41 protein-coding genes, 2 tRNA genes and 3 rRNA genes (1 of these 46 cut by a window edge) are annotated in these 45,319 nt (G+C 42.4%); 35 read left to right on the top strand and 11 right to left on the bottom strand.

The window, feature by feature from the left end:
• On the bottom strand, positions 1 to 292 hold a 292-nt coding region (locus AU255_RS20895), incomplete at its 3' end, for a hypothetical protein (RefSeq protein WP_233144692.1).
• Positions 293 to 558: 266 nt separating this feature from the next.
• On the opposite strand from AU255_RS20895, the gene AU255_RS14765 reads away from it, so the two are divergent.
• The 6 genes from AU255_RS14765 to mutS all read left to right on the top strand — a co-directional run bounded on the left by AU255_RS14765 (position 559) and on the right by mutS (position 8,929).
• A 16S ribosomal RNA gene (locus AU255_RS14765) occupies positions 559 to 2,083 on the top strand.
• A 79-nt stretch (positions 2,084 to 2,162) separates the two neighbouring features.
• A tRNA-Ile gene (locus AU255_RS14760) sits at positions 2,163 to 2,237 on the top strand.
• 170 nt (positions 2,238 to 2,407) lie between these two features.
• A tRNA-Ala gene (locus AU255_RS14755) sits at positions 2,408 to 2,482 on the top strand.
• Between the two features lie 371 nt (positions 2,483 to 2,853).
• A 23S ribosomal RNA gene (locus AU255_RS14750) occupies positions 2,854 to 5,741 on the top strand.
• A gap of 166 nt (positions 5,742 to 5,907) precedes the next feature.
• Positions 5,908 to 6,022: ribosomal RNA gene (gene rrf / locus AU255_RS14745) — 5S ribosomal RNA — on the top strand.
• The 16S, 23S and 5S rRNA genes sit together here with 2 tRNA genes alongside, the layout of an rRNA operon.
• Before the next feature lie 342 nt (positions 6,023 to 6,364).
• A complete protein-coding gene (gene mutS / locus AU255_RS14740) occupies positions 6,365 to 8,929 on the top strand; it encodes a DNA mismatch repair protein MutS (protein ID WP_233144691.1) in 2,565 nt (854 codons plus the stop codon).
• Positions 8,930 to 8,936: 7 nt separating this feature from the next.
• Here mutS and AU255_RS14735 read toward each other — a convergent pair whose 3' ends face one another.
• Together AU255_RS14735 and AU255_RS19855 are read right to left on the bottom strand one after the other, a co-directional pair.
• Positions 8,937 to 9,767: a CvfB family protein gene (locus AU255_RS14735; RefSeq protein ID WP_080523687.1), complete on the bottom strand. Its 831-nt coding sequence runs from the start codon at positions 9,765 to 9,767 to the stop codon at positions 8,937 to 8,939.
• 249 nt (positions 9,768 to 10,016) lie between these two features.
• Positions 10,017 to 10,349, bottom strand: coding sequence for a hypothetical protein (locus AU255_RS19855; protein WP_143735981.1), 333 nt, complete (start codon positions 10,347 to 10,349; stop codon positions 10,017 to 10,019).
• A 108-nt stretch (positions 10,350 to 10,457) separates the two neighbouring features.
• Between AU255_RS19855 and AU255_RS14725 the strand changes: the two genes are divergently transcribed.
• The 4 genes from AU255_RS14725 (at position 10,458) to AU255_RS14710 (ending at position 13,744) form a co-directional block, all read left to right on the top strand.
• Complete coding sequence (locus AU255_RS14725; RefSeq protein ID WP_080523685.1) at positions 10,458 to 10,694, top strand: hypothetical protein; 237 nt, start codon at positions 10,458 to 10,460, stop codon at positions 10,692 to 10,694.
• Positions 10,695 to 10,702: 8 nt separating this feature from the next.
• Positions 10,703 to 11,383: a response regulator transcription factor gene (locus AU255_RS14720; RefSeq protein ID WP_332889062.1), complete on the top strand. Its 681-nt coding sequence runs from the start codon at positions 10,703 to 10,705 to the stop codon at positions 11,381 to 11,383.
• Between the two features lie 4 nt (positions 11,384 to 11,387).
• Positions 11,388 to 12,707, top strand: coding sequence for an ATP-binding protein (locus AU255_RS14715; protein WP_080523683.1), 1,320 nt, complete (start codon positions 11,388 to 11,390; stop codon positions 12,705 to 12,707).
• A 263-nt stretch (positions 12,708 to 12,970) separates the two neighbouring features.
• Positions 12,971 to 13,744: an SdiA-regulated domain-containing protein gene (locus AU255_RS14710; protein WP_080523682.1), complete on the top strand. Its 774-nt coding sequence runs from the start codon at positions 12,971 to 12,973 to the stop codon at positions 13,742 to 13,744.
• 110 nt (positions 13,745 to 13,854) lie between these two features.
• On the opposite strand, the gene AU255_RS14705 is transcribed toward AU255_RS14710, so the two are convergent.
• Positions 13,855 to 14,511 carry a pyridoxamine 5'-phosphate oxidase family protein gene (locus tag AU255_RS14705; RefSeq protein WP_080523681.1) on the bottom strand — a complete coding sequence of 219 codons (657 nt, stop codon included), beginning with the start codon at positions 14,509 to 14,511 and terminating at the stop codon, positions 13,855 to 13,857.
• Between the two features lie 596 nt (positions 14,512 to 15,107).
• Between AU255_RS14705 and tnpA the strand changes: the two genes are divergently transcribed.
• The 9 genes from tnpA (at position 15,108) to AU255_RS21140 (ending at position 20,976) form a co-directional block, all read left to right on the top strand.
• Entirely contained in the window at positions 15,108 to 15,440 is a 333-nt protein-coding gene (gene tnpA, locus AU255_RS14700) for an IS66 family insertion sequence element accessory protein TnpA (RefSeq protein ID WP_080522315.1), read from the top strand.
• Positions 15,437 to 15,793, top strand: a complete 357-nt coding sequence (tnpB, locus tag AU255_RS14695) for an IS66 family insertion sequence element accessory protein TnpB (RefSeq protein ID WP_080521668.1) — start codon at positions 15,437 to 15,439, stop codon at positions 15,791 to 15,793. The genes tnpA and tnpB overlap by 4 nt, the downstream gene beginning before the upstream one ends.
• 137 nt (positions 15,794 to 15,930) lie before the next feature.
• Entirely contained in the window at positions 15,931 to 16,263 is a 333-nt protein-coding gene (locus AU255_RS14690; protein WP_080523680.1) for a hypothetical protein, read from the top strand.
• Between the two features lie 77 nt (positions 16,264 to 16,340).
• Positions 16,341 to 17,336, top strand: coding sequence for an IS30 family transposase (locus AU255_RS14685; protein WP_143735847.1), 996 nt, complete (start codon positions 16,341 to 16,343; stop codon positions 17,334 to 17,336).
• Positions 17,329 to 18,609 carry an IS66 family transposase gene (locus tag AU255_RS14680; RefSeq protein WP_080523679.1) on the top strand — a complete coding sequence of 427 codons (1,281 nt, stop codon included), beginning with the start codon at positions 17,329 to 17,331 and terminating at the stop codon, positions 18,607 to 18,609. Before AU255_RS14685 ends, AU255_RS14680 begins: the two co-directional genes overlap by 8 nt.
• 24 nt (positions 18,610 to 18,633) lie before the next feature.
• Positions 18,634 to 20,187, top strand: coding sequence for an IS66 family transposase (gene tnpC, locus AU255_RS14675; RefSeq protein ID WP_080523678.1), 1,554 nt, complete (start codon positions 18,634 to 18,636; stop codon positions 20,185 to 20,187).
• Between the two features lie 106 nt (positions 20,188 to 20,293).
• Positions 20,294 to 20,548 carry a FitA-like ribbon-helix-helix domain-containing protein gene (locus AU255_RS14670; protein ID WP_080523677.1) on the top strand — a complete coding sequence of 85 codons (255 nt, stop codon included), beginning with the start codon at positions 20,294 to 20,296 and terminating at the stop codon, positions 20,546 to 20,548.
• The gene (locus AU255_RS20450; protein ID WP_198942647.1) at positions 20,545 to 20,781 is read left to right on the top strand and encodes a PIN domain-containing protein; all 237 of its coding nucleotides are present in this window, start codon (positions 20,545 to 20,547) and stop codon (positions 20,779 to 20,781) included. The genes AU255_RS14670 and AU255_RS20450 overlap by 4 nt, the downstream gene beginning before the upstream one ends.
• 60 nt (positions 20,782 to 20,841) lie before the next feature.
• Positions 20,842 to 20,976, top strand: a complete 135-nt coding sequence (locus tag AU255_RS21140) for a PIN domain-containing protein (protein WP_269844812.1) — start codon at positions 20,842 to 20,844, stop codon at positions 20,974 to 20,976.
• Positions 20,977 to 21,151: 175 nt separating this feature from the next.
• Here the strand turns inward: AU255_RS21140 and parE are convergent, their stop codons facing one another.
• The gene (gene parE / locus AU255_RS14660; RefSeq protein ID WP_080523676.1) at positions 21,152 to 23,044 is read right to left on the bottom strand and encodes a DNA topoisomerase IV subunit B; all 1,893 of its coding nucleotides are present in this window, start codon (positions 23,042 to 23,044) and stop codon (positions 21,152 to 21,154) included.
• 79 nt (positions 23,045 to 23,123) lie between these two features.
• On the opposite strand from parE, the gene AU255_RS14655 reads away from it, so the two are divergent.
• The 9 genes from AU255_RS14655 to AU255_RS21135 all read left to right on the top strand — a co-directional run bounded on the left by AU255_RS14655 (position 23,124) and on the right by AU255_RS21135 (position 31,865).
• Positions 23,124 to 23,357 carry an exodeoxyribonuclease VII small subunit gene (locus AU255_RS14655; protein ID WP_080523675.1) on the top strand — a complete coding sequence of 78 codons (234 nt, stop codon included), beginning with the start codon at positions 23,124 to 23,126 and terminating at the stop codon, positions 23,355 to 23,357.
• A complete protein-coding gene (gene ispA, locus AU255_RS14650) occupies positions 23,350 to 24,246 on the top strand; it encodes a (2E,6E)-farnesyl diphosphate synthase (protein ID WP_080523674.1) in 897 nt (298 codons plus the stop codon). The genes AU255_RS14655 and ispA overlap by 8 nt, the downstream gene beginning before the upstream one ends.
• 66 nt (positions 24,247 to 24,312) lie before the next feature.
• Positions 24,313 to 24,588 carry a cupin domain-containing protein gene (locus tag AU255_RS14645; protein ID WP_080523673.1) on the top strand — a complete coding sequence of 92 codons (276 nt, stop codon included), beginning with the start codon at positions 24,313 to 24,315 and terminating at the stop codon, positions 24,586 to 24,588.
• Positions 24,589 to 24,969: 381 nt separating this feature from the next.
• Entirely contained in the window at positions 24,970 to 26,877 is a 1,908-nt protein-coding gene (locus AU255_RS14640; RefSeq protein WP_080523672.1) for a TIGR00341 family protein, read from the top strand.
• A gap of 453 nt (positions 26,878 to 27,330) precedes the next feature.
• Positions 27,331 to 27,759, top strand: a complete 429-nt coding sequence (locus tag AU255_RS14635; protein WP_080523671.1) for a hypothetical protein — start codon at positions 27,331 to 27,333, stop codon at positions 27,757 to 27,759.
• 36 nt (positions 27,760 to 27,795) lie between these two features.
• Positions 27,796 to 28,224 carry a hypothetical protein gene (locus tag AU255_RS14630; RefSeq protein ID WP_143735980.1) on the top strand — a complete coding sequence of 143 codons (429 nt, stop codon included), beginning with the start codon at positions 27,796 to 27,798 and terminating at the stop codon, positions 28,222 to 28,224.
• A 139-nt stretch (positions 28,225 to 28,363) separates the two neighbouring features.
• Positions 28,364 to 29,890, top strand: a complete 1,527-nt coding sequence (locus AU255_RS14625) for a phytoene desaturase family protein (RefSeq protein ID WP_080523669.1) — start codon at positions 28,364 to 28,366, stop codon at positions 29,888 to 29,890.
• A 174-nt stretch (positions 29,891 to 30,064) separates the two neighbouring features.
• Positions 30,065 to 31,660 carry an NAD(P)/FAD-dependent oxidoreductase gene (locus tag AU255_RS14620; RefSeq protein WP_080523668.1) on the top strand — a complete coding sequence of 532 codons (1,596 nt, stop codon included), beginning with the start codon at positions 30,065 to 30,067 and terminating at the stop codon, positions 31,658 to 31,660.
• 76 nt (positions 31,661 to 31,736) lie between these two features.
• Positions 31,737 to 31,865 (top strand): hypothetical protein, encoded by a 129-nt coding sequence (locus tag AU255_RS21135; RefSeq protein ID WP_269844811.1) that lies wholly within the window; start codon positions 31,737 to 31,739, stop codon positions 31,863 to 31,865.
• Between the two features lie 239 nt (positions 31,866 to 32,104).
• Here the strand turns inward: AU255_RS21135 and AU255_RS14610 are convergent, their stop codons facing one another.
• Complete coding sequence (locus tag AU255_RS14610) at positions 32,105 to 33,355, bottom strand: ISL3 family transposase (RefSeq protein ID WP_080523666.1); 1,251 nt, start codon at positions 33,353 to 33,355, stop codon at positions 32,105 to 32,107.
• An 82-nt stretch (positions 33,356 to 33,437) separates the two neighbouring features.
• Here AU255_RS14610 and AU255_RS14605 point away from each other — a divergent pair, with 82 nt between their 5' ends.
• Positions 33,438 to 33,668 (top strand): hypothetical protein, encoded by a 231-nt coding sequence (locus AU255_RS14605; protein ID WP_080523665.1) that lies wholly within the window; start codon positions 33,438 to 33,440, stop codon positions 33,666 to 33,668.
• A gap of 66 nt (positions 33,669 to 33,734) precedes the next feature.
• Here AU255_RS14605 and AU255_RS14600 read toward each other — a convergent pair whose 3' ends face one another.
• From AU255_RS14600 to AU255_RS14580, 5 genes are all read right to left on the bottom strand, one after another.
• The gene (locus AU255_RS14600; protein ID WP_158083143.1) at positions 33,735 to 35,042 is read right to left on the bottom strand and encodes an NAD(P)/FAD-dependent oxidoreductase; all 1,308 of its coding nucleotides are present in this window, start codon (positions 35,040 to 35,042) and stop codon (positions 33,735 to 33,737) included.
• Positions 35,043 to 35,160: 118 nt separating this feature from the next.
• Positions 35,161 to 35,880, bottom strand: a complete 720-nt coding sequence (gene fabG, locus AU255_RS14595; protein WP_080523663.1) for a 3-oxoacyl-ACP reductase FabG — start codon at positions 35,878 to 35,880, stop codon at positions 35,161 to 35,163.
• The gene (locus AU255_RS14590) at positions 35,877 to 36,311 is read right to left on the bottom strand and encodes a hypothetical protein (RefSeq protein WP_143735979.1); all 435 of its coding nucleotides are present in this window, start codon (positions 36,309 to 36,311) and stop codon (positions 35,877 to 35,879) included. The genes fabG and AU255_RS14590 overlap by 4 nt, the downstream gene beginning before the upstream one ends.
• Positions 36,312 to 36,537: 226 nt before the next feature.
• Complete coding sequence (locus AU255_RS14585; protein WP_080523661.1) at positions 36,538 to 37,443, bottom strand: LpxL/LpxP family acyltransferase; 906 nt, start codon at positions 37,441 to 37,443, stop codon at positions 36,538 to 36,540.
• Positions 37,436 to 39,028: an AMP-binding protein gene (locus AU255_RS14580; RefSeq protein ID WP_080523660.1), complete on the bottom strand. Its 1,593-nt coding sequence runs from the start codon at positions 39,026 to 39,028 to the stop codon at positions 37,436 to 37,438. Before AU255_RS14580 ends, AU255_RS14585 begins: the two co-directional genes overlap by 8 nt.
• A 327-nt stretch (positions 39,029 to 39,355) precedes the next feature.
• Between AU255_RS14580 and AU255_RS14575 the strand changes: the two genes are divergently transcribed.
• The 6 genes from AU255_RS14575 to AU255_RS14550 form a co-directional block, all read left to right on the top strand.
• Entirely contained in the window at positions 39,356 to 40,612 is a 1,257-nt protein-coding gene (locus tag AU255_RS14575; RefSeq protein WP_143735978.1) for an NAD(P)/FAD-dependent oxidoreductase, read from the top strand.
• 35 nt (positions 40,613 to 40,647) lie between these two features.
• Positions 40,648 to 40,920, top strand: coding sequence for a phosphopantetheine-binding protein (locus tag AU255_RS14570; RefSeq protein ID WP_080523658.1), 273 nt, complete (start codon positions 40,648 to 40,650; stop codon positions 40,918 to 40,920).
• On the top strand, positions 40,917 to 42,224 hold the full coding sequence (locus tag AU255_RS14565) for a condensation domain-containing protein (protein WP_080523657.1): 1,308 nt from the start codon (positions 40,917 to 40,919) through the stop codon (positions 42,222 to 42,224). The genes AU255_RS14570 and AU255_RS14565 overlap by 4 nt, the downstream gene beginning before the upstream one ends.
• Before the next feature lie 4 nt (positions 42,225 to 42,228).
• Positions 42,229 to 43,473: an FAD-dependent oxidoreductase gene (locus tag AU255_RS14560; RefSeq protein ID WP_158083142.1), complete on the top strand. Its 1,245-nt coding sequence runs from the start codon at positions 42,229 to 42,231 to the stop codon at positions 43,471 to 43,473.
• Positions 43,473 to 44,918 carry a class I adenylate-forming enzyme family protein gene (locus tag AU255_RS14555; RefSeq protein ID WP_080523655.1) on the top strand — a complete coding sequence of 482 codons (1,446 nt, stop codon included), beginning with the start codon at positions 43,473 to 43,475 and terminating at the stop codon, positions 44,916 to 44,918. Before AU255_RS14560 ends, AU255_RS14555 begins: the two co-directional genes overlap by 1 nt.
• Before the next feature lie 62 nt (positions 44,919 to 44,980).
• Positions 44,981 to 45,319 carry the 5' portion of a sulfite exporter TauE/SafE family protein gene (locus AU255_RS14550; protein ID WP_198942646.1) on the top strand. 615 nt of this gene lie beyond the right edge of the window, so the window shows 339 of its 954 coding nt (coding positions 1-339); the start codon lies at positions 44,981 to 44,983; its stop codon lies beyond the right edge, outside the window.

The raw sequence follows: 45,319 nt of genomic DNA, 5'->3' as shown, positions 1-45,319 counted from the left end.
TAAAGTGTTGACGGTAGGGGAAGTGGATGTATATAGCCGGCTGTTCAACGCTATTGAGTGTTAGGCGGGTTTGGTTTAGCGGATGCTGATTGTTCTCTGGGCGGTTGTTTTTAGACTTTCTGAGGCGCGGCTGAAGCGATTTAGGCCGGACTGGAAAAGAAAAAATAAAAGCTTGACGGAATAAAAAGAACGTTATAATGGTCGGCTCCTTAACGAGAGTTGAGGACGGATCTTCGGGTTCGGTTAGTGTTGGTTTTAAGTGTTTTTTGGATGTACGGGAATGAGCAATCATTCCGGTTTACCGCCGAAAAGACTTGAAAATAAACATTGACAACGAGTTTAGACTCTGTAAAATAGTCTAACTCAGCAGGGCTGATTCATCGCTCTGGGCTCTTTAAAAATATGATCAAAATAATTTGTGTGGGTGCTTGTAGAGATTATTAGCATGATAAAGATAATCGATATAAGAATCTACCGTTACTTTCGAGTAACAAAACGTAAATTCTGACAATCGAACCAAAGATTGGTGACACATCTGATGATGTCACAAAATGATTTAAAATGAAGAGTTTGATCATGGCTCAGATTGAACGCTGGCGGTATGCTTACACATGCCAAGTCGAACGGTAACAGGCTAGCTTGCTAGCGCTGACGAGTGGCGGACGGGTGCGTAACGCGTAGGAATCTGCCTATTAGTGGGGAAACCTGGTGAAAACCAGGCTAATACCGCATACGCCCTACGGGGGAAGCAGGGGATCTTCGGACCTTGCGCTAATAGATGAGCCTGCGTTAGATTAGCTTGTTGGTGAGGTAATGGCTCACCAAGGCGACGATCTATAGCTGGTCTGAGAGGACGATCAGCCACACTGGGACTGAGACACGGCCCGACTCCTACGGGAGGCAGCAGTGGGGAATATTGGACAATGGGCGAAAGCCTGATCCAGCAATACCGCGTGTGTGAAGAAGGCCTGAGGGTTGTAAAGCACTTTCAATTGGAGGAAACAGGCAGGTTAATATCCTGTCTCTTGACATTACCTTTAGAAGAAGCACCGGCTAACTCCGTGCCAGCAGCCGCGGTAATACGGAGGGTGCAAGCGTTAATCGGAATTACTGGGCGTAAAGCGTTCGTAGGCGGTTGGTTAAGTTAGATGTGAAAGCCCCGGGCTTAACCTGGGAACTGCATTTAATACTGGCTAACTAGAGTTTAGGAGAGGGAAGTGGAATTTCAGGTGTAGCAGTGAAATGCGTAGAGATCTGAAGGAACACCAGTGGCGAAGGCGACTTCCTGGACTAAAACTGACGCTGAGGAACGAAAGCGTGGGTAGCAAACGGGATAGATACCCCGGTAGTCCACGCCGTAAACGATGTCAACTAGCCGTTGGGCCTATATACAGGCTTAGTGGCGGAGCTAACGTATTAAGTTGACCGCCTGGGGAGTACGGCCGCAAGGTTAAAACTCAAATGAATTGACGGGGCCCGCACAAGCGGTGGAGCATGTGGTTTAATTCGATGCAACGCGAAGAACCTACCTACCCTTGACATCCAGAGAATCTGTTAGAGATAGTAGAGTGCCTTCGGGAACTCTGAGACAGGTGCTGCATGGCTGTCGTCAGCTCGTGTCGTGAGATGTTGGGTTAAGTCCCGTAACGAGCGCAACCCCCTATCCTAGTTGCTAGCAGGTCATGCTGAGAACTCTAAGAGACTGCCGGTGATAAACCGGAGAAGGTGGGACGACGTCAGTCATCATGGCCCTTATGGGTAGGGCTACACACGTGCTACAATGGTCGGTACAGAGGGCCGCAAACTCGCGAGAGTAAGCTAATCCCAGAAAGCCGATCTTAGTCCGGATTGCAGTCTGCAACTCGACTGCATGAAGTTGGAATCGCTAGTAATCGCGAATCAGAATGTCGCGGTGAATACGTTCCCGGGCCTTGTACACACCGCCCGTCACACCATGGGAGTGGGTGCAAAAGAAGTGGGTAGTCTAACCTTCGGGAGGGCGCTCACCACTTTGTGATTCATGACTGGGGTGAAGTCGTAACAAGGTAGCCCTAGGGGAACCTGGGGCTGGATCACCTCCTACAAAGCATGCAATGCTGTATGAGTATCCACAACAAATTATTTGATCAAAGAAATCGAGACTGACCTTAAAAGCACTAATTGGGTCTGTAGCTCAGTTGGTAGAGCGCACCCCTGATAAGGGTGAGGTCGGTGGTTCGAATCCACCCAGACCACCAATTTTGCGCTATCCTGCGTTAAATAATGCAACATGTACTTTACACGTACATGGTCACATTATGACCTTGTCTGGCACAAAATACTAGTAAGCTATAAAGCGATGAAGAAACGCATTACTTTATAACGGACTAGACTTAAAAGGGACGTAAAAAGCCCACAAACCAGTCATGGGGCCATAGCTCAGCTGGGAGAGCGCCTGCCTTGCACGCAGGAGGTCGGAGTTCGATCCTCCCTGGCTCCACCATCACTCGATAAAACGAATTAGCTAATAATTAATTCTATAAACTTTAAACGCAAGCAGACGGCTTGCGGAGAGAATTTATAGAATTAGTTGATTAAACTAATAAGCTCTTTAACAATTTGGAAATCTGTAAAGTAAACTAAAGAAAGTTTATGGATTATGCGATGTTAACTATTTTAACAATAGAAGACAACACATAAAAAATAAGCGAACTAAAAGTTTCAAACGAGTTTAAGAAATAGACTTTTCACGCAAGTGAAGAGAAAAAGAAATAAATGAGTTCTCAAGCAGAAAAAGCGAAAATGTCAGCTGACATATAATTCAAGCGATCGAAAAGCCTCGCAAGAGGCGTGTAAGACGTATTTGGGTTATATGGTCAAGTGAATAAGCGCATACGGTGGATGCCTAGGCGATAAGAGGCGAAGAAGGACGTTGTAGGATGCGATAAGTCGCGGGGAGTTTTCAAACAAACTTTGATCCGCGAATTTCCGAATGGGGAAACCCAATCTGCATAAGCAGATTATCCTGACCTGAATACATAGGGTCAGAGAAGCGAACCGGGAGAACTGAAACATCTAAGTACCCCGAGGAAAAGAAATCAATTGAGATTCCCTAAGTAGCGGCGAGCGAACGGGGAGTAGCCGAGTCTTTTGCGATAGTGGAACAGACTGGAAAATCTGGCGATACAGGGTGATAGCCCCGTACACGAAATCAAAAAAGAACGTATTAAGTAGGGCGATGCACGTGAAACGTTGTCTGAAGATAGGGGGACCATCCTCTAAGGCTAAATACTACTTATCGACCGATAGTGAACTAGTACCGTGAGGGAAAGGCGAAAAGAACCCCGGAGAGGGGAGTGAAATAGATCCTGAAACCGTATGCGTACAAGCAGTAGGAGCGGACTTGTTCCGTGACTGCGTACCTTTTGTATAATGGGTCAGCGACTTAATCTTAGTGGCAAGCTTAACCGAGAAGGGGAGGCGTAGCGAAAGCGAGTCTTAATAGGGCGTTTAGTCGCTAGGATTAGACCCGAAACCGGGCGATCTATCCATGGCCAGGTTGAAGGTGGGGTAATACCTACTGGAGGACCGAACCGACTTATGTTGAAAAATGAGCGGATGAGCTGTGGATCGGAGTGAAAGGCTAATCAAGCCCGGAGATAGCTGGTTCTCCTCGAAATCTATTTAGGTAGAGCCTCGTGTATAACTGTTGGGGGTAGAGCACTGTTACGGCTAGGGGGTCATCCCGACTTACCAAACCGTTGCAAACTCCGAATACCAACAAGTTCTAGCACGGGAGACACACGGCGGGTGCTAAGGTCCGTCGTGAAAAGGGAAACAGCCCAGACCGTCAGCTAAGGTCCCAAAATCTATGCTCAGTGGGAAACGATGTGAAAAGGCACAGACAGCCAGGAGGTTGGCTTAGAAGCAGCCATCCTTTAAAGAAAGCGTAATAGCTCACTGGTCGAGTCGGTTTGCGCGGAAGATTTACCGGGGCTAAGCATAGTACCGAAGCTACGGATCTTACTTTTAGTAAGGTGGTAGAGGAGCGTTCTGTAAGTCTGTGAAGGTCAATTGAGAAGTTGGCTGGAGATATCAGAAGTGCGAATGCTGACATGAGTAACGATAATGGGGGTGAAAAACCCCCACGCCGAAAGCCCAAGGTTTCCTGCGCAACGTTAATCGACGCAGGGTTAGTCGGCACCTAAGGCGAGGCCGAAAGGCGTAGTCGATGGAAAACAGGTTAATATTCCTGTACTTGTTATAACTGCGATGGGGTGACGGAGAAGGCTAGGTCAGCATACGATTGGTAGAGTATGTTTAAGCAGGTAGGGAGAGCGTTTAGGTAAATCCGGACGCTTATATTCTGAGATGTGATGACGAGCTTTTCCTTGTGAAAGCGAAGTGATTGATGCCATGCTTCCAAGAAAAACCTCTAAGCTTCAGGTTAAAACAAGCCGTACCCCAAACCGACACAGGTGGGTGGGATGAGAATTCTAAGGCGCTTGAGAGAACTCGGCTGAAGGAACTAGGCAAAATTGTACCGTAACTTCGGGAGAAGGTACGCCTTTTGTAGGTGAAGCGACTTGCTCGTGGAGCTGAAGAAGGCAGCATTAAATTGGTGGCTGCGACTGTTTATCAAAAACATAGCACTCTGCAAACACGAAAGTGGACGTATAGGGTGTGACGCCTGCCCGGTGCTGGAAGGTTAATTGATGGGGTTATCTTCGGAGAAGCTCTTGATCGAAGCCCCAGTAAACGGCGGCCGTAACTATAACGGTCCTAAGGTAGCGAAATTCCTTGTCGGGTAAGTTCCGACCTGCACGAATGGCGTAACGATGGCCACACTGTCTCCAGCCGAGACTCAGTGAAATTGAAATTGCGGTGAAGATGCCGTATACCCGCGGCTAGACGGAAAGACCCCGTGCACCTTTACTATAGCTTTACACTGGACTTTGAACCTACTTGTGTAGGATAGGTGGGAGACTATGAAACCATGACGCTAGTTGTGGTGGAGTCAACCTTGAAATACCACCCTGGTATGTTTGAAGTTCTAACCTAGGCCCCTTATCGGGGTTGGGGACAGTGTATGGTGGGTAGTTTGACTGGGGCGGTCTCCTCCCAAAGAGTAACGGAGGAGCACGAAGGTACCCTAATCCTGGTCGGAAATCAGGAGTTTAGTGCAATGGCATAAGGGTGCTTGACTGCGAGACGGACAGGTCGAGCAGGTACGAAAGTAGGTCATAGTGATCCGGTGGTTCTGAATGGAAGGGCCATCGCTCAACGGATAAAAGGTACGCCGGGGATAACAGGCTGATACCGCCCAAGAGTTCATATCGACGGCGGTGTTTGGCACCTCGATGTCGGCTCATCACATCCTGGGGCTGAAGCAGGTCCCAAGGGTATGGCTGTTCGCCATTTAAAGTGGTACGCGAGCTGGGTTCAGAACGTCGTGAGACAGTTCGGTCCCTATCTGCCGTGGGCGTTTGAGATTTGAGGGAAGCTGCTCCTAGTACGAGAGGACCGGAGTGGACGAACCACTGGTGTTCGGGTTGTCATGCCAATGGCATTGCCCGGTAGCTACGTTCGGACAGGATAACCGCTGAAAGCATCTAAGCGGGAAGCCCCTCCCAAGATGAGATCTCACTGGATATTTAATATCCCTGAAGGGCCGTTGAAGACTACAACGTTGATAGGCAAGGTGTGGACGCGCAGTAATGTGTGAAGCTAACTTGTACTAATTGCCCGTGAGGCTTGACCATATAACACCAAATACGTTTGGCTTTATATCAAAAGCAGACAACACGTTTTTACTGTAAGAGAACGACATTTAAACTCAGACAGCACAGATTTCCAATGCTTTAACTGTAAAGTTAAAGGAGAGACGATTGATACTCATACTAAGGAGTAGTCAATTAACACCGATTGCTTGGTGACCATAGCGAGCGTGAACCACCCGATCCCATCTCGAACTCGGAAGTGAAACCGCTTAGTGCCGATGATAGTGTGGATTTATCCATGTGAAAGTAGGGAATTGCCAAGCTCTTAATTCTAAAACCCAAACTCTAAACAGTTTGGGTTTTTTTTTGCCTGCTACTTTGCGGTACAATTAAACCTAAAGCGCTTAGGTATTTAACAACAATAAAGACGGAATATGCATAGCACACTAGTTATCTTAGCAGTGCAGAGACTCTGCACGCCTAAAGTAGAGGTGCCGTCCGCGCTTCCAAATTACAGGTTATTTAAGATTTTTAATGCAAATCGTTCCGAGGTGTAGAGTGTTGGAGCGAGTCAGGTTAAGCTTTTGCCACGTGGTAAATGGCTAACGAGTGTTATATCAATTTTTCCCTAAGCAAAGTTTCCAGTTCATTTCTAAAAATTATTCATGACAGAGATAGCCGATCAACCTAAAGTTCATACCCCCATGATGCAGCAATATTTTCGTATCAAGGCTGATTATCAAGATACTTTGGTGTTTTATCGTATGGGCGATTTCTATGAATTATTTTTTGATGATGCCAAAAAAGCTGCTGAGCTTTTAAGTATTACTTTAACGGCTAGAGGACATTCAGTTGGATCTCCTATTCCCATGTGTGGCTTACCTTATCATGCAGCAGAAGGGTATATCGCTAAACTGATAAAGTTAGGTGAGTCGGTTGCGATATGTGAACAGATAGGTGATCCTGCCACATCAAAAGGACCGGTCGAACGTCGGGTTGTGCGCATTGTCACACCAGGAACAGTGACTGAAGAGGCTTTATTAGAGGAGCGAAAGGATAATTTATTAGTTGCTATTTACTTTGCAAAAGTCTATGGCATTGCCTGTCTTGATTTGACTAGCGGGCGATTTGTATTATTGCAGGTTAACTCTACTGATGAGTTGTTGAGTGAAATCGAGCGCTTAAATCCAGCGGAATTATTATTCAATGAGGATTGGTTATTACCTGCAATAATTAAAGAACGTAAAGGCTTAACCCGGCGTCCATCCTGGCATTTTGAGGAAACCAGTGCCAGGAAGTTAATATTAAAGCAATTTAACACGCATGACCTGAAAGGCTTTGGTTGTGAGCATTTAACCGCGGGTATTTCAGCGGCGGGGTGTTTATTGCAATATGTAAAAGATACTCAGCAAAGCGCATTGCCGCACATACAAGGCATTCGCGTTGAAAGCAGTGATGATAGTATCTTATTAGATGCTTCCAGTCGACGTAATTTAGAACTTGATTATCATCCCTCAGGGCAAATTCAATATACCCTGCTTGGCGTTCTGGATAAAACGGTTACAGCGATGGGTAGTCGTTGCTTGCGTCGTTGGCTTAATCAGCCATTACGTGATCAGGCTATTTTAAATAATCGCTATGATTGTGTAGATGCATTGTTAAGTAATAGTTTATATGAAGATGTACGTGAAAAATTACGCGCTGTAGGAGATATAGAACGGATTAGTTCGCGCATCGCTCTAAAATCAGCACGGCCACGAGATTTGTTGGTATTACGCGATACCTTTGCCGCCTTGCCTGGCTTACAGGGACAAATAGCAGATTCTGAGTGTAGTCAGATTAATGAGTTAGCTACTCGCATCGGTGAGCATCCTGATTTTTTAGCTTTATTGCAACGAGCTATTATCGATAACCCGCCAGTATTGATTCGGGATGGAGGAGTTATTGCACCGGGCTATCGCCAGGAATTGGATGACCTACGTAATCTTAGTCAAAATGCCAATCAATTTCTGTGTGATATGGAAAGTCGTGAAAAGGAAAAAACCGGAATAGCGACCTTAAGAATAAAATATAACCGTGTACATGGCTATTATATTGAAATCCCACGCTCACAATCTGATGATGTACCAGATACGTATATACGCAAACAAACGCTTAAAAATGCAGAGCGATTTTTTACCAGCGAATTAAAAGAATTTGAAGATACTATCTTGAGCGCCAAGGAAAAGTCATTAGCCTTTGAGAAGAAGCTTTACGACGAATTATTGGATGCTATTGCTACGATTCTGATTCCTATACAAGCCTCTGCTCTGGCACTGGCGGAACTGGATGTTTTGGTAAATTTTGCACAGCGGACTAGTAGTTTGAATTTAATCCGTCCCGTATTGCGCAAAGAAAGAGGAATCAGCATAGCAGCAGGGAGACATCTAGTTGTTGAGCAGGTATCGGATATTCCCTTTGTTGTCAATGATCTGGATTTTAATGATGAACGCCATATGCTGATTATTACCGGGCCAAATATGGGGGGGAAATCAACTTATATGCGCCAGGCTGCATTGATTGTCTTGATTGCACATATAGGGTGTTTTGCTCCGGCAAGTAAATTAGAATGCGGGCCAATTGACAAGATTTTCACCCGGATCGGGGCGTCTGATGACTTAACCAGTGGGCGTTCGACTTTTATGGTGGAAATGTCCGAAACAGCGAATATCTTGCATAATGCCACGGCAAATAGTTTGATTTTGATGGATGAAATAGGACGCGGTACCAGTACCTTTGATGGCTTATCACTTGCCTGGGCATGCGCCGATTATCTGGCTAAAGAGATTCATGCTTTTACTTTATTTGCGACGCATTATTTTGAACTGACAAGTTTGCCTGAAGAACAAAGTGTGATTCATAACATCCATTTAGATGCCATGGAGCATGGTGATAAAATTGTTTTTTTACATACGGTAAAAGAGGGCGCTGCAAGTCAAAGTTATGGCTTACAAGTCGCTGCTTTAGCGGGTGTGCCGAAAACGGTTATTGAACAGGCCAAGCTGAAATTAAGACATTTAGAGACATCTGCCTATAAAGAGCAGCAGACAGAGATAGGTAGCACGCAATTAGATTTGTTTGCCATTAATGAGCCGCATCCTGCGATTGAATTGTTGGAAAAACTCGTGCCTGATGAGTTAACGCCTCGTCAGGCACTAGACTTTCTTTACGTTTTAAAGCAAACGCTGTAAGAATTCTTTACTTATTCAGCGTAATGCTGGTTTTTGTCAGGGTAATTCGTCTTTCTTTATAGAGTACGCCAATGGCGTGCTTAAATACTTTTTTACTGACGCCAAAGGCAGCATTAATTTCTTCAGGGGAACTTTTATCTGATAAATCTAAATGCCCGTTATTTTCTTTAAGACGGCTAATAATTTGTTCAGTGACAGGTGCAACATGGGTATGGCCGGTCTTATTCAAGCTTAAATCAACTTTTCTGTCTTCACGGATTTTCTTGATATAGCCGGTCAGTTTTTGCCCTTCTTTAAGGGGTTGGAAAACTTCGTTGTAATATAAAACGCCCCAGAAAGCATCATTTACAACTGCTTTAAAACCTAAATCCGTTTTTTTCGCAATAATAAGCGATACTTTATCGCCTTCTTTTAAATAGCTGACTTCATCAAGAATAAAGTTATTCAGCTCTGTTGATGCAGCAATTCTATGCTGTTCATCCATGAATACTTTAGCAAGGCAATAGTCGCCTACTTCAAGCTCATAATCCTGCTCTGCAAAAGGCACCAATAAATCTTTAGCAACTCCCCAATCTAAGAAAGCACCGGCACGCCCGATGGATATGACTTTTAACCAGGCAACGCCACCCATTTGTACAAAGGGTTTTTTACAAGTTGCCAGTATCTCGGCATCTGATCCGGTATAAATGAATACATTGAGAGTATCACCAATTTTTGCATCTCTAGGGACATGTTTATCAGTAAGCAATATATCGCCATATTCGCCTCCATCAAGGTGTAACTGCATGCCGGTATTAGATTTTATCGTTAGGGTATTAAAGCGACCAATTTCAATCATAGTCTTTGAAGGATATAGAAAAGCTGATTATTAATAGGATGATTATATTGTGTTTACTAACTAATGTAATTAAAAGAGGGACCAGTTAATTAATTATTCTTGTTCAGCTTTCATTCAGGCTTCGCGCGGTAAAGTATAAACAACGGAAAATTACTCCGTTTACTAATGTTACCAGGAGCAAGAAAATGAATAAAATGACAAAATTAAAATCAACTGCATTAATCGCCATAATGCTAATTTTATCACCTACTATGGTAATGGCTGAGAGACATGATCATAGTAATAATCATGTGTCGAATCAGCGTGCATATCAAGCGCGGTATAATAATAACTCACATGATAAGTATGATCGTCACCACAATGAGTACCGTCATTATAATAAACATAATCGGCATGATGAGTACCGTCATTATAATAAACACCATCGCCATTATGATAAGCATGCTTATAAGCATTGGCGCAGAGAGCACCGCCACCACCATCATGATTATCAACCGGCTGGCATCTTATTAGGCATACAGAATGGTAATTTTTCATTCCTTTTGCGTGATTAATGCCTGCATTAAGACGAGGTATATGCATCTTGTGTTGCTGGGTCTAGTTTGATTATCGCTAGTGATGGAAATGAGTTTTGCACCCAAGTAAGACCTCAGTGTAAACTCTAGCGATTGAACAAATCAGGCTGATTTAATGAAAACTTTAATTAAATATTTATGTATTGTCTTTCTATTGATGGTGAGTCGTAATATTTATGCGGCTCCCGTCAATATAAGCCAGCAACAGGCAGCGAGCATTGCTCAGCAAGTTAATGCGGGGCGAGTCTTAGGTGTAAAGCGCAAAGGTGATACTTATCAAGTAAAAATATTGCTTGGCAATGGAGAAGTGAAAATTATTCAAGTGGATGTAAGCAGTGGAAAAATCAAATAAAGGCGGCAATGATGCGCATATTGCTGATTGAGGATGATCCTGATTTACAAACGCATATTAAGCAAAGCCTGGAACAAGAAAGTTATATAGTCGATGCCAGTAGTGATGGTAACGAAGGTTACTTTTTTGCCACTGAGTATCCAATTGATGCAGCGATTGTTGATCTAGGCTTGCCGGGAATGAGCGGCATAGAGATTATTCAAGCTTTACGTGCGCAGGGATCGGTGTTACCTATATTGATATTAACTGCACGAAGTCGCTGGCAGGAAAAAGTTGAAGGACTGGAGGCGGGAGCGGATGATTATTTGGTCAAGCCGTTTCAAATGGAAGAACTCAGAGCAAGACTAAAAGCCTTGTTACGTCGCTCTGCGGGTTCGGCAACTTCAGAGCTAATCTGCCAGGGTCTGAAGTTAGACCCAGCCACAGAACAAGTCTGGTTAAATAATGAGCTACTGGAGGTGACGGCTTTTGAATATCGCCTGCTTGATTATTTAATGCGCCATGCTAATGAAGCTGTTTCTAAAGCGCGTCTCGCGGACTATTTGTATCCGCACGATAATGACCGGGACAGTAATGTGATTGAAGTGCTTATGGGGCGCTTGCGCAAAAAACTGGATCCCAATGGCAGCTTACAACCGATAGAGACTTTGCGTAATCGTGGCTATCGTTTTACGCTTTTCGATCAGTAATAAAATGTCTCTAACTACGCGTATAAACTTAAGTGCAGCTATTGTCTTGCTGAGCTTTATTTGCCTGACAGCTTTTGCGCTAGAGCGGGCTTTTTTCGAAAGCACTGAAAGTGCTTTACGCGACACTATGAGCAGCCAGCTATTTGCACTGATGGCTGCGGCTGAAGTTGAAAATCAGCATGTTATGATGCCTTCAAATGAACTGGATGCCTTATTAGGTCTGCCAGCTTCTGGTATTTATGCAACTATCAGCAATTCAGCTGGAAAAATTTTATGGCAATCCTCCTCATCACTTGGCATTACACTGCCTAAACCTCCTTTGTTAAAGCAAGGTGAGAAAACCTTTAACAAGTCCTATGTTGATGATAATGGATTTTATCTTACGGCATACACCGTTCTGTGGACAACACGGGCAGGTAGCGTCGAGTTGACCTTTAGCGTGATCACCGATTTACGTTCTTTTGATAGACAAATTAATCGCTACCGTACCACCTTATGGGGCTGGCTTATCGCAATGGCGGCCTTGTTATTATGTAGCCAGGCTATTATTTTGCGTTGGGGGCTTGCACCTTTACGTAAGGTAGGCATAGAACTTAATCGTATTGAGACAGGTAAACAGCAGCAGATTGAGGCGCAGTATCCACAAGAGATTGAGCGCCTGACTGACAATATTAACCTACTTTTAGAGCAAGAGAGACAGCAAAAAATACGCTACCGTGATGCGATGGGTAATTTAGCGCATAGCTTAAAAACACCATTGGCTGTTTTGCAGGTGAGTTTACAAACGGATGATCAGCAACAGGATAAGCTTAGCATGCAAGAGCAACTCAATAGAATGGATGCGATTGTAAAATATCAATTGCAATGGGCGGTCACAGCAGGAGATACCATTCTTGGTGCATCGGTAAATCTATTGTCTACTATTAACCGTTTGCTGAATTCATTACAAAAGGTCTATGCAGGTAAAGCAATCGCTGTGCAAGTTAACGTAGATAGCCGCTTGAACTTTAGAGGCGATGAAGGTGATCTGATGGAAGTGCTGGGCAATCTGCTAGAGAATGCCTTTAAATGGTCGAATCAACATATAGTCATAAAGGCTGAGCAAACCACACATCACTTGTTGATAAGTATTGATGATGACGGAGTAGGGATTAATCCGGAAAAAGTAGAGGCACTATTGCAACGTGGTGTGCGCGCAGACCAGGCAACTGCTGGACATGGCATTGGGCTTTCTATTGTGAAGAATATTGTACAAGCCTACGGTGGTCAATTAACACTATCAAAAAGTCATTTAGGTGGCGTCAGGGTGTGCATTAGTTTTTAGAGACAGGGTGATGTTATTGCGTGTGTTAACTCGAACTTGATAGGATGAAAAATTTTCTGGCAGTAAAATATCTATTGAACGTTTTAAGAAGGCCTAAATAAATATTTGGTCAAAGTCTGAATTAATTTGATACAACAGTATTTGAGACGTATGTTTTTTTGTATAAATGAAGAGGTCTATTGTTAGGCTCGCCTAGAGATTCGTGTAACGACATCTGGCTGCCGGAGCGGTAACCATGAATACACAAGCATAATGGAGGTAACATGAATATTCTATATGATTTAAAAAATCCGACAAAAACTTATAAGCTTCCAAAAAAGTATATGGAAATATCGGGTATATGCCCATTACAAGACAATGATTCTTTGGCCTTTGTACAAGACGAGGCAATCCGAGTTTACCAGTTTGATTTAACCTCAACAGAAATCACGGCGTATGCGAAACACGGACCCGGGGATTCGGAAGATATCGTAATTCTCGGAAACACCGCATATATAATGCATGCGGGAAAGCGGCCAGCAATTTACAAAATAATAGGCTATAACAGCGGCTCATCGCAGTGTGAATGTTACGATCTGAATCTGGATAAGGACTATGATCCGGAAGGATTATGCCATGATGCCAAAGGGAATCGTCTGCTCATCGCCTGTAAGGGTTCTCCAGTTAAAGGTGACAAGTTACGAAAAATATTTTCTTTTGACATCCAGACCATGACGAGAGCATATTCGCCGGTGTTTACCATAGATAGTCGGGAGTTTTTAGAGAGAACTGGAGATACATTTAATCCTTCCGGAATTGCAATTCATCCTCAATCCAACGATATTTATTTAGTCGGAACAAAAGAGGTGAAAATGCTCGTTTGCTATGGATTGAACGGCGTATTCAAAGGAGCATGGAAACTGGATAAAGATAAGTTTAACCAGCCAGAAGGAATAGCTTTTAAGGAATCTGGTGAGTTAATTATTACCAGTGAAGGCAAAAAAAGTAAGAAGGGCAAGAAAGGAAAAAAAGCAAGAGTATTCATGTTTTCCATTTAAAATAACAAATTCATGGGAAAACCATGGTGTCAGCCAACTTGATTTTAACATTAGGAAGGGGGAGGAAAGTAAACTTTTGCTTTCAGGCTAGCGTAACCCTTGATTTTACCTTAACCTTCTCCCTTATGAACATCTTCAATCCATTTTTCAATTGAGATAATACCACCTTCTTTTTCAGGGCGACCTTTATCTTTAGATGGCAAAACATCCTGCATCAGATCAACTCGTTTCCAGCCAGCCAGTGGTGTTTTTTCCTTTTGACCGGGAACGTAATGCGATAACTCTTTCAGTTCATATTTATGAATATAACGCGGACAATTTATCCACATTTTTGATAACTTAACACGAACTACCATTTCAGCCTCAACAAATTCAGACATTAATGAGTCATCTTTTGAGACAGTGGCTTCACCATGAAAACGAATACGATGTGGTGTTTCAAAATCGATAAATAAAATTCCGACTTTTGTTGTTTTCTGAATGTTACCTATGGAATAAAACATACCATTACCATCATAAGATGGGAAAGCAATGGTTGTCTTATCAACAACTTTTACAAAACCTGGTGCACCCCCTTTATAAGACACAGTAGGTTGTCCACTCTGATCAACCGATGAAAGAAAAAACATGGGACGGCTTTCAATAAAAGCTTGTTCTTCTTCGCCGATTTCTTTCTGGACAATGATCTCTTCCAAACGATCTGCTAATTTACGTGTTTCAAATGTATCCTGTAGGGAACGATGCGTATCACCATATATATCACTCATTATTCTATCCTCGTAGATTAAAGTAATCTGTGAATGTTAGCATGCCTAATTTAGACATGCTAACTGGTATCTTATGGGACACTCACGGGGCATTTTAAACTACTGCAATTCTAGCGGTAGTTTCTGCATTAAATTCAAATATTAGCTAGCGAATTATTTCGGCAACCTTATTGTGTTAATGGTGATGGCAAGAAAAGGGGTAGTTTTAGTTCGCCATTAGATGTACTAGTTCAACCACTCGGGCATAGTCTGATTGGCCGATGTCAGCCAACTACGGTCATTCAAGATTACAATCTAGGTGCTGTAGCTGAAGCTAGTTTTTAAAAAAACTGTCTCCATTATCACTTGGGTAAGATACCTTGCCAAAAAAAAATGGTATAAGGTAGAGTTAAATAAGAAAAACTGAAAAACTTAATTTAAGCTGTCCTTTTTCTTAAAGTTGTTGTGTAACTCACCTTTCATACTCTAGCTTACTGTATTCAAGGGGTTAGCCAACTTGATTTGACCCCTTGATCGTAAGCGTCAATTAAACCACACATTCTAAACCCCTATAAAAAAGGGCACACTAATACCTCCATTTAACTTCAGAGGTATTTATGAGCCCATCTCAAAATAAAGCGGCTATGCAAGAGCATATACCACAATGGCAAGCCAGTCGTTTAACTCAGGCTGAGTATTGCAAGGTCCATGATATCAAGCCGCATATCTTCAGTTATTACAAAAAGAAATTCGGTTCGGCCAGCTCGTCAGTGCAACAAACCAGCCAACTGGTTCCGGTAAAATTTGTTGCCGAAGACAATTTAAGTGGCCCAAGGCTATCGTCGGTTATCAAAGTCACTCATACCAATGGCTTTAGCCTGGAAATACAGGCCAATACGGAACTCAGTATTTTAAAACCGTTATTGGAGTTGGTGAGGTCCATCTCATGATAAACGGTCTTGCTGTTAATCAGGTGTATCTGGCGACAGGTGTTACGGATATGCGTAAGTCCATTAATGGCTTGTCGCTGATCGTTTCAGAGCAGTTGGGCCATGATCCCTTTACCGGGAGTGTTTTTGTCTTTTGTAATCGCTCTCGCGATAAACTAAAACTACTCTATTGGGAATGTAATGGCTTCTGGCTTTATTATCGCCGCCTGGATAAGGGGACGTTCCAGTGGCCAAGCGAATTGAACGAGCAGGCTGTGTCACTAACCTCACGTGAATTACACTGGTTACTGGATGGTTTATCCTATCACCAAGTGCAAGCGCACACGGCTGTTTCTGGTCTAAAAAACAACTGATCAAGCGACTCTATTCTGCATAAAAAGAATCAATAAAACAGCAAGTTAAACCTTATTTATCAGCCTTTTAGTGGTATAATAAGAAACTTCTCATTATCCACGGGAAAATATTAAAAAGTTGCTTTACAATATATTCTATGAACTCGCCTAAACCTGAATTACCAGAGATAAACAAAGAAGATCGCACACCGCTAGTCGATGTGTTATTGGAAATGCTTGCCTGGCAACAAAAGCAGATTGATGAGTTAGCACAAGAGATACTCAAGCTTAAAGGCGAAACCACAAAGCCTAAAATCAAACCGAGTACAATGGATAAGGAGGGTGCCCCAGGAAGTGATGACTCCTCATCAAAAAGGAAAAAAGGCCCAAGGCGCAGTAAAAAAGGCAACCTCAAAATAGATGAAACCCAAATTATTCAGCCGGATGAAATCCCAGAGGGTTCACGCTTTAAAGGGCCCGAATTCATATAATAACTGCAACACCTCTTTAAAGGGTTAGATGGTATAGTTTCCGTCGACTAAAACCTGAAACTAAAAAGAGGTGCTCAATGAACACGTTTAACCATCTAACCCAAGAGGAAAGATTTTACATTTATACGCAACTAAAACAAGGCGTTTCTAAGAATCAAATAGCCATCACATTGGGGCGTCATAAATCGACTATTGGACGTGAAATTACGCGTAATACAGGTCAGTGTGGTTATCGTTACAAGCAAGCTGAGAGAATAGCTAAACAACGCCATATTGATAAGCCCAAAAACATCAAGATGACGGCTGAGTTACAACAGATAATAACGCCTTTAATCAAAGAGAAATGGAGCCCTGACTGTATTTCAGGACGCTTAAAACAACAAGGTAAGGACTCCGTCAGTCATGAGACTATTTACCGTTATATTTTAGCTAACAAAGCAGCCGGTGGCGATTTGTATACTTATTTGAGGCATCAAGCCAAACCTTATCGTAAGCGATATGGAAAAAATGATTATCGCGGAACGATACCCAGCCGTGTTGATATTGATGAGCGACCACAAGTGGTTGATGATAAAACGCGTTTAGGTGATTGGGAAGCAGATACTGTTATCGGTAAAGGACATAAAGGCGTATTGGTGACGCTGACTGAACGGGTCTCAAAGCTCAACTTCGCCATCTCAATTGAGCGTAAAGAATCTGAATTAACGAAAGAGGCGATTATCAATGCTCTTGAGCCTTTTAAACGTTGGGTTCACACGATTACCTTTGATAATGGACGTGAGTTTTGTGGGCATGAAGCCATTGCAAAAACACTTGACTGCGGCACTTATTTTGCCAAACCGTATCATTCGTGGCAACGAGGTTTAAATGAAAACCACAATGGCTTATTAAGGCAATACTTCCCTAAAAAAGAACCTTTGGATAAGGTAACTCAAGATGAGGTTGATAGTGCCATTACAGCACTTAATCATCGTCCAAGAAAAGGGTTAAATTACAGAACTCCATGGGAAGTATTTTGCCAAATAACGGGGGTTGATATAAATAAATCACAGGGTGTTGCATTAATTGCTTGAATTCGCGGGGTATCAGGATCGTGTTATTCAGGATATTACCTTTCAAACTCATAACATTCGTTATCGTTTAGCAGAATATATAACGCCAGAGGGTCTTACGATTTTAGGTCAGCTTCCCGAAGACATTCAGGGAGGTAGCTTTGGTAAAAGCCTTATTGCCTTTATTCTCTATCAATACCATCACCAACATGTCACACAGCCATTACTACTGGAACAAATTCGTGATTTAGGCGTCGATATTTCGAGCGGTAAGCTCAGTTATATACTAACAGAAGATCTGGACGACTTTCATGCCGAAAAAGATGAATTACTGAAGACGGGATTATCCGTTTCTAAATATATTCATACAGATGATACTGGCGCACGGCATAAAGGGCAAAATGGCTATTGCACACATATTGGCAATGATTTTTTTGCCTGGTTCAGTAGTACAGAAAGTAAAAGCAGAATCAATTTTTTAAACTGTCTATCACAAGGCAAAACAACGCTTTATACATTGAACACAGGTGCCATTGAATACATGGCACAAAATAAGCTGTCTGTTGTAATCTTGGCGACACTGGAAAATATCAGTGTCTGCATTAACACGGCACCTGACTGGTGCGAATGGCTGGATCAGCAAGGCATCGTTAAACCTCGGCACAGAAAAATAGTCACGGAAGGTGCTTTGATGGGAGGGCTGCTAGACCAAGGCATTTCCTCTGACTTTTCAATTATCAGTGATGATGCAGGGCAGTTTAACGTCTTTGATCATGCCTTGTGCTGGATCCATGCCGAACGAGTGATTAATCGCCTGATTCCTTTAAATGACAGCCATACCAAGGCAGTAGATGACGCACGCGACCAGCTTTGGTCGATTTACCATGACCTGAAAGCTTATAAACTTAATCCTGTTACCGAACAGGCGAGCAGTATCAGGCAGCGCTTTCAAATCCTATGCAGTACCAAAACCTGTTACGAAACGCTTAACCAGGCCCTCGGGCGAATGGGGAAAAATCAACATGAACTCCTCCGTGTACTCGACAAACTCTACCTCCCACTTCATAACAATTTAAGCGAACGGGATATAAGGGATTACGTCAAGAAACGAAAAATCAGCGGGAGTACACGAAGTGATGCAGGGCGGAAAGCCCGTGATACTTTTGCCAGTCTCAAGAAGACCTGCCGAAAGCACGGCATGTCATTTTGGGGTTATTTAAAAAGTCGCTTACTGAAGTTAGAAGGGATTCCTCCGTTATCGGAAGTCATTCGTGCGGCCGCTGCCAGTGGATAATGAGAAGTTACTATAATAATCACCATGAACTCACTTCCTGAGACACTGCCAGATGAGACGAATGCACTGCAAAAAATGGTGCTGGACTATCAGTCGACAGTAGATCAATTACAGGAAAAACTGACGTGGTATGAGGAGCAGTTTCGTTTGTTTCAACACCAGCGCTTTGGAGCATCCAGTGAAAAGTGTCCTGACCAAATGGAGTTGTTTAATGAAGCGGAATCGATTCTTGACGCCTTAAAGCAAGAGGAGACTGATCTTGAAGAAACGGTTAGCTATCAACGCAAAAAGCCAGGTCGTAAACCGCTCTCCAGACATCTCCCGCGAGAAGTCGTTCGCTATGAATTACCTGAAGCAGAACGTGTGTGTGACTGTGGTCATGCCTTGCATGAGGCTGGCGAAGACACGTCAGAGCAGTTAGAAATCATTCCTGCTCAAATCAAGCTGATTGAGCATGTGCAGGTAAAGTATGCCTGTCGTGCCTGCGAAAATGGCATTATTAATGCGCCTAAACCGGCACAGCCCATTCCACGCAGTTTTGCTTCGGCCAGCTTACTAGCCTACATTATTGTAGCCAAGTTTATGGATAGCTTGCCACTCTATCGCCAGGAAACGATTTTCAAGCGCTTAAGTATCGACCTTTCGCGTGCAACGTTATCAATCTGGGTATTGAAGTCCGCTGAATTGCTTGCCCCCTTTTATGATCGACTGCATGAATTACTGATCCTGCAGAAAATTCTCCAGGCTGACGAAACAACTTTGAATGTTATTCAGGATGGACGAGAGACGAAATCAAAATCCTATATGTGGCTCTATCAAAGTGGTGGTCATGAAGCTGAATGCCCAATTGTTTTGTATGAGTATCAGGCAACCCGGGCGGGTGCACATGCGGCGAGCTTTTTACAGGGCTTTTCAGGCCACTTGCAAGTGGATGGCTATGCCGGCTATCACGCCCTTGCATCAGATGACTGTCTCCTCGTCGGTTGTATGGCGCATGCGCGTCGTAAATTCGATGAAGCACTGAAAGCACTTCCCAAAGCGAGCCGCAAAAATAAAATGGGCATGGCTCAAACGGCATTACGCAAGTTCACTCGTCTTTATGCGTTTGAAAAACAATTTAAAGATCTGACAATAGAGCAGCGTTATTTGTTACGTCAGGAAAAAAGTAAACCTTTGCTGGATGACTTAAAGCAGTGGTGCGATGACCATGTTACCAGGACAGCAAAAGACAGCACGATAGGTAAAGCCATTCGTTACACCCTTAACCAGTGGAGTAGCCTGATTCGCTATATTGATGACGGAAATATACACATTGATAATAATGCAGCTGAACGTCGTATCAAACCGTTTGTGATTGGGCGTAAAAACTGGTTGTTTAATCAAACACCTCGTGGAGCAAATGCCAGTGCACTGCTATACAGCCTGGTGCAAACAGCGGTTGCCAATAATCTGGAGCCTTTTGATTATCTGAAGTATTTACTTACTGAGCTACCCAAGCTTGGTAGGCATTATGAACCAGAGGCGTTAGATCAGTTTCTACCCTGGAACTTGATTGAAAAAGTTAAGCCTTTAAAGTAAGTGGAGTAGCTTGTCTAGGTGGTAAGAATCGACGGTTACCCTTGATCAAGTTAACAGGTTAATACCCCTAAAAATCAATTACTAAATATAGTATAGAGGTTACCGCATGACTACCCTTACTGTTCATAATCTTGATGATGCTATGGAAAAGCAATTACAAATCAAAGCTAAACAACATAATTGTTCCACAGAAGAAGAGGTTTACCGCATTCTTAAGAAAGCGCTCTTTCCGATGGATAAACAAAAAAACTTAGGTAGCCGTTTGCATGAACAAATTATGGAAATAACCGATGGCATAGAGTTAGAATTACCAACTCGTTCACTCCCTCGAAACGCATCTGATTTTGAAAATATCAAATGATATTATTAGACACTAATATCATTTCAGAATTGATGCGACCAAAACCAAATTCGGCAGTTATTGAATGGCTAGATGAACAGTTTAGCCATGAACTATTTCTTCCAGCTATCGTTAAAGCCGAAATTGATATGGGAATTGCTATTTTAGATAATGGCAAACGCAAACAAGCTTTATTTCAAGTAGCTGAACTGATTTTTACGAGCCTTACAAATCGTTGTTTACCTACCCTTTGATGGCGAAACCGCAAGCCATTATGCAAAATTATTGCCTTTACAACAGAACAAGGCCGCCCAATGAGTGTTGAAGATACTCAAATTGCAGCGATTGCAGTACAAAATTCTGCATTGCTGGCTACGCGCAATACCTCTGACTTTGATTTTTTGGAAGATTTAAACCTAGTGAACCCGTGGCTATACACAACAAATTAAGAAATACGGAAAATTTCTTTTTAATGAGTCCCGAATTCATATAATAACTGTAACACCCCTGAAAAGGGAAGGTTAATCGTTATCAATGTCCAGACCAAAAATAAGCTACTCGCTGTTGTATTTAAGCGGGACTAAACCTAAACGAGTCATCTTTTGGTTCAGCCCCTGAATGGTTTTAAACGTCTGCTAAGTTACCTTTACTTTCCAGCCAGAATTTACGGTCTTGTGAGCGTTTTTTTGCCAGCAATAAATCCATTTTTTCATTGGTATCATCACCCTCTTCAATAGTAAGTTGTACTAAACGGCGGGTGTCAGGATTCATGGTTGTAACGCGCAACTGAGCAGGATTCATTTCACCTAAACCTTTAAAACGCTGTACATTAATCTTGCCTTTCAGTTTTTCAGACTTTATACGGTCTATAACTCCCAGGCGCTCATGTTCGTCCAAGGCGTAAAATATTTGTTTACCTACATCAATACGGTATAAGGGCGGCATAGCGACAAAAACATGGCCTGCCTGCACCAGTTTAGGAAAATGTTTAAAGAATAAGGCACAAATCAAAGTGGCGATATGTAACCCGTCAGAATCGGCATCTGCGAGTATGCAAATTTTGCCATAACGTAAGCCGTTTAAATCCTTTGAGTCGGGTTCAATGCCTAATGCCACAGCAATATCATGGACTTCATTTGAAGCCATAACTTGAGCTGAATCTACTTCCCAGGTATTTAAAATTTTACCGCGCAAGGGCATTATTGCCTGAAATTCACGCTCCCTGGCTTGTTTGGCTGATCCACCTGCAGAATCTCCTTCAACCAGAAATAATTCACTGCGATTGATATCCTGTGAGGCGCAATCAGCAAGCTTTCCTGGCAATTGCGGGCCTGCGGAAATTTTTTTACGAATCGTTTTTTTGCTGGATTTTAACCGCTTTTGAGCACTTAATATTATGACTTCAGCGATTTTTTCGCCAGCGGCAGGATGTTGATTAAGCCATAAGCTAAAACCATCTTTGGCAACCCCGGAGATAAACGCAACGCATTCACGAGAGCTTAAACGCTCCTTGGTTTGACCTGAAAATTGCGGGTCTTCGAGTTTTACCGACAGAATATAATGACACAGTTCCCATACATCCTCGGGCGTAATTTTAACACCACGGGGCAATAAGTTTCGAATCTCGCAGAATTCGCGCATGGCTTCGGTTAAGCCCGCGCGTAAGCCATTGACATGCGTTCCTCCCTGAGGGGTAGGAACCAGATTGACATAGCTTTCAGTGACATTTTCTGGCAAAGATTCTGTGGTCCAGACGATGCCCCATTCAACGGCTTCGTGTTCGGCAGCTAGGTTACCCATAAAGGGTTCATTCGGGTAAAACTCGATATTACCGACTCTATCCAGTAAATATTCTTCCAGGCCATTTTGGTAATACCATTCCCATGATTCAGCGGTTTGTTCAACCGATAAACTGATCTTTAAGCCCGGACAAAGCACCGCTTTCGCTCTTAAGACATGCTTAAGCTTGATAACAGAAATTTTATTAGAATCAAAATAGCTGGCATCAGGTAAAAAATGTACCATCGTCCCTGTATTAAGCTTGCCAACACTGACACCTGTTTCATGTAATTCGGTTTGTTTCTCCCCATTTGCAAATTGCATTTGGTAAACCTTACCATTACGTTTTATTTCTATGTCTAGTTGTTTCGATAAAGCATTAACGACAGAAACACCTACGCCATGTAAACCGCCAGAAAATTGATAGTTTTTATTGGAAAATTTTCCGCCGGCATGGAGTTGAGTCAAAATAACTTCTACGCCGGGCATATTTTGCTGGGGGTGCATGTCGACTGGCATGCCGCGACCATTATCTTGTACTTTAATACTGCCGTCTTTAAATAAAACAACTTCTATGCTTGATGCGTGACCTGCTACCGCTTCATCGACACTATTATCAACGACTTCCTGAACCAGGTGATTAGGGCGGGTGGTATCGGTATACATACCTGGGCGTTTGCGCACAGGGTCTAAGCCACTTAAAACTTCAATAGCTGCTGCGTTATAGGTATTACTCATTTTCTAGTTAATTACTCGGATGTTTTTCATATATAATAAGTCGATTAATCTATCCTATCATTAAATTATTTTTATCGACATGCCTAGAAAGAAAAGCGCCACCTTATTTGAAGATTCTCTCAAAGGATTAGAAGAGATTGTTGAGCAATTAGAGCAGGGTGATATTTCTTTGGAAGAGTCTTTAAAGTCATTTGAACAGGGTGTCAATTTAACCCGTACTTGCCAAAAAGCCTTGCAGGAAGCCGAGCAAAAAGTGCAAATCTTATTAGAAAAAAACGGTCAACAAACATTGGAGTCATTTAACGATGAGTAACGCCTTGAAAGAATATTTAGTTTCTAGCCAGGAACGAGTAGAAAAAGCTTTGGATTTGCGTTTGCCTGCAAATACAATTTTGCCTAAAAGACTTCATGATGCAATGCGTTACAGTACTTTAGACGGCGGCAAAAGAATGCGCCCCATGTTGACTTATAGTGCAGGTAAGGCATTAGGACTTGCACCTGACATATTAGATGGTCCAGCCTGTGCAGTAGAGATGATTCATGTTTATTCACTTATTCATGATGATTTACCTGCAATGGATAATGATGATTTGCGTCGAGGTAAAGCGACTTCACATATAGCCTTTGATGAAGCAACTGCAATATTAGCCGGAGATGCTTTGCAAACTCTGGCGTTTCAGATTCTGGCGCTTGACAGCAGCATGAATGCAAGTGCCGAGTCACGCATACAAATGGTGAGTGCATTGGCCAAAGCGAGCGGTTCTTTAGGAATGGTAGGCGGGCAGGCAATTGATCTGGAATCAGTAGGGAAAAAGCTGACGTTGCCTGAATTGGAAAACATGCATATACATAAAACAGGTGCGCTTATTCGCGTGAGTGTGCAGTTAGCGACTTTATCCAGGCCTGATCTGGATCCAGCCACGGCCAATAAATTAGATCATTATGCTAAATGTATCGGGCTGTCTTTTCAGGTTAAAGATGATATTTTAGATGAAGAAAGTGATACTGCTACGCTAGGTAAAACACAAGGTAAAGATCAGGATAATGATAAGCCTACTTATCCGGCCTTATTAGGATTAGCCGGTGCAAAGCAAAAAGCACAGGATCTGCATGAACAAGCAGTTGAAAGTCTGTCGGGATTCGGTGCAGAGGCTGATTTATTGCGTGACTTATCGCTGTATATTATTCAGCGCGATCATTAGTCGTTGTGTATTTTTTCCAGTTTTTACTGGATATTTTTTAATTACTTATAGTGAGTTAGACGAGTTATGCCAGATATTATTGTTGAACACAATCCGAGTGAAGAGCGTCTTAAAGAATTAGGCGTTTCAGATTGGGAAATTTGGGATTGTCCTGTTTCTGAGTTTAGACTGGATTTTGATGAAACAGAAAAAGCCTACATTCTTGAAGGTGAGATTGTTGTCACCCCGGACGATAAAGAGCCTGTTACTATCGTTCCAGGGGATTATGTTATTTTCCCGGTTGGGTTAAGCAGTATGTGGGCAGTCACTAAAACACTGCGTAAGCATTACAGCTACGATTAAATAAAAAAGGGGCATTTTAAATGCCCCTTTTTTATGAGTTGTTGACTATGCTTTGCTGGCGTTACTAATCCTCTCTTTCTTTCTGAAAATTCTGGCAGCGTAGCCTAAGCGAAGTATAGATATACGGCCGGGTGTTATCTCGGAGCGCCTTTTTGCGTAGAGAAAATAAAAGGATTTTCGATATCGCGTCAAGCTATTTGAGGCTCCTAAATAAAAACCCATTTAGGGTTTTTATAAGTGAGTGCAGGGCGAATCTGGGCAACGCAGTTTTTAATTAGTCTCATTAAGCTTTTTCAGCGTTGTGGGCAAGAATGTCCAAAATGAGCTTTCGCAAAAGTAGGGACTCCCCCCACAGTTAGTTTATTAGAGGAGAATAAAAACATGTCAAACATCGAGACAGCCTGGTTAGTCCATAAGCCTGAACAAAAACATTTAATAGCACATGCACAAGATTGCGCTGAGCATCTTGGCGCAACATTAGAAGCTGTGGAGTTAGCCGATTTTGTTGCTAATGCGTCCGGTTATTTAGCTAAAAATCCGTATGTGATAGCTTTGCTGGAAAGTTCGGATCTGGGTATTTTATTAGAGTCAGCTTATCAACATCATTTTAAACTGGGCTTACTTCCTGTACATCCAAAATCAAAGGTCTGTCGTTTATATCGGATACCTGTAAAAATGGAAGATGCTATGCCTATTGCCTTAGATACTAAAGGTGGTACGAAACTCGATTTGCTTTTATGCAATGATGAAGTTGTTACCTGGCTGGTAACGTTTGGTGATGTTCCTTTAATTGAATTACGGCATATGGCGGATAATCAGGCGCTTATTTGGCAGCGTTTAAAGGCTGTACCAGCCGACTTAATGGCGTTATTTCGTTTAAAACCAAAGACAGTTGTCATAACAACCCAAAAGGGCACCAAAATAAAGACCGCTCTGATTGGTGCCGTGGTTATTGAAAACGACATAGAGTCCATGGCCAAACACTATGCTAACATGACAATAGCGCATTCGGACGGCACCTTATCAGCTGCTTTAGTTGCGCCTTCTTCGGTTATGGATTATATAAGTTTTGTCCTGACGGCCATTTCGCCTAATCCGAGTCCATCAAAATCCCTCGGATATATCGAAACGACGGGGTTGCTGCTGGAAAGTGACGAGCCCATCCGGTATTACATAGATAGCCAGGAGCGTAGCGCCGAGAAATTACAATTTAGCGTTATTCACAATGCGATTACGGTAAAGGTTGGGGAAGCATTTATAGCCGCCCCATCAAGTAACCCTGGAAAGGAAATTGTCATTACTGATACCTTACCGCAAAGAAAAGAACATTTGCTGTCACTCAAACAGCGACTCCCTTTATTTTCTATTGCCCAGGACGACGATTTCAAGGAAACATTGCTAGTGTTAAAGGGCTATGCCTGTTTTTCTGTACCCTTTGTGTTGCTTATAATGTTGAGTACCATGCTGGCTACCTTTGGCTTGTTCCTCAATAATACCCCTGTTGTTATCGGTGCGATGATATTGGCTCCCTTGATGGGGCCTTTGGTATCCATGTCCATGAGTATTTTACGTAATGATGACAAACTCTTAATTGCCTCTTTACAAGTCCTGGGTTTAGGGACTGGCATAACCTTGTTCGTGGCAGCGGTTACCACTTTCCTTTTACCTTACGAACAGGCAACGAATGAGATATTAAGTCGCTTACAACCCAATTTACTTGATTTAGGCGTAGCTGTAGTTTCAGGTATTGCAGCAGCCTATGCGCATGCCCGAGAAAATATCCAAAAAAGCTTACCGGGAGTGGCCGTAGCAGTGGCATTGGTTCCACCCGCTTGCGTTATGGGTGTGGGCATAGGCTGGTTTGACTGGAGCATAATCAGCGGTGCAGGCCTACTGTTTTTAACCAATCTGGTCGGCATTACTCTGGCCGGCACTTTTACTTTCCTCTGTTTAGGTTTTGCACCAGCGATTAAAGTAAACCGAGGGCTCGGTTTTTCTATCATTTTGGTAATTTTAATCAGTATCCCTCTGTATCAGACCTTAGTTAATACTGGGCTTTATAGCCGCATAGAAAAAAATATCAGCACCAATACTTATGAAGTTAACGGTAAAACATTATCGTTAACGGAAGTCTCTGCAGTACCTTTGGATGATAAAATTAAAATTTTCGGGCAGTTACACAGCTCGCAGCTTGTCCTGGCGAGCGATATTGCGGCATTAAGGGATGCTATCCAAACGCAATTGAATGAGCCGGTGATATTAGATGTTTCACTCAGGTTGGTGCAATAGGCAGCAAAAAATTCAGGCGGCCTCTGGAGCGGTTTTAAAAAAGCGGTGATTGCACTGCAAGAAAATCGCTCTGGTGGCCGAATAACAGAATATGACAACAGCACCTGCTTAAAATGCCGTTTTAAATGGTTGTATGTGAAATGTTGTGGATAATCAACTTTCAACTTACCTGATGGAAAAACATTTTTTGTTGCCAACTCTAAAATTAACGGACTTTGAATATCAACGATATACGGGCAGGTACTATGCATATTCCTGTTTGAGTTTTTATAAATATCAAACCAGACCATTGAAACTTCTGTTCAGCTCTTTAGTTCTTTTATAAATATATTATTTAAATTAAGGTTGGTCGCTTTTTTGGGTCTGAGTGATCATTTTAAGGTTGAATGTTATTTTTGAACTTATTAATCGCAGTATAATTAATCGATTGATTGGCTAAAATTGAAAGGCATAATGAAACATATAATTTTAAGGGTATTAGTAAGTCTATTTTTGTTGATGCCTTTATCATCCTGGGCTGCAAGCAAAAGTTGCTCGATAAAATATAACTTAACCGGCTGGTCTTTTTTTTATAAAGCGTATAAGGGGACCGGCGTTGTCAGTTGTACAAATGGGCAGAGTGCTCGGGTTTCTTTGGTCCTGCATGGTGGTGGAATAACTTTTGGTGTGGGAGATATTGACAATGCCAAAGGTAAACTTACCGGGATCAAGAGTATAAAGGATATTTATGGCACCTATTTTTCAATAGATTTACATGCAGGTTTCGCTCGTGCAGCAGAAGCGCGTGCCTTATTTAAAGGATATATTGCAGGCGGCGGGGCAGGTGTCGGTGGCGGCTATAACCTAGGTTTTGCCTTTAGTGGCTTAACTATCAAGCCTTAGGTATAATCAATTTTTATAATAAAAATGGGGAAAATTATGCGCACAAAAATTTTAGGCCTGGCTGTAAGTTCACTTTTCTTGATGTCTTTTTCTGCTGCACATGCTGAAGATTGTGATCTAAAATATACTCTGAAAGGTTGGGCTGCTTTTTATAAAACATATAATGGAACAGGGACTGTTAGCTGTCCAAGTGGTAAAACTGCAAAAGTGAAATTGAGTTTGAAAGCAGGTGGATTTACCTTTGGTGCCTATGAAGTAACTGACGGTAAAGGTAAAATTCGCGGAGTAAGAAATATAGGCGATATTTATGGTAGCTCTTTTATGATGGATGGTGACGCAGGGTTTATTAAATCTGTTGAAGGTCGCTGGGCTCCAAAAGGCTCGCAGACTAGAACATTATCTGGAAAGGGTAAGGGCTATGATATAGGTTGGTCTCTTGGGTCTTTAAATATCGAGAAGCTTTAACCAGGTAAAAAAGCATACTGCTTAATTTGTGGCAGGCCCTCTTTGAATAATAGGGGGCCTGGTGCATTAACTACGATTTTCGTACACATACAATAAACTCCATACGGTCAATATTAAATGCTTAGGGTATTAGAAATACATGCAGCAAAAAAAAGTTGATGTTGTTGTTATTGGTAGTGGCATAGGTGGCTTAACAGCAGCGGCTTTGTTAGCAAAATCAGGACAAAAAGTTCTGTTGTTAGAGCAGCATGATCGTTCTGGAGGTTATGTACATGGCTTTAAGCGTAAAAAATATTCATTTGATGCTGGCGTACATCTGACTAGTGGTTGTGGGCTGGAAGGCTTTGACGGGGGGCAAATTATCCGTAAAGTACTCCAGGCTATAGATCAGTATGAGCAGTTAGAGTTTATTGCAGTTAATCCCTTTGCTTTTGTTTCGGTAGCAGGTATCGAAGTTGAACTGCCTTCGTCTATTACCGGCATTGCGCAACAATTAGGTGACCTATTTCCTGATGAACGGCAAGGTTTGACGGAGTTATTATCCTTATGTTTGCAGTTGGCTGAGCAAGTTGCCAAATGTGATGATGTTATGGCATCGGAAAGTATCAATAACCTGTATGCTGAATTAGATTTATTATTTAAATATCGCCGTTGTACTCTCGCCGATGTCTGGGGAGACTACATCAAAGATCCTCAACTAAAATGTATTTTTGCGGCTCTGTGGCCGTATTTAGGTTTACCTCCTGAAAAAGTATCGTTTGTTTATTGGGCAAGCATGCTGATGGGCTATGTTTCAGACGGCGCCTACTACTGTAAAGGCGGGTTTCAGGGGTTCGCTGATAGTCTGGTAACTGGATTAAAACAGGCCGGAGGGGAGATTTACTTCAAGAATAAAGTAAAGAAAATACATATTTGTGATAATAAGGTTCAAGGCGTACTGTTAGTTTCGGGAGAAGTCATTCATGCCGAGACTGTGATTGCTAATGCTGATATGTTACAAACTGTATATCAGCTGGTAGGTGAAGAGCATTTCCCCAAACGTTACCTGTCTCGGTTACAGCGCATGGAAGTGTCCTGTTCAATTTTTGTTGTCTATATTGCCACTGACCTGGATCTTGTTCAGGCAGGAGCGCATCATGAGGCCTTTTATTACGATGAAGTAAACCATGCAGTTAATTATGATAATACTCTGCAGGGTAAGATTTCCTGGTTAAGTATAACTGTTCCTACTCTGGTTGATAATAGCCTTGCTCCGACAGGAGAACATCTGGTGATGCTGACTGCATTAGCCAATTTTGACCAGACTATGGACTGGAAACAAGCTAAAGCCGACTATATGGAAAAAATGCTGGATTTTGCAGAGTCAAAAATCCCCGGCTTAAAAACACATATTTTATTTCTGGAATCTGGCTCACCAACAACCATGCAACGCTATACCCTGAATCATAAAGGCGCTGCATATGGTTGGGCTGCGACGCCAAAGCAGGTAGGCGTAAATCAAATTGCGAATAAAGCGCCGGTAGACGGGCTATACTTTGTAGGGCATTGGACGACACCGGGTGGTGGGGTATATGGGGTAAGTTATTCGGGTGTCCAAACTGCTCAGAAAGTTTTAGGTTTGAGTAAGCAAAATGAATTATGGGATTTGTGTACTTCTTATTGTTAGTAGTGCATAAAATCAGGCTGGATTGATATAATACTTTGAGCAAACTGATTATACTAATACGTATTTAGTACGATCTAAACTAAGCTTAGATATTTTTTAATAGCGATAAAGTCAGTCTAAGGCCCGCTTTCCCAATCACGTATATCAGAGATACCTTCGTATCGGAGAACAATAATGCTTAAAGCGTATGATGTCCTTATTATGGGCGGTGGATTGTCTGGATTAACATTGGCAATTCAGCTTAGGCGAAAAATCAATAATATCAGCATCCTGGTTGTAGAAAAGGCAACTTACCCTATGCCCGAAGCAGCGCATAAAGTAGGTGAATCTTCGGTAGAAATAGCCAGTTATTACTTTGAAGAAATTTTGAGATTGAAGGCTGAGCTGGAAAATGAACTGCCTAAATTAGGCTTACGATTTTTTTATAGCTATCGGGATAATCAGGATATTGCAAAGCGCATTGAGCTTGGGCCGAGTATTTATCCATTCTCAAAAAGCTATCAAATAGATAGAGGACGATTTGAGAATGCATTAATCAAGCGATGTCTCTCTCTGGGTATTGATTTTCAGGATAGCTGTAAAATAAAAGATATTTCTGTAGGTAAATATAATCATCAAATTACGCTTTTACAGAATGGGCAGGAAAGCTCCGTTCACAGCAAATGGTTGATCGATGCAAGCGGGCGCATGGGCGTGTTGAAGAGAAAATTGAAACTTGCAAAACCTGCATATCATGATGTTAATGCCTCCTGGTTTAGAATCAATCATGTGATCAAGGTGGATGAGTGGACGTCCGAACAACAATGGCAAGATCGGGTAAAAGAACCCCGGTGGTTGAGTACCAATCACTTACTAGGCAAAGGCTACTGGGTCTGGATTATTCCTCTCTCATCAGGTGCAACCAGCATAGGTATTGTGGCAGACCCTAATATTCACCCTTATGCTGAATTCAATACCTTTGAGCGAGCAATAGTGTGGCTGGAAAAACATGAACCTCAATTTGCCGCGATTATTGATCAGCATTTGGATCAGTTGCAGGATTTTCTCACCTTGAAACATTATTCATATAATTGCAAAAAAATGTTTTCAGCGGATGGCTGGGCCATTACGGGTGATGCTGGTGTTTTTCTTGATCCATTTTACTCGCCAGGTAGTGATTTTATTGCCATGAATAACAGTTTTATTACTGAACTGATTGTTAAACAGTATGCGGGAGAAGACATTACTTTAGCAACAGAGACGTATGAGAAACTATTTCGTATCATGTTTATAGCATTCGGTCCTGTTTATGCAGATCAATATCCTATTATGGGGAATGCCAGGGTGATGACAATAAAAGTTATCTGGGACTTCACTCTTTATTGGAGCGGGATCGCGTTATTATTTTTCAGCAATAAATTAACTGACCTGGAGTTTATGCAATCTGCATCAATCACCCTGCAGCAGATATATCAGCTGAATTCCCAAATGCAAGGTCTATTCCGTCACTGGGCCGAGACAGATTTATCGACACAGGATATGAGTGACATTTTTTTGAATTACAGTCGGATCGAGTTTATACAGCAACTGAATAAGGATTTGCATAAGCAGCAGAGTGATGCAGAATTGCAGCAACAGCTGAATAAGAACATGGCATTTATTAAGCAGCTGGCAAATGAAATTACAACTGAAGCAACGCGGTCATTTCCTGAATTAAAAAAGCATGCGCCTGAAATGCAGGAGGTTAGCACTAAGCATTTGCAGGATATTTTTGCTGCATTCGGGGAGTAGGCTTTAGCCTAAACGTATAGACACATTTAAAAAGATAACGACTCGTGCAGGCTAAAGCTATTCCCCAAAGGTATGCATGAATAAAAAGGTTTTAAATCACTATAATAAGTTAAATGTTATTCAGTTCGTTACTTTTCGTACGCATGATAGTGTTGATGATTATTTACATCGAGTTAATCAAACACCCGATTTAAGCATCTCGTAAAAACAAATGAACATTGATAGCTACTGTGATCAATCAAATAAAGGTTGTTATCTAAATGGTGATGCGATTAATATTATTTTTAGTCACCTAAAACAGTTAGATCCTGAATTTTATAGGTTAATTGCATACAGTATTATGCCAAATCATATACATTTGTTGTTTCAGAAAAACCAACAACTGAAAGAAATAATGAAAAGAAGGCTCTTCCCGATTTCGCGGGGTGACCACAACATATAGTGTTAAGCATATCCGAATAAACGTCGGCCTTCGACATCAAGCCAAATATGCTGAAATAAACGCCCTATATCATAAATGCCATAGCAACGTCTTTTGATCACCTTAATTTTGTTATTCAGTCCTTCTACAAAACCACTGGTTTCACGGCGAAGAAAATAATTAGTGATTTCATGCTGCCAGTTTTGTAAGGTCACTATAAATGAGTTGAAACAGTCCAACTTCAGATTTCTAACCTGCTCGACCCATGAATTTAGCTCAGCTTCTGCCTGACTTTTACTTAAAGGTCGGTTAAAAATACCCGTCAATGCTTCCCGATAAATATAAATTTGCTTAAGCTCTGGCGCATAATTAAAGAGTTGTATTAATTTAATTTGTTGCTCTTCATTCAAGTCCCAGAGTGATTTTCGGAATAACCACATCACGCCTTTCAGTTGGGCATAATCCTCACTAGAAAGCGTCTTTTTCAGTGTTTTCATCTCTTTTATTCTTGCGTTGTCTGCACAGGCTCGATAGCTTTTGGTCACATGGAATCGATCAACCACAACCTCAACGCCATAAAGTTCCTCATACACTGCATTACTGTAGCCGTCATACATATCAACGCAGGCACGTTGTATTGTTCTTTTAATTTCCACGGGAATGCTTTGTAGAAATATTTTTACTGTTTCCTTTTTGCGATTTGGCAATACGGCCAAAATGCATTTTTCTCCGCCTTCATTGATCCCTGAAATGATAACAACAAAATCTTTATGTCCTTTTTTTAACGCAATCTCATCAAGTCCAAGTAATGGCAGGCTTTTTATTGTCTCCCAATCCACTTCTTGACGAATATAACGATTAATAATGCCTTCAACAGCCGCTTCATTAATGCCACGTTTGATACTGATGTCGGTTATTGTGCTATTGATTAGGTCGCGCAATATCCACTGTTCATAGGCTTTAGTATGTGGGCTTTTTTGATCATACCAACTACAGCGCTGAGTGGTTGTCGGGCCTTGATCACAATAAGGGCATTGGTAACGCTTCGGTTTGATCTTAATCCAGACGGACTGTTCAAAGATCGGTAAATGGCGTAACGTAATTTCTTTGCCATAGCCATAAAACTTATCGATAGGCTGATGGCATTGCCGACAAGTTGTGCCTTTGCATGTACTTTGGACTTTAATAATAATTCCTTTTTTAGACTCAGTATCAAATGCCTCTATTTGCACATCGGGTAAATCCAAAGGAATTTGTAACAATATCGGGTTCATTTATTTAAAGTTTGCCGTCTAAAAAGATGGCTATCATACCCAGCCTGCACCTAAATAATCAAATAGCAATATACTACATATAGTGACTACCCCGCGAAGTCGGGAAGAGCCGAAAAGAATAAAGGGCGGATCAGCATTATTGGTAAATAAATATCTGGCAAGGCATGGAAAACTATGGGAAAGAGATTATTTTGATAAAGTAATCCGCGATGAGCGACATTTTGTACTCACTTATAACTATATAAGAAACAATGCAGTTAAGGCTGATTTAAAAGATGCACAGCAACGCTTTTATGGTATTTACGAAAGTTAGGGGAGTAGACTATAGCCTACACGTATTGGCACATTTAAAAAGATAACGACTCGTGTAGGCTAAAGCCTACTCCCCCATTTGCTGTTTTTTAAATAGAGTAAATGCGCGATTTTGTTTATATTGGTTGAGTTTATTAATGAAATAAAGCAATTTAAACGCCAGTAAGGGCAGTTTAATCTGCGCATTATAAGCATCTCCAGCTAAAACGGAGATAACGGCTGATTTCAACTTTTGTTTAACAGGGTGCTGGCTGGCCTCATCAGATGACATTAATAACTTGTGTAAAGCCGGGCTATTAAAACGATAAATAAACCAGCAAAAGGCATTGATTTCTTCTGCTACAGAATCTTCAAACCGGGTTGTTAGTTGTTTGCCTTGAGGGCTTTTTTTGAGCAGCTGATCCACCAGCTCTGCTCCGTTAGAGGCGCTTTGCATTGCTAAATAAACGCCACTGGAAAAAACCGGGTCTACAAAAGCATAGGCATCGCCAATCAATAAAAAACCACTGCCTGACATGATGCTGGATTGATAAGAATAATTGCCTGTTGCCTGAGCTTCACCATCAAGTAGAGCACCTTGCATGCGCAATCTTATTTCAGGTACACACTCTAAGGTTTGATGTAAAAAAAGGTCTAAGGATGTTTGGCGAGTTTTTAAATACGCAGGCCAACAAACACAACCAATACTCATCAGGCCATCTTTTAGCGGAATCAGCCATATCCAGCCATGTTGAAACCAGTAAATACTGATATTGCCTTCATCTTTACCCGTTCTGCGTGCAACATTACGGAAATGTCCATAAATAGCAGCCATTTTATGTTTTGGATTTTTTTGTTTGCTGTTCAGTTGTTGCGCCAGAACGGTATCACGTCCTGAAGCGTCAATCAGATAACCAGCTGTAAATTCATGCAGTTTGCCTTGAGCATCGGTTGCTTTAATCTTTTTAAGTGAACTATCCAGATCTATGTCTGTTACGGTCATTCCTTCGAGAGCGGTGACCCCTTTTTTTTGGCAATTTCTAAATAAGATCTCATCAAACTCAGAACGCCTGACCTGATATGCAAAAGGGTGGTTTTTGTTTGCCGCTTTAGCAAAATAGAACGTATCCCTGGCTAGAGAAGTTTCGAGAGAGTTGAATTCAGCTGCGTATTTTTTCATACCAATAGCGTCGATTTGTTCGAGCACACCAAGTTTTTCTAAAATGGGCAAATTCATCGGCAATAAGGATTCGCCAATATGAAAACGCGGGTGATGTGCCTTTTCCAGCAAACATATCGCATGCCCTTTGTCAGCGAGTAAGCTGGCAATGGTTGTTCCTGCAGGTCCCCCGCCGATGACTAATGCTTCGTAGTGGTTTTGTTGAGTGTTATTCATTATTGTATTATTATTCCTTTCCATATAAATACCCTGTCATTTCCTTGTTGTATTTATCGGGAACCTGTGTTCGGTTGGGTAGATTTCTGTTCAAAGCATAGAGTGACAGTTGCGGCTATTACGCCATCGCACCATTGATATTGATGATTTGTCCGGAGATATAGCTGGCATCATCAGAACATAGAAAGGCGGCGAGGGCGGCAACTTCTTCGGGTTTACCTGCGCGTTTCATAGGCACGATATTTTTAATAGCCTGGGCATCAAAACTGTTTTCGGTCATGCTGCCTTGAATAATCCCTGGGGCAATGGCATTCACAGTGATTTTGCGCGAGGCGAGCTCCTGGGCGAGTGATTTTGTCGCGCCGTTTAAGGCGGCTTTTGCTGCGGAATAATTGCATTGTCCGCGATTGCCCATCACACCAGCAACCGATGACATATTGATAATACGTCCCCAGCGGCTTTGGATCATCGGCATTAGTAAAGGCTGAGTGACATTGTAAAAACCATGCAAAGAGACATCAATGACATCACTCCAGTTTTTTCTGCTCATACCCACTAAAGGCGCATCACGATGTATGCCGGCATTATTGATAATGATTTGAATCAAGCCAGATGCAGAGAGTTGTTTAACGGCCTCTTCGCACGCTTGTACATCGCACACATCAAATGCGACAGCTTCTGCTGAACCGCCTTGTCGTTTGATGCTGTCGACAACCTGTTGTGCTTTGTCGAAGTTGTGGTTGCTATGCACAATAACATGGATATTATCTTGTGCGAGGCGAGTGCAAATAGCAGAACCAATATCGCCACTACCGCCAGTAATCAGTGCTTTTTTCATGCTTGGGTATGAATAACAGTTGCTCGGGCATCAAGCAGTAACACATTATGGCTATCGATAATGCGAAACGCATAGACGGCCCCGTTTTCGATTTTTAGCTCTGCGCAGGCTTCTATATGCAGTGAGCTGGTAATGGTATCCAGGTTATCAATATGAAAATGCGCACCCCGCACAGCCGCCAAAAATCCGGGTGAAGATTGACCTGATAGCAGGCCTCCGTGTATTGCCATAGACTGCGCACCATATTCGATCAGATGCATTGCTGATAAGCTATTATTTAAGCGTAACGGGTTATCACTCGCTAAATGTGATTGAGTTGAACAATTAATTTGTTTATCACTCCATGAATCCACTTGATCAATTAACATCATTGAACCTGCATGAGGAATCAGGTGTGCGAACTGTGTTTGGTTTAAAACTTTATCGTTCATTGTTGTGCAATAATAATATAAATTAAACTCGTTATAAGGCGTTTTTCGTTCATAAAGGTAAAATATGAAGCGCATCGATCGCGAATAATGCGTCTCCTTCTATTGGTTTACCCAAAAGCATGGAATGTCCTGTTTCAACAATATATGCGCATATAGGATATTTTTTATCAAACATTTTACAAAGTGTCACACAACTTCACTTTTAGTGTCTCATATCTCTAAAAAGTCATTCATCTTTTTGCCAATAATCATAAAAATTAAACCAGTTATAAGGTGTTTCCAGCATTTGTTTTTCTAGTATATCGACGTATTTCTGCGTATAGGCCTGTATATCTTGTTGTCTGGTTTTGCGATGCAAAATAACTTCTTCGGCAAGTAATTCAAAGTGAATTTTATAGCGATTGCCACCTAAGTAGATGCCGAAAAATACAATCAGCGGCACTTTTAAAGCAGATGCCATAAGAATAGGCGCAGTGGACATTCTAACGGGTTCGCCTAGCAGTGTGCAGATAACGGTTTTTTCTGTGCCTTCACCCAAAATGCGGTCACCTAATAAGCCAACGGTTGTGCCGCTATCGATAGCTTCTTTTACTTTTAACAGTCCGCTGGGTGAGCCATCCAGGGTGATCAGTGTATTGGCTACGTCTGAATTGAGTGCGTTAAGTACTTGCACGATCATCGGGGATTGATGTTCATACATCAAAATTTTAATGGGCAAGGGAGAATTGCTCACTGCATAACTGCGTAACACTTCAAAGCTGCCGATATGACTGCCTAGTAATAAGCAGCCGACCCCATTTTTACTATATGTTCGGGGGACGTTTTCAGCGGGGAAAGTAATATCTAGTTTTTCAAATTGACCGGTGAGTAAATAAACACGATCAAGAATAGTAGCGGCAAACGTGTGTATATGTTTTGCGCTATCCAGCCAGGTGGCTTTGCGTTTTAATATGCGTGTTAGATATTCTAGTGAGGCCTGGCGCTGAGGTTTGGCGAACAATAAATAGTAGCCGGTGATCGGGTAAAGCAGCGCACGCGCAGCAGGGCGGCCTAAATGTAAAGCAATCCAGCGTATCGCTTTTAGCGCGAGGGGAGTGCTGCGCTCTTTACTATCTTGCCAGTGTTTAGTCATGAGAATTCTCCTCCTTGGCGGCAATAATAAAGGTGCCAGTAACTAGCGTTTCTTTATCCCGCGTGCAGGTGAATTTGATATTGTTTGCTGATGATTGAGTGAGAGACACGGTAAAGTCTTGATCAGGAAGTAAGGGGTGTAAAAATTTGGCCTGGGTTAATGTGCAGATTCGATCATGGCGGAAAACTGCTAAAAGCTGTTGTTGGACGTAATTTAGCAGTATCACACCGGGTACAATTGGATTGTCTGGAAAATGGCCGGCAAAGCAAGGGTGTGCGGCAGGTATGCGATAGTGCTGTTTAGTGGCTAGCATTTGTTGTGTGTGTATCAGGCGCTCGAGTTCTGTTTTAAGTAGTTTACCCATAGTATTGCGTATTAGGGCAGGAACTGGGTAGATGGCACGCGGTAAAAAGACTTCATCTATTGCCAGGCGTAAATGCTTGATAATTGTTTTCCTGGGTAATTTGCTGACCACTAAAGCAGAAAGCCGTTCATTTTTACTAACAAAGAACACCCCATCTTCAATGCCGGGAATACTTGTGAGCTGTTGGTTTAGATCGTTTAATGAGGCTCTTTTACCGGCAATTTTAATCAAATCTGCTGAGCGGCCAAGCATGTTAAAGTTGCCTTTATCGTCAATCTCAAAAGTATCATCTAATATGAGAGGCCTGATAATATGTCCGCCTTGCAAAACAAATTGACCATTGTCCTGTGTTGGCTGGATAGTAGCGTAGGGTTGCCAATGTGTAGCCTTGCTAGTTTGACGCGATGCAAAAGATAGCGTTTCGGTGCTGCCAAATAATTCAAATAGAGGTGCCTGTAGATTTTGTTCTATTTGTTGAGCGAGTTCTTTGTTCATAGGTGCTGTTGAAGACAGAATAAACTTAATAGTACTCCACTGGCCTTGTATTTGACTGCAACTTTTTAAGTGTCTTGGAGTCGAAACGAGAATTTTTTCTGCTGACAGGTCTGAGAGCGTCTGGCGTATATCTTCGGGATAAAAAGGACGGCTATTATGTAGTGTCATTCTGGAAAATAACACCCAGAAAAATGAGGTTTCCAGGCCATACATATGTTGCATGGGAACGGTAGATAGCAGCGTTATTTGTTGATTTTGCAACTTAAAACGTTGCAAAGCCAGTTCAGCTGATTTTTGAAATTCGCGCCATGTTTTTATGATCGCTTTGGGCCTTCCTGTGCTGCCGGAGGTAAACGAAATGGATAAGGGGCGGTCAATATTAATCAGGGGGCAGGGCCTGGTGCTTTTTTCTAATAAGTCATAGGCGATATAAAAATCTGCTTCGGTCTTGTTATCACTTAGCGTGTAGCTATCAGGATAACTTGCTCTTAAACCGGCTAGGGTTTTAGCGGTTTGGTTAGCTGGCAGCAGTGATATTTGTTGGCGCAGGCAAACCGCCAGATAGGCGACTATAAAAAGATAACGATCCTGGCATAGATTGATTGCATAGCTTTTGGCGGGTAATTTTTCACTTACAGCGACTGCATGAGCTAACAAGTCGGCGCGGTTGATAACAGTATCTCTGGAGTAAACACAAAAAGCACTATTTAGGGTGTGTTGGAGCATCTCGCATAGCGAAGTGTACTCGGGGATTCTGCTGGTCAAAGTTATGCTGAGGCGTATCAGTAAGTAGATGAATAACGGCCATTTTAGCCGCTCGTTGCGCTCTTATTCAAGTAACGTAACTTCTTTTTTATCGGGAGGCAGTCTATAATTCGGCGTTGCTTATTGATAGCAACATCCTCGCCAATGTTGATTTCATGCGAATATACACTCTTTTTAGCTATATCTTATAGCTGGATTATATACACAAAATCTTTTTTCATTGCTCTACATTCCGAGAATTGAGTGTACTTAAAAAAAATAAATAGAATCTTAGAATTTAAAAAAGTTATGGGAATTGAATTTATGCCTGCAAAGAAAAATATTGCCATCTTAGGCGGTGGGCCTGCTTCAAGTACATTGGCGATTCGCTTGTGTAAAGAAGGTTATAATGTTGTTATTTTTGCAACGCCAGAACAGGCACCGATTTTGGTGGGTGAGTCTTTGGTGCCGATGATTGTTCCGTTGTTGCAAGCGCTAGAGGTTGAGCAGGAAGTCGCCGCGTATAGTGTGTATAAACCAGGCGCCTGTTTTACTTATAATGCGGAAGAAGTCTTTGAGTTTCGGTTTGACGAGACACCAGGCGACTTGCCGTCTTATTCTTATAATGTGCCCAGAGACAAGTTTAATGCAACCTTGCTAGACGCTGCGTTGCGTGCAGGTGCAAAACTTGTTAACCGGAAAGTGGTGCTCAATCAGGTGGGGGATTCTGAATACATTAAGTTAGATGATGAAGCTCTGCAAGAGGCGTCCGGGTGTTGGGAGGGTAGCGAACCCGATTTAATTGTTGATGCGGCGGGTCGAGTAAATTTAGTGGGACACTTACTGAATATTCCCATGCAGCAAGGGCCGCGTCGAGATGTTGCTTTATTTGCACATGTAGATCAAACAGAACTGGTTGATCCGGGTTATGTTCATAATGACCGAATGGATCAAGGCTGGTGCTGGCGCATTCCATTACCTGGTAAAGTATCTTTAGGTTTTGTCGTGCCGGAAAGTTATGCTTTAAAGCATGGGGACACGCCCGAAGAACAGTATGATAATTTATTAAAGAATGATCAGGTTTTGCGTAAGTTAGCGCCTAATGTACGGCGTTTAACCTCGGTAATTCGATTTAATAATTACCAGTCTATTTCGGAGCGTTTATGCGCTGGTAATTGGGTGATGCTAGGTGACTCAGGTGGCTTTATAGATCCTGTTTTTTCTAGTGGTATGCTGATCGCTATGGATAGCGCAAATAAACTTGCTGATACGATTCTTCAGAATAAGCCTTTGTCTGACTATGAGCTTGTCATTAAGCAGCATTTGAGTGCCTGGTTTGAAATAGTCGATTATTACTATAATGGGCGTTTAATGAGCAGTATTAAAGTGGGTATGATGATGCCAGATAATATCTTTAACCGACTAATTTACAAGTGGGTGAGCAGTCATGTTAGCCGGATATTTAGTGGTGCGGCTGCAAGCAATCCCTTTAGCCTGAAGTTACTACGATTTCTTGTTAAATATGGCTTAAAAGACAGAAACCCGGATGTTTATAAAATTAATTAACGTGCGAATTAAATTGTATTTGAAGGACAAAAACAATGATTGTAGTGAAGTTTAGCGCTGAAGAGATTGCGAGTCAGTTATGTGTTTTTTTGCGCGATAATATATTAGCACCACAGATAGAAGTGACTTCTGATACTGCGTTATCAGAGATCGGTGTGGACTCCTTTTCTTTAATGGAATTAGTGTTGTTTATTGAACGGCAGTTTGGCCTGGAGTTACCAGCCGAAGCGCTAACGCCTGAAAATATAACCAGTGTTGGTACCTTAAGTTCTTATTGTGTCGCGCGTTTAAATAGCATTGCCATATGAAACAAGCACGCTCATTTCCTGAAAGCATAACGTTGAATGGTGCGGATTTTTTTTTGTTGCAACTTGACCGCATTATGTGGAAATTAAGTGAGCAGCGAAATATTTGTACCTTTGTCGTGACTTTACAAGAGCGCCTGGAATATGAAGATTTAGAAAAACATTTGTCGGCAAATTCAGCCTATCAATGGATATGTCGTTTACGCCTGCAAAAAGGCTGGCCATTTATCTTAGCTAAATGGGTCTTTAAAGCGGGTCTGGCATTACCCGAAATAGAGCAGTACCAGCATGATGAACAGGAATCTTTGCCGGAGAGCTTATTAAAAAAACCTTTTAATATTGAACATCAGTCTGCCTTTAAAGTAAGCTTAGTACAGGTTTCCGGTGCTGGCTCACAACTAATCTTTAGCTGGCATCACGCATTAATGGATGCTCATGGCGGAGAAACTTTTATCCGTCATTTAGGTGCTTCAGAGGCTATACAAGATGTCGATTGGGTTACTAGCGAGCAAGCTAGTTTGTTGCCTTTGCGAGAGCGTGCCGACATTGCTCTGAAAATGAAAGAGTTTTTGTGTGATGTGTCGAGATTGCCGTTTATTTCCTTCACAAAAAAAAGCAAGGCTATGCAGAATGTGCATTATCGAGTTTTGTCATTTACTGAAGTGCAGAGCCAACTTATCGTGGAGCGAGCGCGACAGCAAGGCGCCGGCTTTTTAGTCAGTGCATTTTATTTGGCGGCCACGGCTTGTGCCGTTGCCAGTGTGCAAAGCAAAAAGTCTCCTTTAGACAGCGATATGTTAATCCCCATTCCTTTAGATCGCCGTAAGAGGGGAGTGCATAGTCCCGTTTTGGGCAATCAAGTGACCTTTCTTTTTTATCGTATCCCGCTAGCAGCTTTAGCTAATGTAAAAACCTGTGTAGCTGAATTAATTGCACAAATGAAAGACTTGATGCGTTCAGGCAATCCCGGTCACTATCTGGTTATGATGGATTTTTTGCGGCGCGTGCCTGGCTGGCTGTATCGTATGCAATTAACATCGCCGACCAAAGGACAAATGGCGAGTTTCTATTATTCAGATACGGGAGATTCATTAGACCTGTATGACCGGTTGTTTGGCTGTGCTGTTGCAAGTGCCCTGCATTATCCGCCCAATATGTACCCGCCAGGAGTGACGTTTGTGTTTAGTCGTTTTCATGGGGCTTTGCAGTTGACTATGGGCTATATGGATTCAGCACTTGATCAGGATGAGGTTGATCAGCTATTGGTTCAGCTGCAGCTTGGTTTATTGGGCGAAACAAGCGAATAGTTTTATGCAATGTGATATCGCAGTCATAGGTGCGGGTGCTGCAGGCATTGCAGCCGCTATCGCCGTCGCTGAATCTGGCGCTAACGTTGTTTTAGTTGAGCGTGCTGGTTTTGTCGGTGGTTTAGCAACCTCAGCTATGGTGGGTACGATCTGTGGGCTTTTTTATCGTAGCTCATCTGCCGCACGATATGCCGTTCGTGGCTTTGCGCGAGAATTTTCCGAGCGTGTGCAAGAGAAAAGTTATACGACGCCAGCTGTGTTTTCGGCGGGGCTGCATTTTTTGCCCTATCAGCCGAGTGCTTTGCATCAGCAAGCAGTACTGCAACTGCAGCAGGCGGGTGTGCAACTAATGCTGCATAGCTATGTCACAGCAGTAGATGTTTGTGCTGGGAAGATTGTCGCGTTACATCTCCAAACCGCGAGTGGCAATGTTAATTTGGACGCTAGTGCTTTTATCGACTGTAGTGGCAATGCACATATATCCATGCTGGCTAATGTAGGGCGAATAGAGCAAGCGCAGTATCAATCAGGCGCATTTGTATTTCAGGTCTGTGGTTTACCGCCAATGGAGCCAAGAGTACTGGCTTTAAATATGCTGCGATGGATTAAACGAGGAATACAGCGGGGAGATTTAGAACCTCAATGCGAACGTTTATCGATTATTCCTGGGACGGTCAAAAATGGCGTGGGTTTATTGAAGTTAGGTATGCAAGAACGGTTTGATGGAACGGTTGCGTGTTTGACTCAATATGAGATCGACGCTCGCTCGCGTAGTGTCGAGATAGTCGATTATTTACGCTGCCATGAGCCAGAATTAAAAGACTTAATAATCAGTGCCATGGCAACTGAAGTCGGAGTGCGTACTATGTCACGATCAAAGGGCATTCTAATACTAGATGAAACTGATATATTAGCCTGTGCCAAGCCGGGTGATGGAGTAGCTATTGGTGCCTGGCCAATTGAATTGTGGGGCGTAGAAAGAGCACCTGAGATGATTTATTTTGCTGAAGGTGATTGTTACTGGATTTCCGCGGGTATGCTGGTTTCCAAGTATTTAGATAACTTGTTTTTTGCAGGTCGGGCAATTTCAGCGACAGAACGGGCTATTGCATCAGCACGAGTAATTGGGACCTGTTTTAGTACCGGTTATGCGGCTGGCATGTTAGCTGCTGAATATGCTCATGGCGGTGACTGGCGACAGGCAATCACTAAGATTCAGGCGAAACAGGTTTTTACGGCAGAGGGCTAATGGTTCCAATATCTCAATTACTCGAATTCGCTGCGCTGTCATGGCCGGATAGACCTGCTATTATAGAAAAAGATGGCTATATGAGTTACGGCGAACTATATGCACAGACGGAATTGCTCAAGGCAGAATTATTGCATTTAGGGTTAACTAAGGGGCAGGGCTTAGGCGTCATGGGGCGCAATGGTAGTGCTTTTGTTGCGATGATGTTGGCGGGAATGGGCTGCGGTGCGGTTGTTTTACCTATTTCACATCAATTGAAAGCCGCAGAGGTGAATTGTCTTATTAAGGATACAAAGTTACATGCCGTAATCGATGATCAATCGGGTGTACAGCCTGTTGACAATGAACTGACAATGATTTCGTTTGTCCGGCAGGATTTACGTTTTGCCTGGCTTGAGCCGGTCAAGGATGGGCCGGTCACACCTTTAAGTGATGCCGCATTTATTCGTTATACATCAGGGACAACAGGAAGCTGCAAAGGTGTTGTTTTATCTCATAATAGTATTATTCAGCGTGTAGACGCAGCGTCGAAGGCATTAAATTTAACACCAGACGATGCTGTTTTATGGGTGCTGCCGATGGCCTTTCATTTTTTAGTTACAGTGCTGGTCTATCTTCGCTCAGGGGCGAGCCTGATCGTTTGTAAAGATTTACTTGCGCAGACGATTATTCACGATGCCAATCAGCATCATGCAACACTGTTATATGCTTCGCCTATGCATTTTCGTTTATTAGCAGCGGATTTATCAGCTAAGCAGATGCCAACATTGAAGTATGCTATTTCGACCTCCGCAGGATTGCCGGGCAATATTGCCGAAGCTTTTGCTCAGCGGTTTAATCTGCAAGTGACTCAGGCTTATGGCATTATTGAAATAGGATTACCTTTATTAGATAGCTTATTAGGTAAGGAAAAAAATCCACAAAGTGTCGGCTTTCCTGCGACAGGATTTTCTGTTGAATTATTGAATGATGATAATGAGCCCGTTGCTGAAGGCGAGGTTGGTCGTTTGGCTATTCGTGGGTCCGGTATGTTTGATGCTTACCTTAAGCCCTGGCAAACAGCAGAGCAAGTCATGGTTAATGGCTGGTTTATGACGGGAGACCTTGCACTGCGTGAAGTTGATGGTAGGATTGTTATTTGTGGACGAGAAAAAACAATGATAAATGTGTCGGGTAATAAAGCATTTCCTGAAGAAATTGAGGCAGTATTAGATCGGCACAGAGCTATTGAAGGCTCTCGGGTATATGGTCAGGTGCATCCGTTGATGGGCGAGATTGTCTGTGCTGAGGTGGTTTTGGTCAAGAACATAAAATTAGATGTAGAGGACGTGTTGCGTTTTTGTCGCTCTCAACTTTCTACCTATAAAGTTCCTCAGCGATTAAGCCAGGTTGAGCATATTGCACAAACTCAAAGCGGTAAGCTTAAGCGGATCTGGTCCTCATGAATGCCAGGCAACTGACTGGTTCGCTTAAGCTAAATAGTATGGCAGTGATAAGAAAATATGGTATGAGTATATTATTGGCTCTGAGTGTTTGGTCTGTTTGGGGCTTTTATACCTATCCTGATAGCTGGTCAGTTATCTACAATCATTGGCAAGTCTCTGTGACTATGATCTTTGGCTCTATCATTGCTGGCGCAACTAGTGAGGGCGGTGGAGCCATTGCCTTTCCGGTGTTTACTAAAGTGCTACATATTCCGGCTAGCGATGCAAAAGTATTTTCTTTGGCGATTCAAAGTGTCGGTATGGTCGCAGCTTCTATTGCTATCTTGATGATGCGGGTTAAGGTGTTATGGTCTGTGATTGGCTGGGTTAGTTTAGGCGGAGTATTTGGCATGCTAATCGGA

Source organism: Methyloprofundus sedimenti, from assembly GCF_002072955.1.
Taxonomy (GTDB): Bacteria; Pseudomonadota; Gammaproteobacteria; order Methylococcales; family Methylomonadaceae; genus Methyloprofundus; species Methyloprofundus sedimenti.
This window is presented reverse-complemented; position numbering and strand designations above follow the sequence as displayed.

What these genes read in the sequence shown, in the direction of transcription:
- AU255_RS14610 (WP_080523666.1), bottom strand. Translation starts at nt 33,355, where the DNA reads ATGAACCCGATATTGTTACAAATTCCTTTGGATTTACCCGATGTGCAA.
- tnpA (WP_080522315.1), top strand. Translation starts at nt 15,108, where the DNA reads ATGAGCCCATCTCAAAATAAAGCGGCTATGCAAGAGCATATACCACAA.
- AU255_RS14725 (WP_080523685.1), top strand. Translation starts at nt 10,458, where the DNA reads ATGAAAACTTTAATTAAATATTTATGTATTGTCTTTCTATTGATGGTG.
- AU255_RS14645 (WP_080523673.1), top strand. Translation starts at nt 24,313, where the DNA reads ATGCCAGATATTATTGTTGAACACAATCCGAGTGAAGAGCGTCTTAAA.
- AU255_RS14710 (WP_080523682.1), top strand. Translation starts at nt 12,971, where the DNA reads ATGAATATTCTATATGATTTAAAAAATCCGACAAAAACTTATAAGCTT.
- AU255_RS21140 (WP_269844812.1), top strand. Translation starts at nt 20,842, where the DNA reads ATGAGTGTTGAAGATACTCAAATTGCAGCGATTGCAGTACAAAATTCT.
- AU255_RS14585 (WP_080523661.1), bottom strand. Translation starts at nt 37,443, where the DNA reads ATGACTAAACACTGGCAAGATAGTAAAGAGCGCAGCACTCCCCTCGCG.
- parE (WP_080523676.1), bottom strand. Translation starts at nt 23,044, where the DNA reads ATGAGTAATACCTATAACGCAGCAGCTATTGAAGTTTTAAGTGGCTTA.
- AU255_RS14685 (WP_143735847.1), top strand. Translation starts at nt 16,341, where the DNA reads ATGAACACGTTTAACCATCTAACCCAAGAGGAAAGATTTTACATTTAT.
- AU255_RS14620 (WP_080523668.1), top strand. Translation starts at nt 30,065, where the DNA reads ATGCTTAAAGCGTATGATGTCCTTATTATGGGCGGTGGATTGTCTGGA.
- AU255_RS14690 (WP_080523680.1), top strand. Translation starts at nt 15,931, where the DNA reads ATGAACTCGCCTAAACCTGAATTACCAGAGATAAACAAAGAAGATCGC.
- AU255_RS14640 (WP_080523672.1), top strand. Translation starts at nt 24,970, where the DNA reads ATGTCAAACATCGAGACAGCCTGGTTAGTCCATAAGCCTGAACAAAAA.
- AU255_RS14735 (WP_080523687.1), bottom strand. Translation starts at nt 9,767, where the DNA reads ATGATTGAAATTGGTCGCTTTAATACCCTAACGATAAAATCTAATACC.
- AU255_RS14670 (WP_080523677.1), top strand. Translation starts at nt 20,294, where the DNA reads ATGACTACCCTTACTGTTCATAATCTTGATGATGCTATGGAAAAGCAA.
- tnpB (WP_080521668.1), top strand. Translation starts at nt 15,437, where the DNA reads ATGATAAACGGTCTTGCTGTTAATCAGGTGTATCTGGCGACAGGTGTT.
- AU255_RS14720 (WP_332889062.1), top strand. Translation starts at nt 10,703, where the DNA reads ATGATGCGCATATTGCTGATTGAGGATGATCCTGATTTACAAACGCAT.
- AU255_RS14635 (WP_080523671.1), top strand. Translation starts at nt 27,331, where the DNA reads ATGAAACATATAATTTTAAGGGTATTAGTAAGTCTATTTTTGTTGATG.
- AU255_RS14560 (WP_158083142.1), top strand. Translation starts at nt 42,229, where the DNA reads ATGCAATGTGATATCGCAGTCATAGGTGCGGGTGCTGCAGGCATTGCA.
- AU255_RS21135 (WP_269844811.1), top strand. Translation starts at nt 31,737, where the DNA reads ATGAATAAAAAGGTTTTAAATCACTATAATAAGTTAAATGTTATTCAG.
- AU255_RS14715 (WP_080523683.1), top strand. Translation starts at nt 11,388, where the DNA reads ATGTCTCTAACTACGCGTATAAACTTAAGTGCAGCTATTGTCTTGCTG.
- AU255_RS14570 (WP_080523658.1), top strand. Translation starts at nt 40,648, where the DNA reads ATGATTGTAGTGAAGTTTAGCGCTGAAGAGATTGCGAGTCAGTTATGT.
- AU255_RS19855 (WP_143735981.1), bottom strand. Translation starts at nt 10,349, where the DNA reads ATGCATATACCTCGTCTTAATGCAGGCATTAATCACGCAAAAGGAATG.
- AU255_RS14625 (WP_080523669.1), top strand. Translation starts at nt 28,364, where the DNA reads ATGCAGCAAAAAAAAGTTGATGTTGTTGTTATTGGTAGTGGCATAGGT.
- AU255_RS14630 (WP_143735980.1), top strand. Translation starts at nt 27,796, where the DNA reads ATGCGCACAAAAATTTTAGGCCTGGCTGTAAGTTCACTTTTCTTGATG.
- AU255_RS14580 (WP_080523660.1), bottom strand. Translation starts at nt 39,028, where the DNA reads ATGCTCCAACACACCCTAAATAGTGCTTTTTGTGTTTACTCCAGAGAT.
- tnpC (WP_080523678.1), top strand. Translation starts at nt 18,634, where the DNA reads ATGAACTCACTTCCTGAGACACTGCCAGATGAGACGAATGCACTGCAA.
- AU255_RS20450 (WP_198942647.1), top strand. Translation starts at nt 20,545, where the DNA reads ATGATATTATTAGACACTAATATCATTTCAGAATTGATGCGACCAAAA.
- fabG (WP_080523663.1), bottom strand. Translation starts at nt 35,880, where the DNA reads ATGAAAAAAGCACTGATTACTGGCGGTAGTGGCGATATTGGTTCTGCT.
- AU255_RS14600 (WP_158083143.1), bottom strand. Translation starts at nt 35,042, where the DNA reads ATGAATAACACTCAACAAAACCACTACGAAGCATTAGTCATCGGCGGG.
- AU255_RS14705 (WP_080523681.1), bottom strand. Translation starts at nt 14,511, where the DNA reads ATGAGTGATATATATGGTGATACGCATCGTTCCCTACAGGATACATTT.
- AU255_RS14565 (WP_080523657.1), top strand. Translation starts at nt 40,917, where the DNA reads ATGAAACAAGCACGCTCATTTCCTGAAAGCATAACGTTGAATGGTGCG.
- AU255_RS14590 (WP_143735979.1), bottom strand. Translation starts at nt 36,311, where the DNA reads ATGAACGATAAAGTTTTAAACCAAACACAGTTCGCACACCTGATTCCT.
- AU255_RS14575 (WP_143735978.1), top strand. Translation starts at nt 39,356, where the DNA reads ATGGGAATTGAATTTATGCCTGCAAAGAAAAATATTGCCATCTTAGGC.
- mutS (WP_233144691.1), top strand. Translation starts at nt 6,365, where the DNA reads ATGACAGAGATAGCCGATCAACCTAAAGTTCATACCCCCATGATGCAG.
- AU255_RS14655 (WP_080523675.1), top strand. Translation starts at nt 23,124, where the DNA reads ATGCCTAGAAAGAAAAGCGCCACCTTATTTGAAGATTCTCTCAAAGGA.
- AU255_RS14555 (WP_080523655.1), top strand. Translation starts at nt 43,473, where the DNA reads ATGGTTCCAATATCTCAATTACTCGAATTCGCTGCGCTGTCATGGCCG.
- ispA (WP_080523674.1), top strand. Translation starts at nt 23,350, where the DNA reads ATGAGTAACGCCTTGAAAGAATATTTAGTTTCTAGCCAGGAACGAGTA.